The organism is Serinicoccus shuyuelongi (assembly GCF_045032955.1).
GTDB lineage: Bacteria > Actinomycetota > Actinomycetes > Actinomycetales > Dermatophilaceae > Ornithinicoccus.
Genome location: NZ_JBJFZU010000011.1, coordinates 115,344 through 170,150, shown reverse-complemented (window position 1 = coordinate 170,150; position 54,807 = coordinate 115,344). Strand labels below are relative to the sequence as shown.

Genomic DNA, 54,807 nt, shown 5'->3' with positions numbered 1-54,807 from the left:
CGGGTCGGTCGCTGCGGGTCGAGGTGGTGGAGGCGGCGGAGTGCGGGCGCACGTCGGTCGCGGAGTCAGGGGAGGAGCGGAAGGGCACGACAGGACCAAGCCGGAGGAACGGCGCGGCTATTCCCCGGCATCGGCGGCCGGCTGTCAGCGGAGGCGCGCGGTGGCTCTCTCGACGAGGTCGTAGAGGACGGGTACCAGGATCAGCGTGAGCAGCGTCGAGCTGATCAGCCCGCCGATCACCACGATCGCCAGCGGCTGCGAGATGAACGCCCCGCCGCCGGTGATGGCGAAGGCCATCGGGGTGAGCGCCAGGATCGTCGCCAGCGCCGTCATCACGATCGGCCGTAGCCGGTGCCGGGCTCCCTCGACCACGGCGGTGCGCCGGTCCATACCCTGCGTGCGGTACTGGTTCACCAGGTCGATGAGGACGATCGCGTTGGTCACCACGATGCCGATCAGCATCAGCAGTCCGACCATCGAGGCGATGTCCAGGGGCGTGCCGGTGACGAGCAGCAGACCGACCGACCCGGTCGCCGCGAAGGGCACCGAGACCAGCAGGATGAGCGGCTGCAGCAGCGAGTTGAAGGTCGCCACCATCACCAGGTAGACGATGGCGATCGCCGCGAGCAGCGCCAGCCCGAGCGCGGAGAACGCCTCCTCCTGGTCCGAGCTGACCCCGCCGAGGGTGACCTGCACGCCCTCGGGGACCTCGAGCGTGTCCAACGCCTCCCGCAGGTCCGCGGTGACCGCCCCCAGGTCGTCTCCCGTGGAGCGGCCGGTGACGGTGGCGGCCCGCTGCCCGTCCACCCGGCTGATGCTCACCGCCTCCTCGACCGTCTCCAGGTCGGCGACGTCGGCGAGGGTGACGGGCTCCCCGTCGACGTCGGTGCCGACCTCGAGCCCGCGCAGCGCCTCCAGGTCGTCGGCCTCGCCCTGGCGGACCACCACGTCCACCTGGTCGGCGTCGAGCTCCACCTGGCCCACGGTGGCGCCGTCGGTGGCCGCCTGGACCACCTGCCCCAGCTGGGCCTCGGCCAGCCCGGCCTCGGCGGCCGCCGCGCGGTCCACCTGCACCTCCAGCGCGGGGACGGTGTCGGTGAGGTTGTTGCTGACGTCGAGGGCGCCGACCTCGCGCATCGCCGCGGCGACGTCCTCGGCGGCCACCCGCAGGTCCTCGGTGCTCTGCCCCTGCACCTGCACCTCGAGCCCGCCGGCCCCCGGCTGCTGGCTCGCCTGCGCCACCAGGGTGGCGCCCGCGGGCAGGTCGACGCCGGCCACCAGCTGCTCGCCGAAGACCTCGCCCTCCACGCCCTCCTCCAGGGTGAGGGCGAAGGTAGCGGTGTTCGCGCCGCTGCCGGCGAAGACGGCCTCGATGCCGCCCGGACTCCCGGCGGTCACCTGGTAGGTCTGGACGTCGTCACGCTCCGCGAGCCACTCCTCGACCCGGACGGCCTCGGCGTCCGTGTCCTCGAGCGTCGTGCCGGTCGGCATGGTGAGCGTGGCCTGCAGGGTGTTCTCGCCGGTGCTGCCGATGAAGTCGGTCTTCAGCAGGGTGGCGGCATACCCGGTCCCGCCGAGCAGCAGCGCGGCCAGCACCAGGGTGACCCACGGCTTCCGCAGCGCCCAGTGCAGCCCGGGCAGGTAGACCCGCTGCATCCGGTCGGGACGGTCGTCGGGCTCGGTCTCCGGCGCCTCCGGCAGGTGCTTGCCCCCGCCGCCCCGCCCGCCGAGGAACCAGAACCCGAGCACGGGGACGATGGTCAGGGCCACCAGCAGCGACCCGAGCATCGCCAGGCTGACCGTCACCGCGAACGGTCGGAACAGCTCCCCGACCTGACCGCCGACGAAGCCGAGCGGCAGGAAGACCGCCACCGTCGCGACGGTCGCCGAGGTGATCGCCCCGGCCACCTCGCGGGTCGCCTCGACCACGGCGGTCCGTCGCTCGTCGCCGCGCGCGACGTGCCGCTTGATGTTCTCGATGACCACGATCGAGTCGTCGACGACGCGACCGACGGAGATGGTCAGGGCGCCGAGGGTGAGGATGTTCAGCGAGTAGCCGGCCACCTGCAGCCCGAGCAGCGCCAGCAGCAGCGACAACGGGATGGACACCGCGGTGACCAGGGTCAGCCGCACCGACATCAGGAAGACCAGCACCACGACGATCGCGAAGCCCAGTCCCAGCAGCCCCTCGGTGGCCAGGTCCTCGATCGACTTCTCGATGAAGGGTGCCCCGTCGAAGATGGTGACCAGCTCGCCGCCGTCCAGGGCCGGCAGCAGCTCGCCCTGCAGCTCCTCGAGCTGGTGGGAGATCTCCACGGCGTTGCCGTCCGGGGTCTTGGTGATGGCCAGCCCCACACTTGCCTCTCCGTTGGTGCGCGTGTATGCCGTCGCCGGACGCTCCTCCAGCCGCACCTCCGCGACGTCCCCCAGGGTGGGGACCTCCACCTCGCCCGCCTCGTCCACGGCGGCGGCTGCCTGCTCGGCGGTGGCGGCGGCGACCGAGGCCTGCTGCGCCAGCTCCGGGTCGGTGGGCGCGGCTGCTGCTGCTTCGGCTGCCTCGTCGGCCGCCTGCTGCGCCTCCTGCGACTGGGTGCGGGCCTGCCCGGCGGCCTGCTGCGCACCGATCGCCTGCTGGGTGAGCAGCGGCAGCGCCGCGAGCTGTTCGGGCGAGGTCAACCGGGACCCGACCTGGATCGGCAGCTCGGTCTCGCCGTCGAGCACCTGACCACCCGGGAGCACGACCCCGTTGCTCTGCAGCAGCTGGCCCACGGCGGCGGCGCTGGCCCCGGCCTCGGCGGCCTCTTCCTCGTCGAGGTCCACCGTGACCACCCGGTCGGCGACCCCGGAGAGGGTGACGGCCCGGACGCCGTCGATGTCCTCGATCTCGGGCACCACCAGGCGCTCCAGGCGGTCGACCAGGTCCTGGCCGTCGCTGCCTCCGGTGGCGGCGAGCTGGATGATCGGGAAGTCGTCGAGGTTGCCGGCGAAGATCTGCGGGCTGGCGCTCTCCGGCAGGTCGGGCAGCGACAGCACGGCGCGCTGCAGGTCCGTCTGCGCGGCGCCCAGGTCGGTGCCGTAGTCGAGCTCGAGGATGACCGAGGAGAAGCCGTCGGTGCTGGTGGAGGTCACCTCGACCACGTTGTTCAACCCCTGGGCGGCGATCTCCACCGGCTCGGTGAGCTGTTCCTCGATGACCGAGGAGCTGGACCCGGGTGCCGAGGTGGCGACCACCAGGACCGGGAACTGCAGCGAGGGGAAGAGCTCGCGGGAGAGCGCGCTGGTGGACCAGAGCCCGGCCAGGATGCCGAAGACGGTGGCGAGCGCGATCAGCGCCCGGTTGCGGACGCTGAACAGGGTGAGGCGGGCCATAGGATGTCAAGCCTAGGGCCAACAGTTACCCTGGGACGAATCGAAATCTGGAGGGACCGGGTATGGCTGCCACGACGCAGGACGGACACGAGCCTGCCGTCGCCGCCCTCGTCACCCGGGTGGCGGAGGCGGAGGCCGAGCTGCACGCCGTGGCGATGCGCTGGCTGGACCCGCTGCCGATGCCGGCCGAACTGACGCTGCGCCAGCTGCAGGTGCTCTCACTGCTCCGGGCCTCGCCGGGGGTCACCGGTGCCGCCCTGGCCGAGGCGCTGGACGTCTCCACCCCGACCATGAGCGGCATCATCGACCGGATCGCGTCGAAGGGCTGGCTGGACCGGGAGCACGACCCTGCCGACCGGCGTCGGGTGCTGCTCCGGATCAGCGGGTCAGGCACCCAGGTGCTGGCCGACCTCGAGGGGCCGGCCGCGCAGGCGCGCGGGCGGGTGCTGGCCCGGCTGGACGCCGATGAACTGGCTGATCTGGCGCGGCTGGTCGAGCGGATGCGGGACGTCGCCCGGCAGATCGAGGCGGAGCGCGACCGGCCCGGGTCCGCCGCGGGCGGTTAGACCCCGCCGGGCCGTTCCGGCGGCACCGGGAAGCCGGAGCGGGCCTGCGCCTCGACCTCGTCGTGGTGGCTCGAGACGCTGCCCGGACCGCTCGTGTACTTCACCACGTGCACCGCGGCCACGACGAGCACCAGGGCCAGCAGGACCAACGGGACGACGGACTGGGACAGTGCCCACCACGCCACCAGGACGACCGCGACGACGGCATACGCCGGAAGATAGATGCGCTTCATGCCAACCTCCTTGGCTGATCCTCGACACTAATCGCGATGGTGGCCCGGCGCATCCGCACCTGATGCGCCGGGCCGTGACCCGCTCTCAGCGGCTGCTCAGGCGGCGCCGAGCCCGAGCCGGGCCAGCAGATGACTGACGTCCGGGTCGGAGCCGCGGAAGCGGCGGTATGCCTCGAGCGCCTCGATCGACCCGGCCCGGCCGAGCAGCTCGCGGCGGAAGGTCGCCCCGGCGGCGCGGGTCATCCCCCCGGGGGAGCCGTCCTCGGCCTGCTCGCGGAACCACGCGACGGTGTCGGCGTCCATCACCTCGGACCAGAGGTAGGAGTAGTACCCGGCGGAGTAGCCGCCGCCGAAGATGTGGTGGAAGTAGGCCGAGCGGTAACGCGGCGGGACGAGCGGGAAGGCGACCCCGGCCCGCTCCAGCGCGGCGGCCTCGAACTCCTCCACCGCGGACCCGTCCTCGGGCAGCTCCGCCAGCGGGGTCTGGTGCCAGGCCTGGTCCAGGATCATCGCCTTGAGCAGCTCGAGGGTGTGGTACCCGGTCTCGGTGCGGTTCGCGACGAGCGCGTCGATCCACTCGGCCGGGATCGGCTCACCGGTCTCGTGGTGGCGCGCGAAGCGCTGCAGCATGGCCGGCTCCCAGGCCCAGATCTCGTTGACCTGGCTGGGGAACTCGACGAAGTCGCGGGGCACAGACGTCCCGGCCCGCGAGGGGTAGCGCACGTCGGAGAGCAGCCCGTGCAGGTCGTGCCCGAACTCGTGGAAGAGGGTGATGACGTTGGTCCAGGTCATCAGGCTCGGCGAGCCCGGCGCCGCCGGCGGCACGTTGCAGGTGTTGGTGACGACCGGCAGGTCACCCAGCAGGTGCGACTGCTTGACGATGCTCGTCATCCAGGCGCCACCCTTCTTGGTGGGGCGGGTGTAGGCGTCGATGACGACGGCCCCGAGGGCGGTGCCGTCCTCCTCGCGGACCTCGAAGACCCGGGCCTCGTCGGTGTAGCCGACCAGCTCCGGGCGCTCGTGGAAGGTGATGCCGTAGAGCGCGGTCGCCGCGGCGAACACCCCGTCGTGCAGCACCCGGTCGAACTCCAGGTAGGGCTTGAGACGGTCCGTGTCGAAGGACCCCTCGCCACCGGCCGCCTGCTGCCGGGCGGACAGGAACTGCCAGTCCCAGCCCTGCAGCTCGGCGCCGGGGTGCTGCTGCTCCAGCAGCCCCTGCAGGGCGGTGGCCTCACGCTGCGCGATCTCGGTCACGCCGGGGGCCAGGCGGCCGAGCAGGTCGCTGACCGCGTCCGTCGTCCGGGCGCAGCCGACCTCGTGGGTGTAGGCGGCGTGGTGCTCGTAACCGAGCAGGGTGGCGCGCTCCGAGCGCAGACGGGCAATCCTGACCAGGATGTCGCGGGTGTCGGTCTCGGAGTCGCCGTCGTCGTCGCTGCCCAACCCGCGCCCCACGGAGGCGGAGAACACCCGCTCCCGCAGGCCCCGGTCCTCCAGGGAGTCCAGGATCGGCTGGCCGGTGGTGTTGGTGATGGTGACCAGCCAGCCGTCCAGGCCGCGGGCCTGGGCGGACTCGCGCAGCCCTGCCTTGTCGGCGTCACCCAGCCCGGCCAGCTCGGCCTCGTCGGTGACGTGCACCGCCGCCGCCAGGCGCCCCTTGACCAGCAGGCGCTCGAACTCCGTGGACAACGTCGCCAGCTCGGCGTTGAGCTCGCGCAGACGCTCCTGCCGGCCCTCCTCGAGAGCGATGCCGTTGCGTTCGTATCCGCGCAGCCGCTCGGTGAGGACGAAGTCGTCCTGCTCGTCCAGCTCCACCTGGCCGGCGTCGGCGCGCTCCCGCAGCTGCTTCAGCCGTGCGTAGAGGTCCGCGTCCAGCATGATCGTGTCGCTGTGCTGGGCCAGGCGGGGTGCGAAGTCGGCCATGATCGCGTCCCGCTCGTCGTTGGTGTCCGCGGACTTGGCCACCCAGAAGGCGGCCAGCGTCCGGTCCAGCGTCGCGCCCGCGGTCTCCCAGGCGTGCAGCACGTTCTCCACGGTGGCGGGCGCCGACTCGGTGGCCAGGGCCCGCAGCTCCGCGAGCTGCTCGGTCATCCCCGCCTCGATCGCCTCGCGCACGTGGGCGTCGGTGATCGTGGCGTAGTCGGGCAGGGCGAAGGGAAGGGTCGAGGGGGACAGCAGGGGGTTGGTCATCCACCCATCTCAGCACAGCCCACCGGCGCCCCCGGCGGCCCGGCCCCTCGACTACCAGCTGGACTTCGTGATGCCCGGGAGCTCGCCGCGGTGGGCCAGCGCCCGGAAGCGGATCCGGGACAGCCCGACCGTGCGCAGGTGGCCGCGGGGCCGACCGTCCACCGCGTCCCGGTTTCGGAGCCGGACGGGGCTGGCGTCCCTCGGCAGCCGCTGGAGCGCGCGGCGGGCGTCCTGCTGCTCCTGCGGCGACCCGGTGCGGGCAGTCTCCTTCAGGGCGGCGCGACGCCCGGCATACCGTGCGACGACGCGCTCGCGCCGACGCTGCGCGGCGATCTTGCTCTTCTTGGCCATCAGCGGGACTCCTTGAACTCGACGTGCCGGCGGACCGCCTTGTCGTACTTGCGCAGGACCAGACGGTCGGGGCTGGTGCGCTTGTTCTTCTCGGTGACGTAGCTGGTCCCGGTCCCGGCGGTGGAGCGCAGGGTGATCTTCGGGCGGACGTCCTTGCTCCGGCCGGCCATCAGAGCTTCTCCCCGCGGGCCAGCAGCGAGGCGACGACGGCGTCGATGCCCCGTCGGTCGATGGTCCTGATGCCGCGGGGGCTGACGGTGAGGGTGACCCGCCGCCCGAGCGAGGGCACCCAGTAGTGCTTGCGCTGCACGTTGACGTCGAAGCGTCGCTTGGTGCGCCGGTGCGAGTGGGAGATCGCGTGACCGAAGCCCGGGCGGGCTCCGGTCACCTGGCAGACGCGGGACATGAGGTCTCCTGATGTGTGTAAGATGAGAACGATTCTCAATACCGTATCAGTGAGGACGCCGTGCAGAAGAACATCCACCCCACCTACGCCCCCGTGGTCTTCCGGGACACCTCGACCGGGCACATGTTCCTGTCCCGTTCGACCCGTATCCCCGCAGCGACCGTCGAGTTCGAAGGCACCACCTACCCCGTGATCGACGTCGAGATCTCCAGCGACAGCCACCCGTTCTGGACGGGGAAGGCCCGCACCCTCGACACCGAGGGGCGGGTGGAGCGGTTCCGCCGCCGGTATGCCGCCTCCACGGCCCGCCCGTCCGGCACCACCCCCGGTGGTGCCGAGTGAGCACCCGGTCGGTGGGCAGCACGCCCGTCCACCTCGTCACCGGGATCGATCCGGAGGCGATGGCGGCCACCACCATCGGCCTGCAGTGGGACCTGCCCGAGGCCGTCGTCGTGCAGCACCGGATCGATGCCGACCGTCAGCAGCTCGTGCGTGTCGTCAGCGACGTCACCGGCCGTCTGGAGGAGGAGGTCGTCGACCTGGAGCACGCCTGCGTGAGCTGCGCCATCCGTGAGGACATGGTGCCCACCCTGGACCGCCTGGGACAGATCGGTCGCTGGTCCGGGATCGTCGCTCACCTCGCCGCCGGGGCGGAGGCCTCGCAGGTCTGCCGCGTCACTGCCATGTCGTCGGCCCCGCAGCAGCGGGCCTTCCACGTCGCCTCCGTCGTCGCCGCCTTCGAGGGCGAGCGGCTGGGGGACGTGCTGCTCGGCGACGACCTGCTCGAGGAGGCCGGCGTGCCCACGCTGCCCGGGGACGACCGGGGACTGGCCGAGGTGGCCGTCCCGATCCTGGAGTACGCCGACCTGGTCGTGGTCCGGGGCCGCCGGGACCCGGTGGGCCACGACGCGGTCCGGGCGCTGGCCCGGCCGGGTGCCCTGGTGCTGCGGGACGGCAGCGAGATCGACGCCCGCATCCTGCAGCAGGGTCTGCACCACCACGGTGCCACCGAGTCCTGGGTCAGCGAGGTCCGACGTGGGGTGGTGCCCACCCCGCAGACGGACCAGGTCTGGACCCTGGACCTGACTGCGGACCGGCCCCTGCACCCGCAGCGGCTGGAGGAGCGCTTCGAGGACCTCGGGGTCGGCTCGCACCGGGCCCGAGGCTGCCTGTGGGTGGCCACCCGCCCCGCCGACGTCATCGGCTGGGACGGGGCCGGCGGCCAGCACCGGCTGGGTCCGGTCGCCGCCTGGGGCGCCGGTGGCTCCGGCCCGCTCTCACGGGTGGTCGTCACCGGTCGGCACGACGACGACCGCCGGGCAGCCGTCCGGGACGCCTTCCACGACTGCCTGCTCACCGACGCCGAGCTCCGCTCCCGTGGCCCCCGCTGGGAGGAGCACCAGGACGGCCTCGAGCCCTGGCTCGGGCCGATCCGTTCCGTGGCCTGACGGCATACCAGAGCCGTCATGCCTCGCACGAACAGCAGCACCCGCAGCAACCGCAGCACCCGCAGCACACCGAGATGAAGGAGAACTCCGATGGCCGTCCCGAAGCGCAAGCTGTCCCGCTCCAACACCCGTCACCGGCGCTCGCAGTGGAAGGCGGTACCGGTCGACCTGGTCCCGGTCACCGTCGACGGCCGCACCATCGAGGTGCCGCGCCGGCTGGTCCGCGCGGCCCAGCGGGGCCTGGCGGTGACCCGATGAAGGTACGGAAGTCCCTGCGCTCGCTGAAGAGGGCGCCGGGCAGCCAGGTCGTGCGCCGACGGGGCACGCTCTACGTGATCAACAAGGCGAACCCGCGCTTGAAGGCCCGTCAGGGGTGAGCGTGCCCCGACGGGTGGGGTGGAGCCCGCTCAGGGCAGTCACCCCGTCCGATCACGGTCAGCGGCGTTGTCTAGGGTGACGAGCATGAGCGACGAGGCTTCGGCAGGGACCAGCACCGGCAATGCGGGCGAGGGCGACACCTCGCAGCGCACGGAGCCGAGCGACGTGCTGGTGGAGACGCGGCACACGGTGAGCACGACCGAGGGCGAGCTGGCCTACACGGCGCGCACCGGGCGCATCGTCATCCGTGAGGAGGAGCTCAAGGACGACGTCTTCGCCGGCTGGACGGCGCGGGGCGAGCTGGCGGTCACGGCATACACGCTGGACGGCGAGGACGGGGCTCCGGACCGCGACCGGCCGATCACCTTCGTCTTCAACGGCGGCCCCGGCTCCAGCTCGGTGTGGCTGCACCTGGGTGTGCTCGGGCCGCGGATCGCCGACGCCGGCGAGCCCAACGAGCCGACCCCGCCGCCCTACGTGCTCAAGGACAACCCGGAGACGCTGCTGCGTGCCTCCGACCTGGTCTTCATCGACCCGATGTCGACCGGTTGGTCGCGGGCGGTCGCGGGCGGCAAGCCCAAGGACTTCCACGGCTGGAAGAAGGACGTCGAGCAGGTCGCCGAGCTGATCCGGCTGTGGTGCACCCGCGAGGACCGGTGGATGAGCCCCAAGTTCCTGCTCGGGGAGTCCTACGGCACCACCCGGGCGGTGTCCGTGGCCGAGCGGCTCTTCACCCAGTTCGGTATGCAGCTGAACGGGCTCGTGCTCATCTCCAGCGTCCTCGACTTCGGCACCCAGAACTTCCGCTTCGTCCGGTTCGACGAGGCGTGCCTGAGCTCGATGCCGACCTACGCCGCCATCGCGCACTACCACGGCAAGCACGAGGGGCGCTCGCTGCGCGAGGTGCTCGCCGAGGCCGAGGAGTTCGCCGCCGGCCCGTACCGGTGGGCGCTCTCCCGCGGGAACCGGCTCACCGACGAGGAGAAGTACGAGGTGGCCGCGCAGCTCGCCCAGCTCACCGGCCTGTCCGAGGAGTACGTCGCCCGCTGCGACCTGCGGCCGGAGCACTGGCGCTTCTGCACCGAGCTGCTGCGCGAGGAGGGTGCCACGGTCGGCCGGATCGACGGTCGGATCCGCGGGATGCTGCACTCCGGCATCGCCGAGGGGATGGACTCCGACCCGAGCATCGACGCCATCCTGGGCCCGTACGCGGCGGCCATCCACCACTACCTGCGGGCCGAGCTCGGCTCCGAGCTGGACCTGCCCTACGCCGTCTTCTCCGACGCCATCGAGCACTGGTCCTACAAGGAGTTCGAGGGGCGCCCGGTGTCGGTGACCGACAAGCTCGAGCGCATCATGCGGGCCAACCCGCACCTGCGGGTCCGGGTCGAGTACGGCTACTACGACCTGGCCACCCCCTACGCCGCGGCCGAGGACATGGTCGCCCACCTGAACCTTCCCGACCAGGCGGTGGACCGCTTCGAGCACGCGTGGTTCGAGACCGGGCACATGCCCTACATCGGGGAGTCCTCGCGGATCGAGGAGGCGGAGGGGATCACCGACTTCGTGCGTCGGTCCAGCGCCCGCTGAGGGCTCAGCGGAAGCGCCGACCCTCGTCCCGGCGGTAGGCCCACACCGCGATACCGGCGGCGATGACGGCCCAGGCGAGGAGCACCGGGAGCGCGCTCGACGACAGGTCGGCGCCCGTGGTCGCGGCGACCACCAGGTCACGTCCTGCGCGGGTCGGCAGGCCCTGGGAGACCAGGTCCAGCCAGCCGGGGAAGGTCTCCGGCGGGATGAACAGGCCCCCGCCGAAGGCGAGCGGGAACAGCAGCACCTGCGCCACCGGGATGGCCGCCTTGACCGGCAGCGAGTACCCGACGGCCACCCCCATGAACAGCAGCGGTACCCCGGCCAGGGCCAGCGCGCCGAGCCCGAGGACCGCCTGGGCGGGAGTCACCCGGGCCTCGGTGAACAGCGCCGCCGTCAGCAGCAGCGGGATCAGCCCGAGGACGGCGAAGAGGACCCCGTTCAGCAGGCGGGCGGCGATCCGAGGACCGGCCCCGACCGGCAGCGTGCGGACGTAGGGGTCCCACGGGGTGGCCCGGTCGTCGGCGACGCCGACGCCGAACTGGAACAGGCATACCGAGAAGACGGCGAAGAGGCTCAGCTGCGCCGCGGCCGCCGTGGCAGCGACCGGATCCCCCGCGACCGCGTCGAAGGGCACCACGAAGAACAGGAACGACAGCAGCGGGAACATCACCGTGCCGACGATGGCGATCGGGACGCGCAGGGTCTCCAGCGCGATGTAGCGGGTGTGCAGGGCGACGAGTCTCATGCCGGGTCCTTGGCGGTGGTGGTGGCGCGGTCGTCCGCGGTCAGGGCGAGGAACGCCTCCTCCAGCGAGGCGGAGGAGACCTCGAGGTCCTGGAACTCGACGTCGGCGCGCACCAGCTCGCGGACCAGGGCGTCGGAGTCCTCGGTGTAGAGGGACCAGTGGCCCCGTTCCTCCTGGGCACGGACCACGTGGTGCAGCGCGGGCAGGGCGCCCGCCCGCAGGCTGACCCGCCGCTGCTGCACCCGCGACCGCACGGCGTCCAGGGTGTCGTCGACCAGGACCCGCCCGTCGGCGACCACCACGACCCGCTCGGCCAGGGCCTCGATCTCCTCCAGGTAGTGGCTGGTCACCACCACCGTCCCCCCTTCCTGGTGGAAGTCGCGGACCTTGCCCCACAGCAGGTGGCGGGCGTCGATGTCCAGGCCGGTGGTGGGCTCGTCCAGGACCAGCAGGCGCGGTCGTCCGACCAGCGCCAGCGCGACGGAGAGGCGACGGCGCTGCCCGCCGGAGAGGCCGCCGGTCTGCCGGGCGGCCTGCCCGGTCAGCCCGAGCTCGTCGAGCAGCACGGCCGTGGGCACCGGGTCCGGGTGGTGTCCAGCCACGAAGTCCACGACCTCGCGCACGGTGAGGGTCGGCGGCAGCGCCGTCTCCTGGGGCGTGCAGCCGAGCAGCGCCCGGTTCGCCGGGACCCGGGGGTCGCCGCCGAACAGTTCGACGCTGCCGGTGTCGGGGCGACGCAGCCCCAGCAGCAGGTTGATGAGCGTGGACTTGCCGGCACCGTTGGGCCCCAGCAGACCCATCAGCTGGCCGGCGGGGACGTCGAGGCTGACGTCGTCCAGGGCGAGCACGTCCCCGTAGCGGCGCGTCACCCCGCTCCAGCGCGCGAGTGTGTCGTTCATGGTCGGTCTCCCTCGGAAGGCGGGGTGGGGGTGTGCGTCGTGGGGTGCGGATCCAGCAGCGACCGCAGGGCGGACAGGTACTCCTCGTAGGCGTGCCGTCCGCTGTGGGTCAGGGCCAGGTAGGTCACCGGGGAGCGGCCCTTGTGGGTCTTCGTGACCTCGACGTAGCCGGCCTCCTCGAGCTTGCGCAGGTGCGTGGCCAGGTTGCCTGCGGTCATGTCCAGCAGCTGCTGCACCCGCGGGAAGGCCATCCGGTCTCCGGGCGGGAGCGTCGCGAGGGTGGTGGTCAGCCGGAGCCGCGCCTGGGCGTGGATCACCGGGTCCAGCTCGACGGGCCCATCCGTGGGGCCGGTGCTCATACCGGTCCCGGGGAGGGGCGGTGCGGCGGGTGCAGCGCGAACCAGGCCGCGGCGGCCAGGAACCCCCCGCCGCCCGCCAGGCACATCACCAGGTACAGCCCGGGCAGCCCGAGCAGGCAGCCCGCCCCGGTGGTGACGATGAGCCAGGCGCCGATGGCGAACTGGAGCGGGTCGTCGAAGGCCGCGGCGCCCCCGACGTACAGCAGGCCGACGATGAGACCGGACAGGGCAGGCCAGAGCAGCGCCAGGGCCTCGGTGGAGGCGCCCAGCCGCTCGGCGGACAGCACGATGCAGGGCAGCATCGCGAAGCCGAGGAACCAGCCCCACCCGTACATCGCCCCGACGCGGTTGGACGGTCCGGCCAGGCCCCGCCCCGCGCGGACGGAGTGCACGGCGGTGACGATCCCCGCCGCCACCAGCAGCAGGAAGAACAGCAGCCCGACGACGATGCCGGGGATCGCCACCCACGGTCCGCCCTCGCGGAGCGGGGTGGCGAGCCACATCACGGCGAAGCCGACGAACCAGGCGACGCCCCAGGCGCCGAACAGGAAGCGGCCGTCCACGGTCAGCGCCCGACGGGTCCGGGCCTCCTGGTGCGCGACCAGGCGCAGCTGCTCGGTGGGGTCGAGGTCGTCAGTGGGGTCGGTGTCGTCGGTGGGTCGCTGTGTCACATCTACTTTGTATCGCAAAGTGGTTGGTGTTGGCAAGCACTTTGCGTATGCCCGTGGGTGGGGTCAGGGCAGCGGCTCCAGCTGCATGGCCGCCGGCGGGATGCCGGGGGCGGCGACCTCGCCGGGTCGTGCGTCCTGCGTGTCGTCCCCGTCGTGCGTGTCCCGTCCGCCGGGCTCGTCCGCCTTCACGGCCGCGACCCCGGCGACGATGAGCACCCCGCCGAGCAGCTGGATCGCCGCCGGCAGCTCGCCCAGCAGCAACCAGGCGAAGAGCACGGCGAACATCACCTCGGCCAGCCCGACGAAGGAAGCCACCTTGGCACCCAGGGCACGGGCCGCGACCACGCCGCTCACGTAGGCCAGTGCCGCGGCGACCAGGCCGAGCCAGAGCACGGGCACCCACCACGGGGCGGTGGTCCCGGCCAGCACCACGTCCTGCGTGGAGGCTTGCATCGGCACCAGGCCGACGAGCCCGGCGAGGGCGAGCGCGACGGTGCCGAACGTCATACCCAGGGCGGCGAAGGCGAAGGGTGGCAGGCCGCTGGTGTCGTCGGAGCCGACCACGAAGAAGACCGCGAGGCCGACCGCGGCGAGCAGCCCCCACATCACCCCGACGGCGCTGAGCTGCACCTCGCCCAGCACGTCGAGCACCAGCAGCAGACCCAGCAGGGCGAGCGTGATGCCGGCGACGGTCAGCGGCCGGGGGCGCTGACCGTGCCGGGCCCAGAGCCACCCGACGACGAGGATCGGACCGAGGTACTCCAGCATCAGGGCGACGCCGACCGAGAGCCGCTCGACCGCCAGGAAGTAGAAGAGCTGGCAGCCGGCGACCGCGACCAGGCCGAAGAGACCGGTGTGGATCCAGGTGACCGGGCGGCGCAGCAGGTGCCAGTGCCCGCGCATCGCCAGCGCACCCGGGACAGCCAGGATCGCGGCCCCCAGCCCGATCCGCAGGGCCACCGCCGCGCCGGAGGACCAGCCGGTCAGCAGCAGGCTCTTGCCCACCGCGCCGGAGGTGCCGAACATCGCGGCGGAGGCGAGGGCGACGGCGAGGCCGACGATCAGGGCACGCAGGGTCACGGCAGGACCTCCTTCAGGGTGGCATCATGGGTGTCACGAGATGACACCCATGACGATAGACCTCCGATCCGTCAGGAGTCAACATGCTTTTCACCCATGACACCGAGGTGGCGCTGCAGGGCACCGCCGCGGTGGTCAACAGCCGCTCCGGTGCCGGGGACGGGAGCAACCACCTGCCCGCCGAGGCCGCTGCCCGGGCGCGGGCCGAGGGGGTGGACACGCTGGTGCACGTCGCCGACCTGGACGCCTTCGAACGAGAGTGGCGCTGGTCCGGCCGACGGCTGCGGGACCGGGCCGAGGTGGAGCGGGTGCGCGCGCTGCGGCCGCGGCTGGCCCAGCTCTGGGACCTGGACGAGCAGGGCGTCGTCGACCTGGTGAACACCCTGCTCGCGGAGGCCCGGGCGATGCCGCGCCTGGTCAACCACGACGACGAGTGGGGGTGGCACCTGCACGCCACCGACGACGACGCGCCGTTCGCCACCCGGATGGCGGTGGAGGCGGCGATGGCGGTGGTCGACGTGGTCCGCGCCGGCGAGCTCGGCCGGTTGCGGCGGTGCGGTGCCGACGACTGCGACGGGGTCTTCGTCGACCTGTCCCGCAACCGGTCCAAGCGCTTCTGCAGCACCACCTGCGGCAACCGGGTCGCCGCTGCGGCCTATCGTGGGCGTCAGTCCCAGCAGGAGGTCTGACGTGCACGAGCAGCTCGCACCCGCCACCCGGGCGGTCGCCCTCGGTCGGCCACCGCGTGAGCCCGGCGCCCCGGTCAACCACGGCGTCGCCTTCACCTCGACCTACGTCGCCGGGGGTGAGGTGTCCTACGCGCGCACCTCGAACCCCACCTGGGAGGCCCTCGAGGAGGTGCTCGGCTCGCTCGAGGGCGGCTCCGCGCTGACCTTCGCCTCCGGGATGGCAGCGGTGACGGCCGCCGTCTCGCTGGTGCCGGTCGGTGGGGTGGTGGTGGCGCCGCGGCACGTCTACAACGGCACCACCGGTCTGCTCGACGAGATGGAGCGCGCCGGTGCGCTGACGGCGAGGCGGGTCGACGCCGAGGACACCGACGCCATCGTGACCGCGGCCGAGGGTGCCGACGTGCTGCTGCTGGAGTCGCCGACCAACCCGATGATGGAGGTCACCGACGTCGAGGCGGTGGTCCGGGGGCTGCGCGAGCGGTATGCCGACGCCCGCCCCGTCGTCGTCTGCGACAACACCTTCGCCACCCCGCTCGCCCAGCAGCCGTTGGCCTGGGGCGCCGACCTGGTCGTGCACTCGGCGACCAAGTACCTGTCCGGCCACTCCGACACCCTGCTCGGCGCGACCGTCGTCGCGCCGGAGCGGGCGGACCTGCTGGAGCGGCTGCATACCCACCGGAACCTGCACGGGGCGATCCCGGGACCGATGGAGGCGTGGCTCGTGCTCCGCGGGATCCGGACCCTGCACCTGCGCCTGGAGCGGGCCCAGGCGACCGCGCGTGAGCTCGTCGCGCGGCTGGACGGGCACCCGGCCGTGGAGCGGGTCCGCTACCCGGGCTTCGGCGGGATGCTGTCGGTCGAGGTGGCCGGGGGAGAGGCGGGCGCCGAGGCGGTGTGCGCGGCGGTCCGCCTGTGGACGCACTCGACCAGCCTCGGCGGGGTGGAGAGCCAGATCGAGCGGCGGCGCCGGCACCCGCTGGAGGTCGCCACGGTGCCGGTGAACCTGCTCCGGCTCTCGGCCGGTGTGGAGGACGTGGAGGACCTCTGGGCCGACCTGGCCCAGGCCCTCCCCTGACCGGCCCCCTCCCCGACCGGGCGTCGCTTGTGGTTGCCCTGGAGCGGTCGAAGACAGGGGGCTGGGTCTCTCAGGTGGCGGAGACCTGGGTGTAGCCGTAGTGGTCCGTCTGACGCTCGTTGACCCAGATCTCCTTGATGCCGTCAGGATCGGTGATCTGGACGGTCCGGCTGTAGGTCTCGTCGATGAGGACGGCCTCGATGCCGGCGTTCTGCAGCAGCGTCAGCGCCACCTCGACGTCGCCGTCCCACTCGAAGGCCAGCTCCACGCCGGGGGTCTCGTCGCGGTGCGCGGCGACCAGCCCGCCACCCTCGCAGACGTGGTCGACCCACACTGCGTCCCGGCCGACCAGCCGTGGCCGGGTGCCCAGGCCCTCGAGCACCGCACGGATCATCGAGGTGTCCGGGCCGTACCAGATCGGCAGCACGGCGAGACGCGGGTCGGGTGAGCCACCTTCGCGCTCGACCGGGGTGGGGGAGTCCAGCGTGAGCTCGGTGCCGTCCGACGCGGTCACCAGTCCGGCCTCGCCGTGGTCGGGGTGCCAGAGCCGGACGGGGACCCCGACGGCGGCCGCCTCCTCGACCGCGTCGGGGATCGACGTGCTCGTCTCGAAGGCCAGCGTCGTCCCGGGTGGCTGCTCCGGGCTCGCGGCGTGCAGCGCCACGCGCCCGGAGCCGACGGCATACACAAGCCAGCCGGGCCGCTCGAGGATCAGGTGGGCGCCGAGCGTCTGCAGCAGTCGATGCCAGGCAGGGAGGTCCGCGGTGAAGCGGATGGGTCGGGGGGTGAGTGCGTCGATCACGTCCGGTCTCCTTCGGTCGAGATGAGGTATGCCCGCAGCGCCTTCTCGACGAGCGCGGACAGGCTGACCGCCTCGTCGACGCCGCGGTGCTTGATCTCGGTGATGAGGTCCTTGGGCAGGTACACGTTGAACTGCGCCTTCTCGTTCATCCTAGAATGCTAGCAATCTAGCTTGTCATCGACAAGGGGGTCAGATCGGGTGGGCCCTAGGATGAGCGCCATGACCGTCTTCGTCGCGCACTACACCTACTCCGACGACACCGACGCCCGGGACGAGCACCGCCCCGCGCACCGGCAGTTCCTCGGCGGGCTCGCGGACGAGGGGGCGCTGCTGCTCTCCGGCCCCTACGCCTCGATCGAGGAGGCGCCCGACGCCGCCCTGCTGATCCTGCGCGGGGAGAGCGCGGCGGACCTGGCGGACCTGCTCCGGGAGGACCCCTTCCAGCAGCAGGGGCTGGTGGAGCAGGTGGCGATCCGGGAGTGGGCGCCCGTGCTCGGCGCATGGTTCGACGGTCCGCTGTCCGACCAGCTCTGAAGGCGTCGGACGAGCCCGCTGCTCGCCACCCCCCGGTCGGGCGTGAGCCGCGCGGGCTGAGCGAGGAATTGTTCCTCCGCGCACCTGGAATCGGCATCGCGAATGCCAAGGTATGCGGCAGGTCAAGAATGGGGCCTCCCGCCGACCACCCCTATTTCGTGTGGTAGACATACCCCGATTCCTCGGAGTCCGAGTCTGAATGAATGCGCGGCCGAGGTGCACACCAGAATTCCGGGCGACCAGGGCAAACAGGATGACGACAGTGACCGAGTTCGAGCGGCTGACCGCACTGCGCGAGATGCAGCTGCTCGACACCCCGCGCGAGGATCGTTTCGACCGGGTGGTCCGCCTGGCCCAGCAGTTCTTCAAGGTGCCGACCGTGGCCGTCAACCTGGTCGACGACGACCGCCAGTGGACCATGGCCGAGGTCGGGCTGGACCAGCACGAGCTCCCCCGGGACGTCTCCTTCTGCAGCCGGGTCATCGAGCAGGACGAGACGATGATGGTGGCGGATGCTCGCGACGACCCCCGCTTCCGGGACAACCCACTGGTCACCGCCCCGCACGGTATCCGCTTCTACGCCGGCCAGCCCCTGCACGCACCCAACGGCCAACGGGTGGGGTCGCTGTGCCTGGTCGACAGCGAGCCGCGCACGCTCAGCGACGGCGAGCTCGAAGTGCTGCGTGACCTCGGCGAGTGGGTCGAGAAGGAGATGGCCACCGACCAGGACCTGGACCGCGCCGCTGAGGTGCAGCGTCAGCTCAACCCGCGGACCGGGGTGCAGGTCCCCGGCTACCAGGTGAGCGGGCTGTGCGTCCCGGCCAGGGCCGCCGGCGGCGACTTCTATGACTGGTTCATCGTGGACGGACGGCTGCAGGTGACGCTGGCCGACGTGATGGGCAAGGGGGTGGGTGCTGCGCTGATCGCGGCGTCCGTGCGGGCCGTCCTGCGGGGGGCGTCCCGCTTCAACGAGCTCGACGAGGCCGTCACCCGCGCTGCGATCAGCCTCGAGGAGGACCTGGAGGACACCGAGAGCTTCGTCACCGCATTCGCCGCGCGGATCGACGTGCGGAGCGGGGTGATGGACTACGTCGACGTCGGACACGGTCTGGCGGTCGTCTTCGAGAACGGCGGCGGGTTCCGTCGGTTGCTCACCGGCGGACTGCCGATGGGCACGATGCCCGGCGACACCTGGCACTCCGAGCGCACCGTCCTGGAGCCGGGGGAGACCTTGTTCATGGTCAGCGACGGGATGCTCGACTACTTCCCCGACCCGTGGGAGGCGGTCGACACCGCCCAGCTCGCCAACGCGACCACCGAAGACGCCTGGGCGTTCCTGGAGGAGGTGCGCGCCGTGGCCCGCAGCCAGCGCCACCAGGACGACGTCACCGCGCTCGTGGTGCGCAGGCTGCCGGAGCCGGCATGAGGCTGGCCCTCACCAGGGTCATGGTCGTCCTGACCCTGGTCTCCGGGACCGTCTACGTCTCGTGGCGCTGGTTCTTCTCGGTGAACTGGGAGAACTGGTGGATCGCGGTCCCGCTGGTGATGGCCGAGACGTATGCCCTCATCGACGCCTTTCTCTTCGGGATCACGATGTGGCGTGCTCGTCGCCGCGGCGAGCCACCGGAGCCGCCCGACCCCCGGCATACCGGGGTGGACGTCTTCATCACCACCTACAACGAGCCGGTCGACATGGTGCTGGCGACGGCGACCGCCGCGCAAGCCATCGACTACCCGCACCACACGTGGATCCTCGACGACGGGGACCGCGAGGAGATGGAGCGGGCGGCGCAGGCGGCCGGGGTCGGCTACATCACCCGGTCGGTGGACTGGGTGGACCAGCCGCGGCACGCGAAGGCCGGCAACCTCAACAACGCGCTCTTCCGCACCGACGGTGAGTTCATGCTCATCCTGGACGCCGACCAGATCCCCGACCGACGCATCCTGCACCGGACCCTCGGGTACTTCGAAGACCCGGCGGTGGCGCTGGTGCAGACCCCCCAGTGGTTCAGCAACGTCACCGACTCCGACCCGCTCGGCAGCCAGGCGCCCCTGTTCTACGGACCCATCCAGGAGGGCAAGGACGGGTGGAACGCCGCCTTCTTCTGCGGGTCCAACGCGGTGCTCCGACGCGAGGCGCTCATGCAGCTGGGCATCGTCGGCTACGTGCGCGAGACCGAGCGTGCGGTGGACCGCGCGCTCAGCGCCTCCGGCCGCTTGCTGAACCGCTCCATCCGCCGCGCCCGCCGCGAGGAGGACCCGGCCGGTCCGGTGCTGGTCTCGGTGCGGGACGCGGTGCTGCAGGCCCGCGCCGAGCTGGACGGGGGCGCCCCCCTGGCGGACGTGACCTACGGCTTCCAGCGGCAGGTCGACAGCGCGGCCCGGACCCTGGTCCAGGACGACTTCCGGGCCATCGCGGCCGACCTGGCGGCGATCGAGGACCTGCCCGTGGAGATCGACCAGGAGCTCGGCTCCGTGGTCATCGACGAGGCGGCCCTGACCCGGCTGGCGGAGCGGGACTGGTCCCCGCTGGGCGCCGTGGAGTCGGTGCGGGAGCTGATCCGGGTGGTGGATGTGGACCGTTCCGACGAGGCGCAGCCGATGATGCCGCTGGCCACCGTCTCGGTGACCGAGGACATGGCCACCTGTATGCGCCTGCACGCGGCCGGCTGGTCCTCCGTCTACCACCACGAGACCCTCGCGCACGGCCTCGCGCCGGAGGACCTGCGCACCATGCTGCAGCAGCGGCTGCGCTGGGCGCAGGGCACCCTGCAGGTGATGCTGCGGGAGAACCCGCTGGTCCAGAAGGGGCTCAGCGTCGGCCAGCGGTTGATGTACTTCGCCACGATGTGGAGCTACCTGTCCGGGTTCGCCGCCGTCGTCTTCATCGCCGCCCCGGTGCTCTACCTGTGCTTCGGGGTGCTGCCGGTGAACGCCTACGGGCTCACCTTCCTGGCCCTCTTCGCCCCGTACATCATCTTCAACCAGATCATGTTCTTCGTGGTCGGGTACGGCGTGCGGACCTGGCGCGGCCACCAGTACAGCCTCGCGCTCTTCCCGCTGTGGATCAGGGCCTGCGTGACCGCGGCCGCCAACGTCTGGTTCGGCCGCCCGCTCGGCTTCGTGGTGACGCCCAAGACGCGGCCGGTCGGTGGTACGCGGTTCCCGGTGCGCCTGGTGCTGCCCCAGCTGGTCGCCTGCGTGGTGCTGGTGCTGGCCTGCGTCGTGGGGGTCGTCAGGCTGTGGACGGGTGTCACGGACAGCTACATCGGGACCGGGGTCAACGTGGCCTGGGTAGCCTATGACCTGCTCATCCTCAGCGTCATCTTCGAGGCGGCGCTCTTCCGGGCGCCCCAACCCGAGCCGACCGAACCGACCGAGCCGACCGAGGGACAGGTGGTCTGATGCAGTTCTCCACGACGACGGACGGCGGTGTCACCGTCATCAGGTGCGACGGTCGCCTCAACATGATGGCGGCGCCGCGGCTGCGCAGCGTCCTGGAGGAGGCGGTCGAGGCGGGACAGGTGCGGCTGGTGCTGGACCTGGAGCCGACGGTCTTCGTGGACTCCTCCGGCCTGGGTGCCCTGGTGGCGGGCCTGAAGACCGCCCGTCGTGCCGGTGGTGACCTGCGGATCGCTGCCGCGGGTGACCAGGTGCTGACCGTCCTCGGGCTGACCAACCTCGACCGGGTGCTGCGACCGTACGAGTCGGTGGGTCAGGCCTCCCATGAATGGTGACCAGCGCTACCGGCTGGAGAGCCTCGCCGTCCCGGAGAGCCTCGAGGACCTGCACGTGCTGCTGGAGCAGGTCGGGCGCGAGCACCCCGAGGTGGCCCCCGCCGACCTGATGATGTTCGAGACGGCGGTGGTCGAGATCGCCGGGAACGTCATCGAGCACGGTCGGCCCGAGGGCAGGGTCTCCTTCATCTTCGAGCTCGCGGTCCTCCCGGACCGGCTCGAGTGCCTGCTGACCGACACCAGCGCGCAGCCGGTGCCGGACCTCGACGACCGGACGATGCCGCAGAGTGACGAGGACGAGGACGGTCGCGGCATTGCGCTGGCGCAGATGGCGCTGGACCGGATCGATCTCGAGCACGTCGACGGCGTCAACCGGTGGACGTTGGTCCGGAACCGGCACTGAGCCCGTCACCGGCCGGATATCCTGACCGGGACGGAGGTGAGAACGGTGCTAGAGCTGGACGACTTCCCCTTCGGTCTCGCCCTCGCCCTCCTCTGGTGCGTGGCGATGCTGCGCGGCCAGGCGACCTACTGGTTGGCGCGCACCCTCACCGAGCAGGGGCTGCAGCATACCCGCCCCACCCGGGGGTGGCGCGCCTCGGCCCACGCCTGGCTGGCCGGTGACGCGCTGGACCGGGGCCGCGGCGCGGTGCAGCGGTGCGGGATCGCGGCGGTGCCGCTGTGCTACCTCACCGTGGGCGTCCAGACGGTGGTGCTCGCCTCGGCCGGGGTGCTGCGTATGCCGTGGGTCAGGTTCACCCTGGCCCAGGCGGTAGGGGCGGCGGCCTGGGCGGGGATCTACGCGACGGTCGGCTTCGCGGTCTGGACCACCGTGGTGCGGCGTGCGCTGGACGGGGGCTTCGGCCCCTGGGCGGTGGCCGCGGCGGCGGTGCTGCTGACCCTGGCCGTCGCGCTGGGGCACCGCGTGGTGGTGCTGCGTCGGAGGCGTTCGGCGCCCTCGTCGTCCTCGCCGGCTGTGCCGGTCAGCGACCCGACGGCTGCTCCTCGCTGACCGCCAGACGCTCCTGCTCGATGAGCTCCAACATCCGCTCGGCCGGGTAGGCGCCCTGGAGCACCTGGGTGTTGATGAGGAAGGTGGGCGTCGAGGAGACCCCGATCTGCCGGCCCTCGGCGGTGTCGGAGCGGACGGCGTCGATGAGCTCCTCGTTCTCCAGGTCGGCCTCGAACTGCTCGACGTCGGGGACCCCGACCTCCTCCGCGATGTCGACGAGGTCGGCGGCGTCGAACTCGCCGTGACCCTCGGTGGAGAGCGCGAAGACGGCCGCCTGGAAGTCCTCGAGATGCCCCTGCTCGGCGGCGGCCCGCCCGGCGACGGCCGCCAGCTCGGAGGTCTCCTCGAAGATCACCAGGTCCCGGAACTCGATCCGCAGCGTCCCGTCCTCGACGGCCGGCATCAGCTCGGGGCGGATCTCCAGGTGGAAGCGGGCGCAGTAGGGGCAGCGGTAGTCGGCGTACTCGATCATCACCACCGGCGCGTCCACCTCGCCGACCGCCATCGTGTCGGCCGGGTCGCGGCGCTGCAGCGAGAGCAGCAGCTCGGCCACCTCCGGCTCGGGGGTCTGCTCGGTGGCACCGGGGTCAGGAGCAGCGCTGCCGGCGTCGGTGTCGCTGGCGGACGCGTCGCCGGACCCCTCGTCGGGGGTCGGCTGCTGGTCCGGCTGTGGGGTGCCGGGTTCGGACGGTGCGGTGCTGCTGGTCGGGGCGGGAGCAGCGGCGCCACCGTCGTCGGTGCCGCTGTCGCGGCCCAGAGCGAGCCAGGCGATGAAGGCGGCCGCCAGCGCGAAGGCGACCGCGGCCACCGCCCAGGCGATGGCGACGACCGTCCGGTCGTCGCGGGGACGGGGGTCGGTGGGCGCGCTCTGACTCACCACGTCAGCCTCGCACACCGTGGTGCGACCCCGGATGACGGCCGACGTCGACCGTTGAATGGTGGGCTCCCTCATGATGGGACGTATGCGTGCGTTCCTCGCCCTGGTCCCACCGTTGGAGGTCATCGAGCAGCTGGACGACGTCCTGGCCCCGCGCCGGGACGCGCTGGCACCCCGCGGTGAGTGGCGCTGGTCGAGGCCGGAGCACCGGCATGTGACGCTGGCCTTCCTCCCCGAGCTGGACGACTGGCGTGAGGAGGCTCTGGTCGAGGCCGGGCAGCGGTGGGCGGACCGGACGGCGCCGACCCGGTTGAGCCTGCGTGGGGCTGGCGCCTTCCCCGACCCGGGCGCCGCCCGGGTGCTGTGGGCCGGGGTGGACGAGGAGGTTGCCGGGACCCTGGAGCACTGGGCGCGCAGTCTCCGCGCCCTTGCGAGCCGGGCCGGCGGGCGGGTCGACGGGACCCGCTTCCTGCCGCACGTGACGCTGGCCCGCTCGGTGGGCGGCCCGCGGGCGGCAGGTCACCTGCTCCAGGCGCTGGACACCGTCGAGACCTCGGCCTGGACCGCGGAGGAGGTATGCCTGGTGCGCAGCGAGCTCGGGCAGGGTCCGGGCGGGACGCCACGGCATACCGTGCTGCACCGCTGGACGCTCGCCCGGTCGTGACACAACGCTCGCCCGGTGGGGACACAACGCTCGCCCGGTGGGGACGGAGCGCTCGCCGTGGGGACACAGCGCTCGCCCGGTGGGGACAGAGCGTGCGCCCGGTCGGGTCAGGGCAGGTCGTCGTCGATCTCGGGCAGATCCACGGTGGGCGGCAGGGTGGTGACCACCGCGTCGTCCGGAGGCGGCACGTCGATCGTCGTCGGGTCCGACCCGCTCTCGTCGGCGAGCGCCTCGATCGGCTCGACGGTGGTGCCGAGGTCCGGCGAGCAGGTCCGGTCCACCGGCGGCTGCGGCTGCAGGGTGCGTCCGCTGATCAGGCTGACGTCGTCGAACTGGGGCCGACCGGAGACCAGGTTCCGGTAGCTGTACCGCGCGACGCTCGCCACCGAGCAGTCCTGCTCGAAGGACACCACGTCGAAGCTGTAGGCGTGCCCCTGCAGCTCACCGGCCGTCTCCGGGTCCTCCTCGGCCGCCTCCTGCGCCTGCTCGGTCAGCGGGGGAAGCCGGAACTGGTTGACCAGCCCGCCACCGGTGAACGAACCCACCTGAAGGTGCTGCCCGACCAGCGCGGGCACGTGCATGTGGCCGTTGACGGTCAGCGCCTGCGCGGTGACCCGCTCCGCGGCGTAGGGCTGGTGGGTGACGACCAGGTCGGTCAGCGGCAGCCCTTCGGTGCGCTCCCGGAAAACCTGCGCCAGCTCGGCCTGGTCGGCGCCGAAGTCGTCGCTGCGCTGGTTGAAGTAGCGGCTGTCGTTGAAGCCGCTGAGGGTGACCCCGTTGACGGTGGCCAGGTTCAGCTCGCCGGCGGCCGTCTCCAGCAGCACCACGTTGGGCACCTGGGCCATCCGCTGGAGCAGGGCCTCGTCCTCGGCGGAGACCGCGTCGTGGTTGCCGCGGACGAAGATGTAGGGCACGCCCAGGCTCTCGATGCCCTGGTACATCCCGGTCAGCGCGCCCTCCTCGGGGCGACCGAAGTTGACCAGGTCACCGGTGTCGATGACCGCGTCGATCTCCTGGGTCTGGACGATCTCGCGCATCAGCGGGTACTGGTTCATCCCGTGCAGGTCGCCGACCACCAGGAAGCGGGCGGCTGGCGGGCTGTCGTCGCTCTCCGGGCTGAACTCCTGGCGCATCGCCGTGGACAGCGCGAGCAGGTTGGTCACGTAGACGGCGCCCTGGTCGGCCTTGCGGTCCAACCCGGCGAGGATGTCGGTGTTCTGCTCGACCAGCGACAGCAGGCTGGTGGTCCGGAACTCCCCCACCCGGTCGGTGCGATAGGTCAGGTACGCCGCGGTCCCGGGGATCACCATCGCCAGCACCGTGGCCACCGCCGAGGCGATCAGACCGCGCGGCAGATGACGGGGGCGGGCGACCGCATACGCCATCATCACCAGCGCGGTGGTGACCAGCGCGCCCGCCGCGAACTTCCAGGCCAGCTCGCGGACGCCCCCGTCGATCGCGCCGCGCAGCTCCTCCTGGCTGGGCTCGAGGTCGGCGGTGCGCAGCTGCCCCCGGCGCAGCAGGTCGGTGACCTCGTCGCGGACCTGCACCTGGGCGCTGAGGCCCGGCGCCGGCAGCACCTGGCGGACGAAGGAGACCTCCATGTCCCCGACCACCGTGGGGAGCGAGACGGTCGAGTCGAGGCGGGGCTCCACCGAGATGTCGGCGGCGAAGTAGCGGGTCTCCGTGTGCACCGGCCACATCTGGGTGGTCGCCACCCCGCCCAGGAAGGCGAGGACGAGCAGCAGGGCCACGACGCCGACGCGTCGCAGCCCGGTGAGCAGGGTGCTCGCGAGGCGTCCACGGTTCTTCATCACGCAGGAGACTAACGCGCGTGTATGCCGGGTCCGCGCAGGGACCTCAGCCGCGCGCCAGGGTCCGCTCCAGGGCGGTCTCCAGCAGGTCCAGCCCGCGGTCCAGGTCGTCGACCTCGATGGTCAGCGGCGGGGCGATCCGGAAGATCCCGCCCATCCCGGGCAGCTGGACGATGTTCATGTGCAGGCCCAGCTCCAGGCAGGTGTCGGTCACCTGCCGCCCGAGCTCCTCCGCGGGGGCCTTGCTCGCCTTGTCCGTCACCAGCTCCAGGCCCTGCAGCAGCCCCCGGCCGCGGACGTCCCCGACGACCTCGTGCCGGTCGCGCATCTCGGTCAGCCGTGCGGTGAGCCGGTCGCCCAGGGTCCGGGCCCGCTGCACCAGGCCGTCGCGCTCCACCACGTCGAGCACGGTGAGGGCGACCGAGGCGGCCAGCGGGTCGGACACGTGGGTGGTGAAGAACAGGAAGCCGCGCTCGTGGCAGGCCTCCTCGATCTCGGCGGAGGTCATCACGACCGCGACCGGGAGACCGGCGCCGAGGGTCTTGGACAGGGTGAGCAGGTCGGGGACGACGCCGTCGCGCTGGAAGGCATACAGGTCACCGGTCCGTCCGATCCCGGTCTGCGCCTCGTCCAGGATGAGCAGCATCCCGCGCCGGTCGCAGTGCTCCCGCAGCCGGGCCAGGTAGCCCGGCGGGAGCTCGATGATGCCGCCGGAGGACAGGATCGGCTCGACCAGGCAGGCCGCGAGGCTGCCCGAGGACTGCTGGTCCACGAGCTGGAAGCCGTAGTCGAGCTCGGTCTCCCAGTCGTAGCTGCCGTCGGGGCGCCGGAAGGGGGAGCGGTAGGCGTTGGGGGTGGGCAGCACCAGGTTCCCCGGCATCGGGGGACCGTAGCCGCGCCGACCGGCGGAGAAGGTCGCCGAGGCGGCGCCCGAGGTCATCCCGTGCCAGGACCGGTCGAAGGAGACGACCTCGTACCTGCCGGTGGCGAGCTTGGCCATCTTGATCGCGGCCTCGTTGGACTCGGCCCCGGTGCTGAGCAGCAGCATCCGCTCCAGCGGCGCCGGGAGGGAGTCCGCGAGCCGCCGGGCCAGGGAGACGACAGGCGGGCTGAGCATCCCCGAGTAGAGGTGGGCCAGCGTGCTCACCGACTCGGTCACGGTGCGCACGATGTCCGGGTGGGAGTGGCCGAGGACGGCACTCATCTGGCCCGAGGTGAAGTCGAGGATCTCGCGGCCCTCGTGGTCGTAGAGGTGGCTCCCGACCGCCCGCTCGATGATCCGGGGGGAGAAGCCCCCGCCGTAGCGGATGAGATGGGCGCCGACGTCGCTCCAGAAGGTCTCGCTGTCCACGGGGCAGGTCTAGCACATCAGGCGGGCGGCAGCGACGGACCCGACGGGCTGTGGTTGGCTGGCCGGATGGATCTGTCGACGGCGCGCCGCAAGCTCGGGACCGCGGCGCTGGTGGGCTTCCGGGTCGCACCGGGGCCGCTGAAGCGGCTGGTGGTGCGCACGGTCGCACCCAGCTACACGGTGGGTGCGGTCTGCGTGATCGAGCACGAGGGGACGTTCCTGGTGCTGTGGCAGCCGCACCGGCGGGGGTGGAGCCTGCCCGGCGGGCTGCTGGGCCGTGGCGAGGAGCCGGCCGACGCGGTGCGCCGGGAGGTGGCCGAGGAGGTCGGGCTCGACATCGACCCCGGCGAGCCGGTCACGATCCGGGTGGACCCGTTGGAGCAGGGGGTCGACGTCGTCTTCCGGGTCCGGCTCGAGCAGCACCCGGACGACCTCGACCTGTCGCTGTCCACCGAGGCACGCAAGGCGCGCTGGACCCGGCGCTCGGAGCTCGGCCCGGCGGACCGGGACACCCGCGGGATCCTCCGCGCGGTGGAGCGGGCCGGGGACGCTCCCCGCGAGGGACGGCTGCTCGGCGCGTCCTGATCGGCAGGACGAGACGCTCGGATCGGCATACCGGGACGCCCTGGTCGGCAGGACGAGACGCTCGGATCGGCATACCGGGACGCTCGGATCGGCACGACGAGACGCTCGGTCAGGTGGGGGAGGAGACCTGCAGCAGGATCTTGCCGATGTGCTGGCTGGCCTCCATCTCCTCGTGCGCGCGGGCCGCGTCCTCGAGCGGGTGCCGGGACTGGATCAGCGTCCTGACCTGGCCGTCCTCGACCCACGGCCACACGTGCTCGCGCACCTGGCGGACGATCTCGGCCTTGTCGGCGAGCGAGCGGGAACGCAGCGAGGTGGCGCGGACCGAGGCCCGCTTCGCCAGCAGGGCCCCGAGGTCCAGCTCACCGGTGCGGCCCCCGAGCAGGCCGATGACGACCAGCCGGCCGTCCCGCGCCAGGGCCTTGACGTTGCGCGGGAGGTACTTCGCGCCGACCACGTCCAGGATGACGTCCGCGCCGGCACCGTCGGTGGCGGCCTTCAGCTCCTCGACGAAGTCCTGCTCGCGGTAGTTCACGAGGATCTGCGCCCCCAGGTCCTTGCAGGCGGCGAGCTTGTCCGCCGAGCCGGCGGTGACCGCGACCCGGGCGCCGAGGGCGCGGGCGACCTGGATCGCCATCGTGCCGATGCCGCTGGAGCCACCGTGCAGCAGCACCGTCTCACCGGGGCGCAGCCCAGCCTCCATCACCAGGTTGCTCCACACCGTGCAGGCGACCTCGGGCAGGGCCCCCGCGTCGGCCAGGGGTATGCCCGCGGGCACCGGCAGCAGCTGGCCGACCGGGACCGCCACCAGCTCGGCGTACCCGCCACCGGAGAGCAGCGCGCAGATTTCGTCGCCGACCGCCCAGCCGGCGTCCTCGGTGCCGGCGCCAAGCCCGACGATGCGGCCGCTGACCTCCAGACCGGGCAGCGGGGAGGCGCCGGGCGGCGGCGGGTAGGCACCCTTGCGCTGCATGACGTCGGCCCGGTTCACCCCCGCGGTGACGACCTCGACCAGCACCTCGCCCTCGCCCGGCTCGGGCGCGGGGACGTCGGCGGGGACGAGCGCATCGGGCTCGCCGGGGTCGGGGATGGTGATCGCACGCATACCCCCAACGTAACGAACGGCTACCCGATGAGGATGCCGGCGATGGCGGCGCTCATCAGGTTGGCCAGCGTCGCGGCCAGGACCGCCCGCAGACCGAGCGAGGCGATCTCCCGGCGGCGGCTCTTCACCAGGGAGCCCAGGCCGCCGAGCAGGATGCCCAGCGAGCCCAGGTTGGCAAACCCGGTGAGCGCGAAGGTGATGATCGCAGCCGTCTTGGGGCTGAAGTCGTCGATCGTCGGCGCGAAGTTGCTGAACGCCACGAACTCGTTCACGACGACCTTCTGGCCGACGAAGCTGCCGGCACCGGTGGCCTCGCTCCAGGGCACCCCGATCACCGTCATCAGCGGGGCGAAGACGTAGCCGAGGATCTGCTCGAAGGTGAGCTCCGGGTTGCCGAACCAGCCGCCCACGGTGCCGATGAAGAGGTTGACCAGCGCGATCAGCGAGATGAAGGCCAGCAGCATGGCGCCGATGTTCAGCGCCAGCTTCAGCCCGTCCCCGGCGCCGGAGGCCGCGGCGTCGATGACGTTGCGGTACTCCATCTCCTCGAGGTCGTCCTCGTCGCTCGTGCGGTCCCCGTGGTCGTCGTCCGTGTCGTCCCCGTTGTCGTGGGCGCCGGGTTCGCGGTCCTTGTCCGACGTCTCCGGCGGCTCGTCGAGGGCCTCCGGCTCCACCAGCTTGGCCATCATCAGCGCCCCCGGGGCGGCCATGAAGGAGGCGGCGATGAGGTACTCCAGCGGGGCGCCCAGCAGCGAGTAGCCGACCAGCACGGAGCCGGCCACGGTGGACAGGCCACCGACCATCACCGCGAACAGCCCGGAGCGGGTCAGCCCGCCCAGGTAGGGACGGATGACCAGGGGCGCCTCGGTCTGGCCGACAAAGATGTTGGCGGCCGCGTTGACCGACTCCGCCTTCCGGGTGCCCAGCGCCCAGCCGAGCGCGGCCCCGAGCCGCTCCACCACGAACTGCAGGATCTTGAAGTGGTAGAGCACCGCGGTCAGCGAGGCGAAGAAGATGATGACCGGCAGCACCTGGAAGGCGAAGACCACCCCGGCGTCGTCGCCCTGCGGGAGCACCGGCCCGAAGAGGAAGCTGATGCCCTCGTTGGAGGTGTTGATGACAGCCTGCACCCCCTCGGTCACCGCGCCCAGCGCCGCCTGTCCGGCGGACCAGTAGAGGACGACCACCCCGAAGGTGACCTGGATGGCCAGGGCGGCGAGCACCGTGCGCCAGCGCACCGCCTTCCGGTTCGTCGACAGCAGCAGGGCCAGCGCGATCAGCGCGGCCATGCCCCCGATGCCCCACAGCACGTCCATCGTGCACCTTCCCTTCGAGCCGACCCAGCGAGTGCGGCAGACGCTACCGCGTGGTCGGGGTCGGCGGGCTCACCCCCCGCGGTGCCCCAGCCGTGCCGACAGCTCCGCCGCGCACCCGGCGACCTGGGCGACGAGCTCCTCCGGCGGGGAGGTGCCGGCGCCGTCGCCGTCGCGGACCCCGCGCTGGTCGGTGGGGAAGGTCACGGCGAGCCCGGCGACCGGGTGCCCGGAGTGGTCGAGCACCGCCGAGGCGACCGAGGCCAGACCGGGTGTCACCAGGCCGTCCTCGACGGCATACCCCCGGGCGCGGGTCGCGGTCAGCACCCGGCGCAGCTCCACCAGCGACGCCGGGCCGACGCCGTGCCGCTGCACGAACGTCGACGCGGAGGGGTAGAGGGCGCGCACCTGGGCCGGGGACGACGCGGCCAGCACCGCCAACCCGCTGGCGGTCAGGGTGGCCGGGAGCCGGACCCCCACGTCGGTGACGAGGGAAGGACGTCCGGCGACCCGTTCCTCGATGACGTAGAGCACGTCGGACCCGTGCAGCACGGCCAGGTGGGCGTTGTGACCGGCGGCGTCGGCGAGCCGCTGCAGCCGGGGCCGGGCCAGCCGCTGCAGCGGCGCCTGCCGGGTGTAGGCCGAGCCCAGCTCGAAGGCGGCCACCCCGAGGCCGTAGCGGCGCTCCTCCGGCAGGTGCACGGCATACCCCTGCTCCACCAGGACGGTGAGCAGGTGGTACGTCGTCGAACGCGGCAGCTCCAGCTCGCGGGCGATGCTCGCGGCGGCGACCGGGGTCGCGTGGCGGGCCAGCAGGGTCAGGATCGCCAGCGCGTGCCCGGCCGCCGGTGCGTTCGCCATGGCGTCAGGGTATGCCGGGCGCGGCCCGGGTGCCGTCCGCTCAGGACAGGGAGGCCCCGATCCGCGCCAGCTCGTCCACCACCGTGCGGACCGCGAACCGGGCGTGCCGGTCCGGTCGGCAGAGCGCGTAGAAGGTCCGCCGGGCGGGCACCCCGACCAGTGGCCGCAGCACCACCGGGCCGTCGGCGGGCGTGGTGAAGCGCGGCAGCAGCGCCAACCCGACGCCGGCGCCGACGAGCGAGCGGATCAGCGCGTTGTCGCGCAGCCGTTGGTCCCGGACCAGCGGCCGCCCGGTGACCGCCTCGATCGCCAGCAGCACCGTGTCGAAGGGGTAGCCCTCGGGCACACCGATCCATCGGGTGCCGACGAGGTCCTGCGGGCCGAGCTCCTGGCGTCCGGCTAGGGGATGGGTGGCCGGCAGGGCCACATCGAGCGGCTCTCGCGCCAGCGCACGAAAGGTCAGCCGGTCGGCGCCGTGCGGGACGTCCCCGCTCATGCTGTGCGCGAGGACGATGTCGACGTCGAGGGTGCGTGCCGCGTAGTCCGCCTCGGCCAGGTCGAAGTCGTGCAGCCTCAGCTCGATCGCGCTGCCGCGCAGGGCTTCCACCAGTGGGGGGAGCAGTGCTTGGCCACCGCTGGGCAGCGTGCCGATGCTCACCGTCCCGCGGGGTTCCCCGCGGGATGCGTCCAGTCGTGCCTGGACCTCGGCGTGCACCTGGCACACCTCGTCGGCGGCGTCGGCCAGCAACTGACCCTCGGCGGTCAGCCGCAGGCCACGGCCCACCGGTTCGACGAGAGCCATGCCCAGCTCCCGCTCCGCGGTGCGCAGCTGCTGCGAGAGGGCGGAGGGGGTGCGGTGGGTAGCCGCCGCGACCGCGGACAGGGTGCCGCGCACCGCGATCTCGCGCAGCAGCACCAGGTGCCTCATCTCCATGTAGGTACCCTACGTAGTCATGTCATAAAGTGTCGATGGACCTACGGGATAGCGCGCCGCACACTCGAGGTATGCCGCCCCGTCACGCCCTCCTCGCCGCCACCGTCGCGGCCCTGTGGGGACTGAACTTCCTCGCGATCCACGCCTCCCTGGAGCACTTCCCCCCGATCTTCCTGGTGGCCCTGCGGTTCGCACTGATCGCGGTGCCGACGCTGCTGCTGGTGCCGCGGCCCCAGGTGCCGGTGCGGTGGCTGCTGGGCTACGGCCTGGGGTTCGGGACGCTGCAGTTCCTCGGCCTCTACCTCGGGATGGCGGCGGGCTTCCCGGCGGGCCTGGCCTCGTTGGTGCTGCAGGCCTCGGCACCGATGACGGTGGTGCTGGGGGTGCTGCTGCTGCGGGAGTCGCTCTCCCCGCGACGGGCGGTCGGGGTGGGCGTCGCGGTGCTGGGACTGGTCGTCGTCGGGGCGAGCCGGGCCGAGGCGACGTCCTGGGTGCCCTTCCTGCTGGTCGTGCTGGGGGCCTTCGGGTGGGCGCTGGGCAACCTGTCCAGCCGACTCGCCGCCCCGCCGAACCCGCTGCACCTGGTGCTCTGGATGTCGGTGGTGCCGCCGCTGCCGATGCTGGCGCTGTCCTGGTGGGTCGAGGGTCCGCAGCAGATCGGGCAGGCGCTGGCGACGTCGGTCACCGCCGCCGCCGTGCCGGCCTGGCTGGGGTTGGCCTACACGGTCGTGGTCGGGACCGTCGTCGGCTCCGGGATCTGGTCCTGGCTGATGGTGCGGCACCCGGCGGGCACCGTCGCACCCTTCTCCATGCTGGTGCCGGTGGTCGGCGTGACCGCCTCGTGGTGGCTGCTGGGGGAGCGACCCGCGGCCCCCGAGCTGGTCGGGGGCGCGCTGGTCGTCCTCGGCGTGCTGTGGGCGACCGGACGGGGCCGGACCCTCAGCCCCGCGGCTGCCAGATCCGGTCGAGGTAGTCGCGCATCGACCGGTCGGAGGAGAAGAACCCGCAGCGCGCCACGTTGAGGATGGCCGACCGGCTCCACGCGTCCTGGTCGGCGTAGGCGGTGTCCACCCTGTCCTGCGCCTCCAGGTAGGCGGAGAAGCCGGCCAGCGTCATGAACGGGTCGTGGTTCAGCAGGTTGTCCAGCACAGCGGACGGGGCGCCGCGGTCGCCACCGGTGAAGTGGCCGCTGCCCAGCAGGTCGATGGTGGCCCGCAGCACCGGGTCCTGCGCGTAGTAGCTGCTCGGCACGTAGCCGGACTGGCGCAGCTCCTCGACCTGCGGCTCGGTCATCCCGAAGAGGAAGAAGTTGTCCTCCCCGACGAGGTTCAGGATCTCCACGTTGGCGCCGTCCAGGGTGCCGATCGTCAGCGCACCGTTGAGCGCGAACTTCATGTTGCCGGTGCCCGAGGCCTCCTTGCCGGCGAGCGAGATCTGCTCGGACAGGTCGGCCGCCGGGATCATCTTCTCGGCCAGGGTGACGTTGTAGTTGGCCGGGAAGATCACCTGCAGGCGTCCCTGCATCCGGGGGTCGGCGTTCACCGTCCGGGCGACCGCGTTGATCAGGAAGATGATCTCCTTGGCCAGGTGGTAGCCCGGCGCCGCCTTGGCACCGAAGAGCACGGTCCGCGGGGTGACGTCCTCGATGGCGATCCGCCCGGAGAGCACCCCCTCGTAGGTCGAGACCACGTGCAGCAGCTTGAGCGTCTGCCGCTTGTACTCGTGCAGCCGCTTCACCATCACGTCGAGCAGGTGGTCGGTGCTGAGGCTGACTCCGTCCCGCACCTCGAGCAGGCTGGCCAGGCGTCCCTTGTTGGCGGCCTTGACCTCCCGGAACCGGGCACGGAAGTCGGCGTCCTCGGCATACGGCTCCAGCTCGCGCAACCGGTCCAGGTCGGTGACCCAGCCCTCGCCGATGGTGTCGTTGAGCAGGTCCGAGAGGCGTCGGTTGGCCAGGTGCAGGAAGCGCCGCGGGGTGATCCCGTTGGTGACGTTGGTGAACTTGTCCGGCCACATGGCGCTGAAGTCGGGGAGCACGTTGTCGCGCAGCAGCTGGCTGTGCAACTCGGCGACCCCGTTGACCTTCGCCCCGGCGACGGTGGCCAGGTAGGCCATCCGGACCGAGCGCTGCGGCTGCTCGGCGATGATCGACATCCTCCGGACCCGCCACTCGTCCTCGCCGAACGCCTCGCGCACCTCGAGCAGGAACTCGTCGTTGATGCGGTAGATGATCTCCAGGTGCCGCGGCAGCAGCCGCCCCAGCAGCTCCACCGGCCAGACCTCCAGGGCCTCCGGCAGCAGCGTGTGGCAGGTGTAGGCGAAGCACCGGCGGGTGATGTCCCAGGCCTCGTCCCAGTCGAAGCCCTTCTCGTCGACCAGGATCCGCATCAGCTCGGGGACCGCGATCACCGGGTGGGTGTCGTTGAGCTGGAAGATGATGCGCTCGGGCAGCCGGCGCAGGTCGACGTCGCGGGGCAGCGTGTTCTCGATGAAGTCGCGCAGCGAGCAGGCGACGAAGAAGTACTGCTGCTGCAGCCGCAGCTCCTTGCCCTGCTGGGTGGTGTCGTCGGGGTAGAGGACCTTGGAGATGTTCTCGGCGAAGATCTCCGCCCGGGAGGCCTGGGCGTAGTCGCCGGCGTTGAAGGTCTGCAGGTCGAAGGCCTGGTTGGCCTCGGCGCTCCACAGCCGCAGGGTGTTCACGACGCCGTTGCGGAAGCCCGGGACCATGTAGTGGTACGGCACCCCGCGCACCTGCCAGGCGGGGACCCAGGTGGTGCGCTCGCGCCCCTGCTCGTCGACCGACGTCTCGGTATGCCCGCCGAAGCGGACCTGGACGGCGCGCTCGGGGTGCGGGAACTCCCACGGGCTGCCGAGCCGGAGCCAGCTGTCCGGCTCCTCGACCTGCCGGTCGTCCACGAACGTCTGCCGGAAGATGCCGTACTCGTAGCGGATGCCGTAGCCGATGCAGGGCACGTCCATGGTGGCCAGCGAGTCCACGAAGCAGGCCGCCAGCCGGCCCAGGCCGCCGTTGCCCAGCCCCGGCTCGACCTCCTGGCCGCGCAGCGCGGCCATGTCCAGGCCGCACTGCTCCATCGCCTGTTCGGCGATGCCCTGCAGGTCCGTGGCGAGCAGCGCGTTGCCGAGCTGGCGGCCCAGCAGGTACTCGGCCGAGAGGTAGCCGACGATCTTGGTCGGCTCCTGGCGGCGGCGGTGGCCGGTCTCGAGCCAGGACGCCATCAGGTAGGAGCGCACGGTCCGCGCCAGCGCCAGGTACTGGTCGTTGATCGTCGACTGGGTGAGCTTGACGCCCTGGCCGAAGTTGAGCTGGTCGAGGAACTCCCGGACGAAGCCGTCGACGGTGGCGGGCGGGCTGGTCACCGGGCCGACCGCCAGCTCGTGCGTGGGCTCGAAGCTGGGCCCGCGCCGGTTGGCGTCGCTGGAGGGACTCTCGTCGGTGATGACGGGCTGCGGGTGCGTCTGGTTCACGAGTCGTAAGGGTAGGGCCTCGGCGGGCGCCGGGCATACCTCCTGGGGGGTCGGTGTTGGCAGCGGGGCAAGCAGTTCGACCACCCGCGACCGGAAGAAGCCGCCATGACCGCTCCTGACCAGCGCACACCCGCCCGTGAGGTCCGCCTCGTCTCCCGTCCGCACGGCTGGCCGCAGCCGACGGACTTCGAGCTGGCCACCAGCGACCTGCCCGCGCTCGCGGACGGCCAGCTCCGGGTCCGCAACGAGGTGATCTCGGTCGACCCCTACATGCGGGGCCGGATGAACGACACCCGCTCCTACGTGCCGCCGTTCCAGCTCGGGGAGGCGATGGAGGGTGCGGCCGTCGGCGTGGTGCAGGAGTCCCGCGCCCCCGGGTATGCCGTGGGTGACCACGTCCTGCACCAGCTCGGCTGGCGGGAGGAGGCGGTGCTGGACGCCGCCTCGGCCCGCGTCGTGGACACCGACGCCGCCCCCGCCTCGGCCTACCTGGGCGTGCTGGGGATGACCGGCCTGACCGCCTACGCGGGGCTCACCCGGGTGGCCCGGCTGCAGCAGGGGGACGTGGTCTTCGTCTCCGGGGCCGCCGGTGCGGTCGGCAGCGTCGCCGGGCAGGTGGCCCGGGCGCTGGGTGCAGGGCGGGTGATCGGCAGCGCCGGCTCGGCCGAGAAGGTGGCCCACCTCGTCGACGAGCTGGGCTTCGACGCCGCCTTCAACTACAAGGACGGCGACGTCGCCGGGCAGCTCGCCGAGCTCGCGCCGGACGGGATCGACGTTTACTTCGACAACGTCGGCGGTGATCACCTGGAGGCCGCGATCGGCCGGCTGCGCCAGGGCGGTCGGGTCGCGATCTGCGGGGCGATCTCGAGCTACAACGACACCGAGCCCGCACCGGGCCCGCGCAACCTGGCGCGCCTCATCCAGGTGCGGGGCACGGTGACCGGCTTCCTGGTCTCCGACCACCAGGATTTGGCGCAGGAGTACGCCGGGCTGGCCGCGCAGTGGCTGGCCTCGGGGCAGCTGGACTCACGCGAGACGGTGGTCGAGGGCATCGAGCACGCGGTGGACGCCTTCCTCGGCCTGCTGCGCGGGGACAACACCGGCAAGATGCTCGTGCGTCCCTGAGGTCCCAGCGAGGGGACGAGCTCAGCGGTGTGCGCGGGCGGCGCGGCGAGCCTGCGCGGGCACCAGCACCTCGAAGCGCTCCAGCACCACCAGGGTGTCGTCGTCCACCGGTTCCCCGTGCGGAGCGCTGGCGGCCAGGGCCTCGCGGTGGACCCGGCGCCAGTGCTCCAGCGACCCGTCGCCCTCGCCCTCCAGCCGGGCGTGCTCGTCGCTGACGTCCGCGAACCGGACCACGTCGACGTCGGTGATCCGGACCAGGGCACGCGGCGCGCCGGCCCCGTCCAGCAGGATCGCCAGCAGCCCGGGCTCGGGCAGCGCCAGGTCCAGCTCGGTGCGGACCAGCGTGTCCCCCTGCGCCAGCTCCTCCTCAGCCCGGCCGCGGGCCTCCTGCTCGTACTCCCGGTAGGCGCTCGCGGTCGCCGTCTTGCGGCCGGCGAGCACCAGCTCGAGCAGCTCGTCCGCGGTCGCCGGGTCGGCGCCGAACGACCACGCGGGCGGCGGGAGGGTGTCGCTGACCTGCTGCCCGGCATACACCTCGATGCGGTTGAGCTTGCCGCGGATCCGGGCGTCGGCCCAGAACGCGGCGATCGCGCGGTCCTGTCGGTCCTGCTCGGTCGGCGGGGTGTGCTCGCTCACGGCCGCCACCCTACGCGGGGGCTCTGCCAGAGTGGGGCGCGTGGACCGCACGCAGATCTTCGAGACGGAACGGCCACGGCTGCGGCGGGTGGCGGCCCGGGTGCTGGGAGACGAGGCCGAGGCCGAGGACGTGGTGCAGGACACCTGGCTGCGGCTGCACCGGACCGGTGGGTCCGACGAGGGTGGGGACGACATCGCCAACCTGCCGGGGTGGTTGACGACGGTGACCACCCGGCTGTGCCTGGACAGACTGCGGGCCAGGAGCACCGCCGCCGACCCGGTCCCCGAGGTGGAGGCGCGCGACACCGTCCCGGACCCGGCGGAGGGTATGGCGCGGGCCGAGGCCGTGGGCGGCGCGCTGCAGGTGGTGCTGGACCGGCTGGGCCCGGCGGAGCGGGTGGCCCTGGTGCTGCACGACAGCTTCGGGGTCGACTTCAGCACCGTCGCCACCGTCCTGGGCAGCAGCCCGGCGGCCGCGCGCAAGCACGCCTCCCGGGCCAGGGCCAAGATCGGGCGCCCGCAGCCGGAGCAGGACGTGGTGGGTCGACCCGCCGACTGGGAGGTCGTGGACGCCTTCATGGCCGCCGCGAAGGAGGGTGACTTCGCCCAGCTGCTGCAGCTGCTGGCGCCCGGGGTGGCCGTCCGCGCCGACCGTGCCGCCGCGGTGGTGGGGACCCCGGAGCGGATCGACGGCCGGGACGAGGTCGCCGCGTTCTTCGACGGCAGCGCCCACGCCGCGCTGCCGGTGTTCCTCGGCGGGCGGCCCGGTGCGGCGTGGTTCGACCGGGGCCGGGCGATGGTGCTCTTCGACTTCGTGGTGGCCGACGGGCAGGTACAGGACATCACCTTCCGGGCCGAGCCCGCCGTGCTGGAGGAACTGGTGCGCCGCACCGGTGGAACGGCGCGCGCCTGAAACGCGCCTTGCACCCGCCGGCCCTGGGTGTGTCACATCTGCGAGGCCTGGATCGTCACAGGGGTGTCAGGAAAGAACCGATCGGCCACAGACTGATCGGACACAGAAGGAGTCGGGATGAAGACGATGACCTGCCGCCAGCTCGGGGGCCCCTGCGACCTGGGACACCGGGGCGAGACCCATGACGATGTGATCGCCGCGCAGGACAAGCACCTCAAGGAGGCCGAGAAGGCTGGTGACGCCAGCCACCAACCCGCGCGTGACGAGATGAAGGCCCGCTGGCGGCGTCCGCGGAAGTCGCTGGGCTGGTACAACGACATGAAGGCGGCCTTCGCGGCGCTGCCGGAGGACTGAGCGGGCGTCCTCCGCCGGAGTGGTTGGTGCGCGAGGTGACATCGGGTGGTCGGGCTGCCGACTGGCTGACCGCTGACCGGCAGGTTCCCGGTCAGAAGGGTGGGGGTTGGTCGCGCCATGCCTGGTGGGTGTCGTCGGCGGTGGTGTCGTCGCTCGGGGTGCTGTTGCCGGTGCTGGTGGTGCCTCGTCCGGTGAAGGGGTCGGTCCAGTGTTCGGCTGCCAGGATGGTCTCGGGGGTGTGCTGGATGAGGTGTTCGGGGGTGGGGGTGCCGGGGTGGGGTCCGGTGGTGCGGCGGTGGTCGCGGGTGTGGGTGTGGCGCAGCTGGATGGCGCGGTGGGTGTCGGTGATGGGGCCGATGAGGTCGGTGTCGCTGTCGGGGTCGTCGTCGCGTGCTTCGAGGGGTGCACCGCGTTGGCGGGCGGCGAGGGCGGCGTAGACGAGCAGGGAGGCGAGGTGGCGTCGGGCATCCGCGCCCAGGGGGCGCCCGGGGCGTGGCCTCGTGTCTTCTTCGACCCGCGGATCCTCGTGCAGGTCGACACTCTCGGTGTCGCCGTCCACGGTGTGGGTGGTGCCTGTGGTGAGGTACTGGGTGTAGTCGTGGGCGCGGGTGCGGTAGGTGCGGTCGAAGAAGCTGGTCCAGGTCACGTGCCGGGTGGTATCGATCTGGGCGTGCCAGAACTTCTGGGTCTTCAGGGCGTGGAACACGGTGTCCAGACCTTGCAGGTTCGTCTCGGACGTCTTACCGCCGAGCAGGTATTCGTGGACGTGGTCGAGCTGGCCGTCTCTGACGGGCAGGGTCTGGCCGGGGGCGCGGGAGAGCAGGTCCGCGGCCATCACCTGGGTGCGCATCGCCGCATCAGGGGTGTACCGGGCCAGGGTGCGCTCCAGGCAGCGCCCGTCCGCAGGGTCGGTCAGCACCCGGTGCAACGTGGTCCCCGACGCCAGCACCATCTGCCTCATCTGCCCGGTGGTGAAGAACCTCGGGAACCTGCCCACCAACCGCCCCACCCCAGGCACGATCTCCCCGCCCGGGGCTGAGGGGCCCCCAGGGCCGGGTGGGGCATCCGCGCTGGCCACCGGCACAGCTAGGGCGGCGGTGTTGGTGGTGGCGTCCCAGGGGACGACGACCTGCAGGTCGTACGTCGGGGTACCGGAGATGATCTGGGCCAGCGACGCGATGTCCTCCGGCGACACCAGTGCGGCATCGTCCCAGACACCGTCCGGACCCTGCCCCTGGTCGCCGCGCTGAGGGCGTGCCTGGGCGAGGTCAGGCAGGGGCAGGGTGCCGTGCAGGAGCAGGGCGCGGCCGATGTCGGAGCGCAGCTGGGACTCGGTCCGCCCATCCCCGGCGAGGCGTGCCCGACGGGCCAGGACATGCAATCTGTCCACGCAGGCCGCGGTGGAGGCAGCGTCGCCGGTGATGATGACCTGGCCGGTGCCGTCGTCATCGATCACCCCGTACGCGCACCTTCCCCGGTGCACCTCCGCCCGGCGTGCGGCGTCCGCGGCCGGGTCGCGTCCCTGTGCGCGGGTGACCTCCCGCTCCAACGCTTCGACGTAGACCTTCGCCGGCCACGGCTGCGTCGACACCCCACCAGCGCTGCCCCTGTCATTGTCGGTGTCGTCTGGGCTGGTGGTGGTGAGGCGTTCGACGGCGACCTTGTCCGGCGTGGCCCCGGTCGCGAACAAGGCCGTCGCCACGTCCGCAGCGTGCTCGTGCGGCAGACCCCCGGCGCGGCGCCAGAAGTGCTCCACCTGCCCCCACGTCGCGACTCCCGCCACCAGACCCTCCCGCACCGGACCGGACACCGCCTTCGGCGCCAACGCGACCGCCACGAGCTGGCGGGCACGCCACCGGCCCATCCCCGTCAACGCCGCGACCTCGGTCGCCGCCACCGACTTGCACCTCGCCCGCCACCGCTCCCGCCCCGTCGCCGACAGCTCCCCTGGCTCACTCACCCCGGCCCGTGCCAGCAGGTCCTCACCCGTGCGTGCCGCCAGCTGCGCGACCACGTCCACCCGCACCGCGTCCACCAACCCGCTCAACCGGTGCAACGCCTCGATCACTTCCAGACACTCACCCGCACCCATCCCCTGCACCCCCGACTGCAGGGTGCCCACCCGCTCCAGCAGCACCGTCAGATCACCTCCGTGACCTCCGGGCCTGCCCGGCTCTTCCTCGATCGGCTGCGTCGCCATCGCACTTCACCCCCCCTGGGCTCCTCGATACCCTCATCCTAGTACATGTGTTCGAATCCTGCGCGGGCGACACGCCGCCTGTGGACAGACCGTCCCACCCTCGCCGTGCCCACGCCGACGATCTATAGGCTCGACCCCCGTGAAGCCCTTCCTGCTGCTCGGCACCCGGTCCGAGGACGACGCCGCGGACGACGAGTACGCCGGCTTCCTGCGGTACTCCGGCCTGGCGCCCGAGCAGCTGCACCGGGTGCGTGTCGAGGCGGGACCGATGCCGGTGGTGGACCTGGACGACTACAGCGGGGTGATCCTGGGCGGCAGCCCGTTCAACGCCTCGGACGAGGTGAAGAGCGAGGTGCAACAACGGGTCGAGTCCGACCTCGCCGCCCTGGTCGGCAGGGTCGTCGAGCAGGACATGCCGTTCCTCGGGGCCTGCTACGGGGTCGGGCTGCTGGGCATGGTCTGCGGGGGCACCGTCGACCGGCGCTACGGCGAGGCCCCGGGTGCGGTGGACGTCTCGCTCACCGAGGACGGACGGACGGACCCCCTGCTGGCCGGTATGCCGGAGCGCTTCCACGCGATCGTCGGTCACAAGGAGGCGTGCTCGGTGCTGCCGACGTCGCCCGGTGCGGTGCTGCTGGCGACCTCCCCCGGGTGCCCGACCCAGATGTTCCGGATCGGGCGCAACGTCTACGCCACCCAGTTCCACCCAGAGCTGGACGCGGACACCCTGGAGCTGCGGCTGCGGATCTACGCCGGGCACGGCTACTGCGAGCCGGACGATGCAGAGCGCATCGTGGCCGAGGCTCGGGCGGTGGATGTCGACGCCGTGCGCGGCATACTGCGCCGTTTCGTGGAGCTGCACGCCCGCTGAGGGACGCTCGCCTGTCGTACCGCCCGTGGGTGCGACGGTCCGTTCATGTGCGTGTCGCGCGGCGGCCACCGTGCCGTAACTGGGGCGGTTACTCTCCGATGAGCAGAGAAGGGAGAGGAGCCGGATGGCCCCCACCGCACAGCAGCTGGAGCCCGATCGTGCTCGCGTCCGCGCGCGCCGACGCGAGCAGTCGAAGAACTGGTCCCTCTTCCTCCTCTTCGCAGGGCCCAACATCGCGTTGATCCTCGCGTTCATCTACTACCCGTTGTTCTCCAACATGTACTACTCCACCCTGGACTGGCGGTTGGGGTCCTCCCGGGCGACGCCTGTCGGGCTGGAGAACTACGTCACGTTCTTCACCTCCGACTCGGGCCGTGAGGTGTGGCGGGTGACCGGCATCTTCACCGCTGGCGCGGTCATCGGGTCCATGCTGCTGGGCCTGCTCATCGCCCTCGTGCTGAACAAGCACATCCCGGGCAAGACCGCGGCCCGGACGGCGGTGTTCTCCCCCTACGTCCTGTCCGGGGTCGGCGTGGCCATGGTGTGGAACTTCATCTTCGACCCCGCCCGCGGCGGGCTCGCATACCTGCTGGACGTCGTCGACCTCGAGTCCCCCGAGTGGTACCTCGACTCGGACTGGTCCCTGGTCATGGTGATCATCGTCTACGTGTGGAAGAACCTGGGGTACTGCGCCGTCGTCTTCCTGGCCGGTCTGCAGTCCATCCCGAGGGATCTGATCGAGGCGGCGACCATCGACCGGGCCGGGCCCGTGCGGAGGTTCTTCTCGGTCACGCTGCCGCTGCTGACCCCCACGGTCTTCTTCCTGCTGGTGACCAACATCCTCTTCTCGATGACCAATGCCTTCGACATCCTGCGGACCATGACGCCGACCGGTCACGGCACCAACACGATCATCTTCGAGATCTACCTGCAGTCCTTCGGGGCCTACCAGCGCGCGGGCTACTCGGCAGCCATCGCCGTCGTGCTGTTCTTCACGCTGTTCCTGGTCACAGCGGTACAGATGCGCTTCGTCGAGCGGAAGGTCCACTACTCATGAGCCTGATCCGAGCGCGGCGCATCGAGCCGGAGGTCGAGGGGTCGGCGGCCACACCCACGCGACGGCTGACAAAGGCCGAGCGCAGGCAGATGCGACGCGGCACCTGGCGCGACGCCTTCTCCCGCCGGAACCTGGCCGACACCCTCCTCGCCGGGTACCTGCCGATCCTCGTCGCGCTGGTGGTGATCGTGCTGCCGCTGGCCTGGATGATCTCCTCCAGCTTCAAGCCGCCGAACGAGATCGTCACGCTCACTCCGACCCTGCTGCCCATGGACCCGACGACGGACAACTACCGGGCCGTCCTGGACCGGGTTCCCCTGCTGACCATGTTCGGCAACAGCGTGTACGTGACGCTAGTGGGGTCGGCCATCAAGGTGTTCCTGGCCGTGACCACCGCCTATGCCCTGGTCTTCATCCCGGTGCCCGGCAAGAACTTCATCTTCCTCGGCATCCTGGTGGCGTTGATGGTGCCGCCGGAGGTGTCGATGCTGCCGAACTACCTCACCATCACCGGGCTCGGCGGACGGGACACCCTGTGGGGCATCATCCTGCCGGGACTGGGCACCGCCTTCGGGACCTTCCTGCTCAGACAGCACTTCATGGCCCTCCCCAAGGAGATGTTCGAGGCCGCCGAGCTCGACGGGGCCGGGCACCTGCGCAAGCTCTTCCAGATCGCCGCACCGGTCTCGGTGCCGGCGATCGCCACCGTCGGCCTGGTCACCGTGGTCAACGAGTGGAACAGCTTCCTGTGGCCGCTGGTGATCACCGGCAGCGCGGAGAAGATGACCCTGCCGGTGGGCCTGAACCTGCTGCAGTCGGTGGAGAGCCAGGCGGGCAGCTACGGGATCCTGATGGCCGGTGCCGTGATCGTGATCGTGCCCATGCTGGTCATCTTCGCGGCCCTGCAGCGCTACATCGTCGCCGGCCTGACCCAGGGGTCGGTCAAGTGAGTCGCGCAGGCCCCTACCCGCCACCCAGCCCTCACCGATGCACCACCCACCACAAGGAGCAGTCATGAAGTTGTCGAAGAACAGCAGGGCGACGACCGGCATCGTCGCCGTGAGCGTCGCCGCGCTGACGCTGAGCGCGTGCGGTCCCGACACCTCCGGGGACGACGACGCACCGGGCGAGGAGGTCGACTGGGCGGACGTCGAGCCTGCCGAGGAGATCGTCTTCTGGTCCAACCACCCCGGCGCCTCGGTGGAGCAGGAAGAGGCCCTGATCGAGGCGTTCACCGAGGAGACCGGGATCTCGGTCACCCTGGAGAACTCGGGGGCGACCTACGAGGAGACCTCGCAGGCGTTCCAGACCTCGCAGGGCACCGACGCGACGCCGGACGTCGTGGTCCTGTCCGACGCGACCTGGTTCCCGAACTACCTCAACGACTCCCTGCTCTCGGTGGACGCGGTCCTCGAGGCTGCCGAGGTGGACACCTCGGGCTACGTGGAGGCCCTCTACGAGGACTACAACTACGAGGACGCCCACTACGGGGTCCCGTACGCACGCTCCACCCCGTTGTTCTACTACAACGCCGACCACTACGAGGAGGCCGGGATCGACGCGCCGCCCGAGACCTGGGAAGAGGTGGCGGAGGTCTCCGAGCAGCTGATGGAGGCAGAGGTCGCGAGCTCGGCCTTCTCCTTCCCGCCGCAGGACGAGTACCCCGCGTGGTGGATGCAGAACCTGATCTGGGGTTACGGCGGATCGTGGTCCGAGGACTGGGACTTCTCCCCGGTCGCCTCCGAGCAGACCGTCGAGGCCATCCAGTTCGCCCAGGACGCCACGAACGACTGGGCCTCGGTCTCCTCTGGTGACCCGGCCGACGACTTCGGCTCCGGCGTGACCAGCCAGATCGTGCAGTCCACCGGGTCCCTGGGCGGGATCCTGGACATCGCCGAGTTCGAGGTGGGTGTCGCCTTCCTCCCGGGTGGCCCCGAGGCCGAAGGGGAGACCCCCACCGGTGGTGCGGGCCTGATGCTCTCGGCGGACTCCGAGCCGGAGGAGCAGCTGGCGGCGGCCATGTTCATCGGGTTCATGACCAACGCCGAGAACACCGCGACCTTCTCCGCGGCCACCGGGTACATGCCCGTCCAGCAGGACGTCGACATGTCCGAGGTCTACGCCGAGACCCCGCAGTTCGAGGTGGCCGTGGAGCAGCTGGAGCGCGCCCGGTCCCAGGACAACGCCCGGGTGTTCCTGCCCGGTGGTGACCTGGAGCTCTCCCAGGCCCTGCAGAGCATCCTCACCAGCGACGTCGACGTGGCGGAGGAGCTGACCGGCGTCCAGGAGTCCCTGGAGGAGCTCTACGAGCGCGACCTGGCGTCCCAGCTGGAGTAAGGCCCGAACCGGGCGAGCGCGCCCGGCACTGCTGCTCGCCGACGACCGGAGGGGTCGTCGGCGAGCAGCGTCGGGGGTTGTCGGGCCGCGGCCCTAGAGTGCGCACGGTGGAGATCGCCGTCGCGCTCGTGGGTGGTCTCCTGCACGTGCGGCCCGTGACCCCGGGCTCCCGCACCGAGGTGCTGCGGCGGGACGACCTCTCCAGGGTCGCCGAGCTCGAGCAGGACCGTCCCCGCTGGGTATGGGCCGACACCGCGGTGCTGGCCCCGCTCCTGCTGGCCGGGGGTGTGCGCGTCGAGCGCTGCGTGGACCTGCGCCTGTGCCGGACGATCCTGCACCGCCGCGACCCGGGCGGCGTGCCGGCCGACCCGGTCTGGGACGCCCCGGCCGGAGTGCCGGACCCGGCCCGCCCACCCACTCTGCTGGACGACCTCGCCTCGCCCGCCGACCTCACCCTCGACCGGGTGGTGCAGCAGTGGGAGCGGCAGCAGCAGGCCGTCGCGGCACCCACCGGGGGCGGGGGCCTGCGGCTGCTGCTGGCGGCGGAGTCCGTGGGTGCGCTGATCGCGGCGGAGATGCGGCACCACGGGCTGCCCTGGGACCGGGAGGTGCACGACCGGATCCTCACCACGGCGCTCGGGCCACGCCCCCGGCAGGGCGTGCGGCCCGCGGTGCTCGAGGACCTGGCCTGGCGCATACGGGACCGGGCGGGTATGCCCTCGCTCAACCCCGACTCCCCGGTGGACGTGCTGCGCGCGCTCCGGACGCTGGGCCTCGGCGTGACCAGCACTCGCAAGTGGGACCTGGTCGGGGTGGACCACCCGGTCATCGAGCCGCTGCTGGAGTACAAGCGGCTGGCCCGGCTGCTGGCCGCCAACGGGTGGACCTGGCTGGACAGCTGGGTCGAGCCCGGGGTGCAGGGCCGCCGGGGCAGGTTCCGGCCCGACTACGTTCCCGGCGGTGTGGTCACCGGGCGCTGGGCGACAAGCGGCGGTGGTGCGCTCCAGCTGCCCAAGGTGGTGCGGGCGGCGGTGCGTGCCGACCCCGGCTGGCGGCTGGTCATCGCCGACGCGGCCCAGATCGAGCCGCGGGTGCTGGCCGCCATGTCCGGGGACCGGGCGCTCGCGGACGCCGGGCGCGGCGGGGACCTCTACGCCGGGCTCGTCGAGGCCCGCGTCGTCGCCACCCGCGACCAGGCCAAGGTCGGCATGCTGGGTGCCCTCTACGGCGGGACCTCGGGGGACTCCGGGATGCTGATGCCCCGGCTGCGACGCGCCTACCCCCGGGCGATCGCGCTGGTGGAGGAGGCCGCACGCGCCGGGGAACGGGGCGGTGTGGTGAGCACCTGGCTGGGGAGGACCTCGCCGCCACCCTCGGAGCTGTGGGTCGACGGTCAGCAGCAGGCGGGGTCGGCGGACGCCGACGAGGGGCAGGGTCGGGCGGCCCGCCAGCAGGCTCGCGTCCGCGGCCGGTTCACCCGCAACTTCGTCGTCCAGGGCAGCGCCGCCGAATGGGCGCTGTGCTGGATGGGGGAGATCCGGCGCCGGATACGTGAGCTCGGAAGCGCCGCCCACCTGGTGTTCTTCCTGCACGACGAGGTCGTCGTGCACGCTCCCGCGGCCGACGCCGAGGCGGTCGCCGAGATCGTCCGCGAGGCCGCCGCTGCCGCCGGGCGGCTGCTGTTCGGGGAGACGCCCGTCGACTTCCCGCTGACGGTGCGCGTCGCCGAGGACTACGCCGAGAAGGTCCCCTCGTCCCGTTGACACGCGGCGGACCCTCCTCCTACTGTGCGTATATACGTAGAGTGATTCGTAGTTACGAACCTCAAGGGAGAGGTGAATCTGCATGCGACGAGGAACAGGGATGGTCGCCGCGGGTGCGGCCGCACTGCTCGCCGGGTGCGCGACCGGCGGCGCGGATGCGTCGGACGTGGAGAGGCCGGTGCTCCGACTGGCGGACAGCTATCCGCTGACGCACCCGTTCGGCGAGCATGGCGCCCAGGTCTTCGTCGACGGGCTCGAGCAGGCCGGCTTCACCGTGGAGTACTTCCCGGCAGGGCAGATGGGCGGTCCCCAGGATCTGGCGATCCTGGCCCAGACCGGTGTGGTCTCGGTGGCGCCGGCGAGTGCCGCGTACCTGGAGGACCAGCTGCCGTTGTCGAGCGTGTCCGACCTGCCGAACATGACTACCGACGCCTGCGTCGCGGCGCGCTCGATGATGGATCTGCTGAGCGAGGACGGGGTGCTCTACCAGGAGGAGTACGAGCCGCTCGGTGTTCGCCCCCTCTGGATCTCGATCATCCCGAACTACGAGATCCTGACCGCGGACCGGCAGGTCACCTCACCCGAGGATGCTGAGGGCCTCATCCTGAGGTCCTCAGGAGGCGCCTTCGACGTGACGGTAGAGAGAGCCGGCGCTGCAGCGGTCAGCATGCCGGCGGGAGACACCTACGAAGCCATGGCGCGAGGGACCGTCGACGGCACGGCGATGCCCTTCCTGAGCGTGGTCCCCTACCGGTTGGACGAGGTCGCCCGGTACAGCACCGACGGACTCAACATCGGCTCGGTCGGCATTCCCTATGTCATCTCCGCGGAGGCCTGGGACGGACTCACCGCCGATCAGCAGGAGGACGTGACCGCGGCCGGCGTCGCCGCCAACGAGTCCCTGTGCGCTGCGCTCGATCGACTTCACGACGAGGGGCGCGACTACCTGAGTGACAAAGGCGTCATCCTCACCGAGGTGACCGGTGAAGGACGCGAGCAGTGGCGGCAGGAGCTGGATGCCGTGCGGCTGGACTGGGCCGGAAGTCTCGACGGCATCGGACTGCCCGGCTCACGCGTGCTGCGCGAGTACGAGGCAGCGCTCGCCCGGCACGAGGAGGCCCGATGATCACCGAGGACATCGACAACGCTCAGAGGCCTCGGGGACGGGTCGCGGGGCGGATCGTGGACATGTCCCGATGGAGCACATTCGTCCTGCTCGCGATCCTCACGGTGGTGATGGTCGTTGAAGCCTTCTCCCGCTACCTGGTGGGTGCACCGCTGGGCTGGAACATCTCCCTGATCGAGAAGCTCCTCCTGCCGGGCATCGTCTTCCTGGGGTTGCCCTGGGCCTGCGCCAGCGGAGCCCACGTCAGCGCGGGGATGGTCTTCGAACGGCTGCCCACGCGCCTGCAGCGGGTGTGCACCGTGGTCGCGGCCGCCCTCGAGATGGTCTGCTACCTCACGTTGCTCGCGGCTGGCACCGCCATCGCGTGGAAGATGTTCGAGGTGGGCGCCGTGCCTCCGCCGCTGTCGGCGCAGCTGCCCATCCCCACCTGGGTGTGGCGGACGTTCCTACCCCTGGGAGCGGCCGGGGCAGCTGTCGTCCTCATCGACTCCTGGGTCGTCCGTCGTCGGGGGGCAACCGCATGATGGTCGCCGCGCTGGTGACGGTGCTCCTGCTCGTCCTCATCCTCATCCGGGTCCCCATCGTCTTCGCGATCCTCGGGTCCGGCATCGTCGGCATGCTCCTCGTCGGCGGCCCTTCCGCCGTGTTCGGCGTGCTGCAGACGATTCCGCAGTCGGCAGCAGGGAAGAACGCCCTGGCTGCCATCCCGCTGTTCATCCTGATGGCGCAGTTCGTGCTGCACAGTGGCGTCCTGGACCGGCTCTTCGACTCGGTCTCCACCTGCGTGGGACGGATGCCCGGGGGCACGGCGGTGGCCTCGGTCGGAGCGGGCGCCGTCTTCGCCTCCGTCTCCGGCTCGTCGATGGCGGCCGCGGCCACACTGGCGCACACCTCCACCAGACGGATGATCGACGAGGGCTACAGCACGAGCTTCAGCTCCGGGGTCGTGGTGGCGGCCGGCACCCTCGCCGCGATGATCCCGCCGAGCGTCCTGCTCGTCTTCTACGCCATCACCGCCGAGACCAGTGTGGGAGCCATGCTGATCGCCGGCATCGTGCCTGGTCTGCTCGTGGCGGGGGCCCTTCTCCTGACCGTCTTCGTCCTGATCGCACGGCCTGGGAGCACGGCTCCGTCTGGTCAGGCATACCCGTGGCGGGCGAAGGTGCGCAGTCTGTCCGCGGTGGGTCCGATGGTCTTCCTCTTCGTCCTAGTGGTGGGTCTGGTCTTCCTGGGCATCACCACCGCGACGGAGGCGGCCGCCCTCGGTGTGCTGGGGGCTTTCCTGCTGATGGTGATGAAGGGGACGGCCACCTGGGAGAACATCCGGGTGAGCCTGCGGGACTCGCTGTCCACGTCCATCATGATCCTGGCGATCATCGTGGCGGCCCACGTCTACGGTCATTTCATCACCGAGACACGGGTGACTCCGCGGCTCGTGGAGATGGCAGAGGCCCTGCCACTGCCTCCGCTGGCGATCATCGCGCTGCTGGCCCTGGGCTACCTGGCTCTCGGGTTCTTCATGGACCAGCTCGCCATCATCGCCCTGACGGTCCCCGTCACGCTGCCGATCGTGACGCTCCTCGGGTACGACCCGATCTGGTTCGGCATCATCGTGGTGCTGTTAGCGGAGATCGGCCTGATGACCCCGCCCCTGGGCCTCAACGTGTTCGTCGTCGCCAAGGCGGCGCGGCTGCCGGTCGAGACGGTCTTCTGGGGCGCCACTCCTTTCGCCGTGGCCGTCTTCCTGGTGGCCGTGCTGCTGTTCCTGGCCCCCGGGCTGGTGCTGTTCCTGCCCAACATGATGTGACCTAGTCGAAGGTGGTCCCGTGTCGAATGTCCCGTCCGACGGTCCTCTGGCCGGAGTGAGGGTGGTCGAGGTCTCCAGTGTGATCATGGCCCCCATGGCCGGACGCCTGCTCGCCAAGCTCGGTGCTGACGTGATCAAGGTCGAGCCACCCGGCGGGGACGTCCTGCGCCGTGTCGCGGCACCGGGGGGCCGCGCCATGAACGGCGCGGTCCTGACGCTGAACGAGGGCAAGCGCAGTGTCGAGATCGACGCGAAGACCGAGGACGGCCGTGCGGCGCTCCGACGCCTCATGCAGAAGGCCGACATCGTCCTGACGAACCTGCTTCCCCATCGGCGCGCAGCGTACGGATTGGACTGGCCAGCGGTTCAGGGTCTCAACCCCCGGCTCATCCTGTGCACCGCACAGGGGTATGCCAGCGACTCCGACCTCGCCGACCTGCCGGCCTACGACGACACGGTCCAGGCGGCCTCGGGGGTGTGCGACGTGTACGGCAAGTCCGACGGGGAGCCGAGGTATGCGCCCTACGTGATGGCGGACAAGATCTGTGGTCTGTCGATGGTCTACGCCACGCTGGCCGCGCTGCACAGCCGCCATGTCACCGGCGCAGGGCAGTGGGTCGACGTGCCGATGGTCGACGTGATGGCCGACTTCAACTGTGTCGAGCAGCTCAACGACTTCACCTTCGACCCTCCGGGTGGGCCGGCGGGATGGCACCGGACGGTGAACCCCACCCGCAGACCACAGCGCTGTCTCGACGGCTGGATCTGTGTCCTTCCCTACACGGACAGGGACTGGGGATACTTCTGTGCGCTGGCTCAGCGGCCGGAGCTGATCGGTGACCCGCGGACGGCGGACCACGCGGCCAGGGTCGCCAACACCGAGGCGGTGCAGCAGGCGATCGCCGAGTGGGTGGGGCCGCTGACCATGGACGAGGTCGAGCAGCGGTGCCAGGACGCGCGCATCCCGGTGCAGCGCGTGGTCGCGATCGAGGACCTCGTCACGGACACCTACCTCCGCGGACGAGGCTCGATGCGGCGGGCAGACCATCCGAGCATCGGGTCGTACTGGTCGACCAGCCCGGGACTGACGTACAGCGCAACACCCACCGGACCGGTCGGCCCGGCCCCGTTCGCCGGCCAGCACCGGACACTGTTGGACGGATATGGAGAGGACGAACCGTGACCGACCCCATCTCTCGCTGGGACGAGCTGAGCCCGTACACCCCCGTGGCTCACACGGGCACCACCAACCACCGGCTGGTGGACGCCAGCCAGACCGAGGGGCGGTTGTCCTTGGTGCACGGCCGCCTGGAGCCCGGTGGTGCGGCGGAGCGCCACGCCCATCGTCGCAGCGCCCAGGTCACGCACATCCTGTCGGGCCACTGCTCGATCGACCTGGACGGCCGGGCGGACCGCCTCGGCCCCGGTGACACCGTCTACATCGCACCCGAGGTGTGGCACGAGTTCATCGTCGACGGGGACCGACCCGTGGTCCTGGTCAACGTCTACCAGCCTCCGCTCGAGGCCGACGACATCCTCACGCACGACGCCTGAGGACAATGGCAGGATGCCCGTCGCCCAGCACCGCACCGTGAGCCGCGTCATCCGGATCCTCGAGCTCGTCGCCACCCGACCCGAGGGAGTCAGCCTGGTCGAGGTCGCCGGCCACCTCGCTGCTCCCCGGTCCACGGTGCACGGCTTCCTGCGGGGGCTCGTCGCGGAGGGGTACATCGAGGAAGGCGGGACGCCCCCGGCATACCGCATCGGGCACGGGGCACACGCGCTGCTGCTGTCGAGGGAGTCCTCCATCGCGGAGCTGACGCGGCCGTTGCGTGAGGCGCTGCTGGCGGACCTGGACGAGACCGTCACGCTGGGGGTTCCCGTCGCCGACTCGGTCGTCTACCTGGAGAGTCTGACGCCGAGCCACTCGGTGTCCTACCGGGCACCTCTTCGGGTCAGGCGCCCGCTCTGGCCGACCAGCTGCGGGAAGATCTTCCTCGCGGACAGGCAGGATGCCGCAACTGTCATCTCCGGGCAGGCGGGCGATGTGGTGCAGGCCGATGCGCTGCGCGAGCTCGACACCGTCCGGGACAGCGGTTTCGCCTTCAACAGGCGGGAGTCGATGACCGAGGTCTCGGCCGTGGCGATCCGTTTCGAGCACGAGGGGCGACTGCTGGGGGCCATCTCGATAGCCGGTCCGTCCGGTCGGGTCAAGGACAGCCTCGTGGACTACGCGCAGCACGCGCAGGAGCTGATGGCAGCGTCCGAGACGATATCTGATATCTGAGACACCAGGCGTTGCCCAGGGGGTGACGGGCGGACGGCATACCCGCTCCACTAGGGGGATGAGTCGTCTCCCCGAGCCCGACATGCCCACCGACGTCGTGGTCGATGTCGGCCCGCTCTCGCCCAGCGAGGTCGTGGCCGTCGCCCGGCACGGAGCCCGCGTCACCCTGTCCGAGGAGGCGCTGGCGGGCATCGCGGCCACCCGCGCCATCATCGAGGACCTGGCCGGGGACACCCAGCCGCACTACGGGATCTCCACCGGCTTCGGCGCCCTGGCCAACACCAGCATCCCGCCGCACAAGCGGGCCCAGCTGCAGCGCAGCCTGGTCCGCAGCCACGCCGCCGGGTCCGGTCCCGAGGTCGAGCGCGAGGTGGTCCGCGCCACCATGCTGCTGCGGCTCTCGACCTTGGCCACCGGCCGGACCGGTGTCCGGGCGGAGACCGCTCAGGCGTACGCCGCGCTGCTGAACGCCGGCCTCAGCCCGGTGGTCCGCGAGCACGGCTCGCTCGGCTGCTCCGGGGACCTGGCGCCGCTGGCCCACTGTGCGCTCGCGGTGATGGGGGAGGGGATGGTCCGGGTCGGCCCGGCCGCCGGCTCTCCCCGGGACCTCTGGGCCGAGGGTGCGCAGGAGCTGCTGCACGCCGGGGAGGCGCTGGCCCGGGCCGGGATCGCGCCGGTCGAGCTCGCCGAGAAGGAGGGGCTGGCGCTGATCAACGGCACCGACGGGATGCTGGGGATGCTGGTGCTCGCCCTGCACGACCTCGGCACCCTGCTCACCACCGCGGACGTCGCGGCCGCGATGAGCGTCGAGGGCCTGCTCGGCTCCGACGACGTCTTCGCCGCCGACCTGCAGGCGCTGCGCCCGCACCCGGGTCAGGCCCGCTCCGCGGAGAACCTGCGGTTGTTGATGCGACACAGCGAGATCAGGGAGTCGCACCGCACCGAGGCCTGCACCCGGGTGCAGGACGCCTACTCGCTGCGCTGCTCCCCGCAGGTGCACGGCTCCGCGCGGGACACCTGCGGGTATGCCCGCACGGTCGCGGACCGGGAGCTCGCCGCCGCCGTCGACAACCCGGTCGTCACCCCCGACGGGCGGGTCGAGTCCAACGGCAACTTCCACGGCGCCCCGGTCGCGCACGTGCTGGACTTCCTGGCGATCGTGGCCGCGGACGTCGCCGGCATCAGCGAGCGGCGCACCGACCGCTTCCTCGACGTCGCCCGCAACCACGGGCTGCCGCCCTTCCTCGCGGACGACCCGGGCACCGACAGCGGGCACATGATCGCGCAGTACACGCAGGCCGCCGTCGTCAGCGAGCTCAAGCGGCTGGCCGCCCCGGCGAGCGTGGACTCCATCCCCTCCTCGGCCATGCAGGAGGACCATGTGAGCATGGGCTGGGGGGCCGCCCGCAAGCTGCGACGCTCTGTCGACGGCTTGGGCAGGGTCGTCGCCGTCGAGGTGCTCACCGCCGCCCGCGCCCTCGACCTGCGCGCCCCGCTCACCCCCGCGCCCGCCACCGCGGCCGTCGTCGCGCTGCTGCGCTCCGCCGGCGTCGAGGGCCCCGGCCCGGACCGCTACCTCAGCCCCGAGATCGAGACGGCATACCAGCTGGTCGCCGACGGGGCGGTGCGCGCCGCCGCGGAGCGGGTCACCGGCCTGCTGCACTGACGCCAACCCCGTCAGGAACACCGACACCGCGCGACCACGACCCCACCCACCGACCCCCGCACACCCGAGTCGAAGGAGACGACCATGGACGGCGCCCGTCCCGTCCGCGCAGCGCGCGGCACCCAGCTCACCGCGAGGTCCTGGGCCACCGAGGCCCCGATGCGGATGCTGATGAACAACCTCGACCCCGAGGTCGCCGAACGTCCCGACGACCTCGTCGTTTACGGCGGCACCGGTCGCGCCGCCCGTGACTGGAGGTCCTTCGACGCGATGGTGCGCACCCTCACCGACCTGCGCGAGGACGAGACCATGCTGGTCCAGTCCGGACGCCCGGTCGGTGTCATGCGCACCCACGAGTGGGCGCCGCGGGTGCTCATCGCCAACTCCAACCTGGTCGGTGACTGGGCGACCTGGCCCGAGTTTCGCCGGCTCGAGCACCTCGGCCTGACGATGTACGGCCAGATGACCGCCGGGTCGTGGATCTACATCGGCACCCAGGGCATCCTGCAGGGAACCTACGAGACCTTCGCCGCGGTCGCCGCCAAGAAGTTCGCCGGGAGCCTCGCCGGGACCCTCACCCTGACCGGTGGCTGCGGCGGGATGGGCGGCGCCCAGCCGCTCGCGGTCACCCTCAACGGCGGGGTATGCCTCGTCGTGGACGTCGACGAGGCGCGGCTGCGACGGCGGGTCAAGAGCCGCTACCTGGACGAGGTCGCCGACTCCCTGGACGCCGCCGTGGAACGGGTGATGGCGGCCAAGGGCGCGCGGGAGGCCGTGTCCGTGGGTGTGGTCGGCAACGCCGCCGTGGTCTTCGGCGAGCTGCTGCGCAGGGGTGTCGAGATCGACGTGGTGACCGACCAGACCTCGGCACACGACCCGTTGTCCTACCTGCCCGAGGGCATCGACCTGGCCGACTGGCACGAGTACGCGGAGAAGAAGCCGGAGGAGTTCACCGACCGGGCACAGGCCTCGATGGCCCGGCACGTGGAGGCGATGGTCGGCTTCATGGACGCCGGTGCCGAGGTCTTCGACTACGGCAACTCGATCCGCGACGAGGCCCGCCAGGGCGGGTACGACCGGGCGTTCGAGTTCCCCGGGTTCGTCCCGGCATACATCCGGCCGCTGTTCTGCGAGGGCAAGGGCCCGTTCCGGTGGGCGGCGCTGTCCGGCGACCCGAAGGACATCGCCGCGACCGACCAGGCGGTGATGGACCTCTTCCCCGAGAACGACCACCTGCAGAAGTGGATCCGCGGGGCCCAGGACCGGGTCTCCTTCGAGGGGCTGCCGGCGCGGATCTGCTGGCTGGGCTACGGCGAGCGGGACAAGGCCGGGCTGAGGTTCAACGAGATGGTGGCCTCCGGTGAGGTCAGCGCGCCGCTGGTCATCGGCCGGGACCACCTGGACTGCGGATCGGTGGCCAGCCCCTACCGGGAGACCGAGGCGATGGCCGACGGCTCCGACGCGATCGCCGACTGGCCGCTGCTGAACGCCATGGTCAACACCGCCTCCGGGGCGTCCTGGGTGTCCATCCACCACGGCGG

Annotated in this window: 57 protein-coding genes (2 of these 57 running past the window's edge); 33 read left to right on the top strand and 24 right to left on the bottom strand. The window is 71.7% G+C overall.

Translation table 11 applies throughout. The features are described 5' to 3' along the window. Positions 1-88, bottom strand: the beginning of a protein-coding gene (locus tag ACI3EY_RS13655) for a multidrug effflux MFS transporter (protein ID WP_405036761.1). Its footprint begins 1,241 nt before the window's first position; only the first 88 of its 1,329 coding nucleotides appear in the window; the start codon lies at positions 86-88; its stop codon lies off the left edge, out of view. Positions 89-144: 56 nt separating this feature from the next. Continuing rightward, positions 145-3,369 carry an efflux RND transporter permease subunit gene (locus tag ACI3EY_RS13650; protein ID WP_405036760.1) on the bottom strand — a complete coding sequence of 1,075 codons (3,225 nt, stop codon included), beginning with the start codon at positions 3,367-3,369 and terminating at the stop codon, positions 145-147. 62 nt (positions 3,370-3,431) lie between these two features. Between ACI3EY_RS13650 and ACI3EY_RS13645 the strand changes: the two genes are divergently transcribed. After that, complete coding sequence (locus ACI3EY_RS13645; RefSeq protein WP_405036759.1) at positions 3,432-3,935, top strand: MarR family winged helix-turn-helix transcriptional regulator; 504 nt, start codon at positions 3,432-3,434, stop codon at positions 3,933-3,935. Here ACI3EY_RS13645 and ACI3EY_RS13640 read toward each other — a convergent pair. The 5 genes from ACI3EY_RS13640 to rpmB all read right to left on the bottom strand — a co-directional run bounded on the left by ACI3EY_RS13640 (position 3,932) and on the right by rpmB (position 7,112). Beyond that, entirely contained in the window at positions 3,932-4,168 is a 237-nt protein-coding gene (locus ACI3EY_RS13640; RefSeq protein WP_405036758.1) for a hypothetical protein, read from the bottom strand. The genes ACI3EY_RS13645 and ACI3EY_RS13640 overlap by 4 nt on opposite strands. 96 nt (positions 4,169-4,264) lie before the next feature. Next, the gene (locus ACI3EY_RS13635; RefSeq protein WP_405040754.1) at positions 4,265-6,355 is read right to left on the bottom strand and encodes a M3 family metallopeptidase; all 2,091 of its coding nucleotides are present in this window, start codon (positions 6,353-6,355) and stop codon (positions 4,265-4,267) included. A 51-nt stretch (positions 6,356-6,406) separates the two neighbouring features. After that, on the bottom strand, positions 6,407-6,706 hold the full coding sequence (rpsN, locus tag ACI3EY_RS13630) for a 30S ribosomal protein S14 (RefSeq protein ID WP_405036756.1): 300 nt from the start codon (positions 6,704-6,706) through the stop codon (positions 6,407-6,409). Further along, a complete protein-coding gene (gene rpmG / locus ACI3EY_RS13625) occupies positions 6,706-6,876 on the bottom strand; it encodes a 50S ribosomal protein L33 (RefSeq protein WP_405036755.1) in 171 nt (56 codons plus the stop codon). The genes rpsN and rpmG overlap by 1 nt, the downstream gene beginning before the upstream one ends. Next, positions 6,876-7,112 carry a 50S ribosomal protein L28 gene (gene rpmB / locus ACI3EY_RS13620; RefSeq protein WP_405040753.1) on the bottom strand — a complete coding sequence of 79 codons (237 nt, stop codon included), beginning with the start codon at positions 7,110-7,112 and terminating at the stop codon, positions 6,876-6,878. Before rpmB ends, rpmG begins: the two co-directional genes overlap by 1 nt. Positions 7,113-7,172: 60 nt before the next feature. Between rpmB and ACI3EY_RS13615 the strand changes: the two genes are divergently transcribed. The 5 genes from ACI3EY_RS13615 (at position 7,173) to ACI3EY_RS13595 (ending at position 10,528) form a co-directional block, all read left to right on the top strand. Beyond that, positions 7,173-7,454, top strand: coding sequence for a type B 50S ribosomal protein L31 (locus ACI3EY_RS13615; protein WP_405040752.1), 282 nt, complete (start codon positions 7,173-7,175; stop codon positions 7,452-7,454). Next, the gene (locus ACI3EY_RS13610; protein ID WP_405040751.1) at positions 7,451-8,560 is read left to right on the top strand and encodes a GTP-binding protein; all 1,110 of its coding nucleotides are present in this window, start codon (positions 7,451-7,453) and stop codon (positions 8,558-8,560) included. The genes ACI3EY_RS13615 and ACI3EY_RS13610 overlap by 4 nt, the downstream gene beginning before the upstream one ends. 90 nt (positions 8,561-8,650) lie before the next feature. After that, a complete protein-coding gene (gene rpmF, locus ACI3EY_RS13605; protein ID WP_405036751.1) occupies positions 8,651-8,818 on the top strand; it encodes a 50S ribosomal protein L32 in 168 nt (55 codons plus the stop codon). After that, a complete protein-coding gene (gene ykgO, locus ACI3EY_RS13600) occupies positions 8,815-8,937 on the top strand; it encodes a type B 50S ribosomal protein L36 (protein WP_405036750.1) in 123 nt (40 codons plus the stop codon). Before rpmF ends, ykgO begins: the two co-directional genes overlap by 4 nt. Before the next feature lie 85 nt (positions 8,938-9,022). Then, on the top strand, positions 9,023-10,528 hold the full coding sequence (locus ACI3EY_RS13595) for a S10 family peptidase (protein ID WP_405036749.1): 1,506 nt from the start codon (positions 9,023-9,025) through the stop codon (positions 10,526-10,528). A 4-nt stretch (positions 10,529-10,532) separates the two neighbouring features. On the opposite strand, the gene ACI3EY_RS13590 is transcribed toward ACI3EY_RS13595, so the two are convergent. From ACI3EY_RS13590 to ACI3EY_RS13570, 5 genes are all read right to left on the bottom strand, one after another. Continuing rightward, entirely contained in the window at positions 10,533-11,276 is a 744-nt protein-coding gene (locus ACI3EY_RS13590; RefSeq protein WP_405036748.1) for an ABC transporter permease, read from the bottom strand. Beyond that, on the bottom strand, positions 11,273-12,175 hold the full coding sequence (locus ACI3EY_RS13585; protein ID WP_405036747.1) for an ABC transporter ATP-binding protein: 903 nt from the start codon (positions 12,173-12,175) through the stop codon (positions 11,273-11,275). Before ACI3EY_RS13585 ends, ACI3EY_RS13590 begins: the two co-directional genes overlap by 4 nt. Next, positions 12,172-12,534, bottom strand: coding sequence for a transcriptional regulator (locus ACI3EY_RS13580; RefSeq protein ID WP_405040750.1), 363 nt, complete (start codon positions 12,532-12,534; stop codon positions 12,172-12,174). The genes ACI3EY_RS13585 and ACI3EY_RS13580 overlap by 4 nt, the downstream gene beginning before the upstream one ends. After that, positions 12,531-13,205, bottom strand: a complete 675-nt coding sequence (locus ACI3EY_RS13575; protein ID WP_405040749.1) for a hypothetical protein — start codon at positions 13,203-13,205, stop codon at positions 12,531-12,533. Before ACI3EY_RS13575 ends, ACI3EY_RS13580 begins: the two co-directional genes overlap by 4 nt. Before the next feature lie 63 nt (positions 13,206-13,268). Beyond that, the gene (locus ACI3EY_RS13570; protein ID WP_405040748.1) at positions 13,269-14,285 is read right to left on the bottom strand and encodes an EamA family transporter; all 1,017 of its coding nucleotides are present in this window, start codon (positions 14,283-14,285) and stop codon (positions 13,269-13,271) included. Positions 14,286-14,368: 83 nt separating this feature from the next. Between ACI3EY_RS13570 and ACI3EY_RS13565 the strand changes: the two genes are divergently transcribed. Next, complete coding sequence (locus ACI3EY_RS13565) at positions 14,369-14,974, top strand: CGNR zinc finger domain-containing protein (RefSeq protein ID WP_405036743.1); 606 nt, start codon at positions 14,369-14,371, stop codon at positions 14,972-14,974. A 1-nt stretch (position 14,975) separates the two neighbouring features. Then, the gene (locus tag ACI3EY_RS13560) at positions 14,976-16,049 is read left to right on the top strand and encodes a trans-sulfuration enzyme family protein (RefSeq protein WP_405040747.1); all 1,074 of its coding nucleotides are present in this window, start codon (positions 14,976-14,978) and stop codon (positions 16,047-16,049) included. Between the two features lie 70 nt (positions 16,050-16,119). Here the strand turns inward: ACI3EY_RS13560 and ACI3EY_RS13555 are convergent, their stop codons facing one another. Together ACI3EY_RS13555 and ACI3EY_RS13550 are read right to left on the bottom strand one after the other, a co-directional pair. Continuing rightward, the gene (locus tag ACI3EY_RS13555; RefSeq protein ID WP_405040746.1) at positions 16,120-16,851 is read right to left on the bottom strand and encodes a hypothetical protein; all 732 of its coding nucleotides are present in this window, start codon (positions 16,849-16,851) and stop codon (positions 16,120-16,122) included. Next, positions 16,848-17,000 (bottom strand): CopG family transcriptional regulator, encoded by a 153-nt coding sequence (locus ACI3EY_RS13550; protein WP_405036740.1) that lies wholly within the window; start codon positions 16,998-17,000, stop codon positions 16,848-16,850. The genes ACI3EY_RS13555 and ACI3EY_RS13550 overlap by 4 nt, the downstream gene beginning before the upstream one ends. Positions 17,001-17,070: 70 nt before the next feature. On the opposite strand from ACI3EY_RS13550, the gene ACI3EY_RS13545 reads away from it, so the two are divergent. From ACI3EY_RS13545 to ACI3EY_RS13520, 6 genes are all read left to right on the top strand, one after another. Then, on the top strand, positions 17,071-17,385 hold the full coding sequence (locus ACI3EY_RS13545; protein ID WP_405036739.1) for a YciI family protein: 315 nt from the start codon (positions 17,071-17,073) through the stop codon (positions 17,383-17,385). A gap of 253 nt (positions 17,386-17,638) precedes the next feature. Further along, a complete protein-coding gene (locus tag ACI3EY_RS13540; protein WP_405036738.1) occupies positions 17,639-18,811 on the top strand; it encodes a PP2C family protein-serine/threonine phosphatase in 1,173 nt (390 codons plus the stop codon). After that, a complete protein-coding gene (locus ACI3EY_RS13535) occupies positions 18,808-20,790 on the top strand; it encodes a glycosyltransferase (RefSeq protein ID WP_405040745.1) in 1,983 nt (660 codons plus the stop codon). The genes ACI3EY_RS13540 and ACI3EY_RS13535 overlap by 4 nt, the downstream gene beginning before the upstream one ends. Continuing rightward, positions 20,790-21,122: an STAS domain-containing protein gene (locus ACI3EY_RS13530; RefSeq protein WP_405036736.1), complete on the top strand. Its 333-nt coding sequence runs from the start codon at positions 20,790-20,792 to the stop codon at positions 21,120-21,122. Before ACI3EY_RS13535 ends, ACI3EY_RS13530 begins: the two co-directional genes overlap by 1 nt. Next, positions 21,112-21,525 (top strand): ATP-binding protein, encoded by a 414-nt coding sequence (locus ACI3EY_RS13525; protein ID WP_405040744.1) that lies wholly within the window; start codon positions 21,112-21,114, stop codon positions 21,523-21,525. Before ACI3EY_RS13530 ends, ACI3EY_RS13525 begins: the two co-directional genes overlap by 11 nt. Positions 21,526-21,570: 45 nt before the next feature. After that, entirely contained in the window at positions 21,571-22,134 is a 564-nt protein-coding gene (locus ACI3EY_RS13520; RefSeq protein ID WP_405040743.1) for a VTT domain-containing protein, read from the top strand. Here the strand turns inward: ACI3EY_RS13520 and ACI3EY_RS13515 are convergent. Then, on the bottom strand, positions 22,106-23,011 hold the full coding sequence (locus tag ACI3EY_RS13515) for a DsbA family protein (protein ID WP_405040742.1): 906 nt from the start codon (positions 23,009-23,011) through the stop codon (positions 22,106-22,108). The genes ACI3EY_RS13520 and ACI3EY_RS13515 overlap by 29 nt on opposite strands. Positions 23,012-23,096: 85 nt before the next feature. On the opposite strand from ACI3EY_RS13515, the gene thpR reads away from it, so the two are divergent. Beyond that, positions 23,097-23,675, top strand: coding sequence for an RNA 2',3'-cyclic phosphodiesterase (gene thpR, locus ACI3EY_RS13510; RefSeq protein ID WP_405040741.1), 579 nt, complete (start codon positions 23,097-23,099; stop codon positions 23,673-23,675). Positions 23,676-23,782: 107 nt separating this feature from the next. Here the strand turns inward: thpR and ACI3EY_RS13505 are convergent, their stop codons facing one another. Then, a complete protein-coding gene (locus ACI3EY_RS13505) occupies positions 23,783-25,489 on the bottom strand; it encodes a metallophosphoesterase family protein (RefSeq protein WP_405040740.1) in 1,707 nt (568 codons plus the stop codon). Positions 25,490-25,535: 46 nt separating this feature from the next. After that, positions 25,536-26,840: an aspartate aminotransferase family protein gene (locus ACI3EY_RS13500; RefSeq protein WP_405040739.1), complete on the bottom strand. Its 1,305-nt coding sequence runs from the start codon at positions 26,838-26,840 to the stop codon at positions 25,536-25,538. Positions 26,841-26,906: 66 nt separating this feature from the next. On the opposite strand from ACI3EY_RS13500, the gene ACI3EY_RS13495 reads away from it, so the two are divergent. Continuing rightward, the gene (locus tag ACI3EY_RS13495; RefSeq protein ID WP_405040738.1) at positions 26,907-27,425 is read left to right on the top strand and encodes an NUDIX domain-containing protein; all 519 of its coding nucleotides are present in this window, start codon (positions 26,907-26,909) and stop codon (positions 27,423-27,425) included. 109 nt (positions 27,426-27,534) lie between these two features. Here ACI3EY_RS13495 and ACI3EY_RS13490 read toward each other — a convergent pair whose 3' ends face one another. The 4 genes from ACI3EY_RS13490 to ACI3EY_RS13475 all read right to left on the bottom strand — a co-directional run bounded on the left by ACI3EY_RS13490 (position 27,535) and on the right by ACI3EY_RS13475 (position 31,638). Then, positions 27,535-28,530, bottom strand: coding sequence for an NAD(P)H-quinone oxidoreductase (locus ACI3EY_RS13490; RefSeq protein WP_405040737.1), 996 nt, complete (start codon positions 28,528-28,530; stop codon positions 27,535-27,537). 20 nt (positions 28,531-28,550) lie between these two features. Beyond that, positions 28,551-29,846 (bottom strand): NupC/NupG family nucleoside CNT transporter, encoded by a 1,296-nt coding sequence (locus ACI3EY_RS13485; protein WP_405040736.1) that lies wholly within the window; start codon positions 29,844-29,846, stop codon positions 28,551-28,553. A gap of 69 nt (positions 29,847-29,915) precedes the next feature. Further along, positions 29,916-30,704 carry an IclR family transcriptional regulator gene (locus tag ACI3EY_RS13480; RefSeq protein WP_405040735.1) on the bottom strand — a complete coding sequence of 263 codons (789 nt, stop codon included), beginning with the start codon at positions 30,702-30,704 and terminating at the stop codon, positions 29,916-29,918. Positions 30,705-30,744: 40 nt separating this feature from the next. Further along, a complete protein-coding gene (locus ACI3EY_RS13475; RefSeq protein ID WP_405040734.1) occupies positions 30,745-31,638 on the bottom strand; it encodes a LysR family transcriptional regulator in 894 nt (297 codons plus the stop codon). 71 nt (positions 31,639-31,709) lie between these two features. Here ACI3EY_RS13475 and ACI3EY_RS13470 point away from each other — a divergent pair, with 71 nt between their 5' ends. Further along, positions 31,710-32,660: an EamA family transporter gene (locus tag ACI3EY_RS13470; RefSeq protein WP_405036724.1), complete on the top strand. Its 951-nt coding sequence runs from the start codon at positions 31,710-31,712 to the stop codon at positions 32,658-32,660. Here ACI3EY_RS13470 and ACI3EY_RS13465 read toward each other — a convergent pair. Continuing rightward, positions 32,578-35,124, bottom strand: a complete 2,547-nt coding sequence (locus ACI3EY_RS13465) for a glycogen/starch/alpha-glucan phosphorylase (protein WP_405036723.1) — start codon at positions 35,122-35,124, stop codon at positions 32,578-32,580. The two genes, ACI3EY_RS13470 and ACI3EY_RS13465, sit on opposite strands and share 83 nt — an antisense overlap. Before the next feature lie 105 nt (positions 35,125-35,229). Between ACI3EY_RS13465 and ACI3EY_RS13460 the strand changes: the two genes are divergently transcribed. After that, positions 35,230-36,249 carry an NADP-dependent oxidoreductase gene (locus ACI3EY_RS13460; RefSeq protein WP_405040733.1) on the top strand — a complete coding sequence of 340 codons (1,020 nt, stop codon included), beginning with the start codon at positions 35,230-35,232 and terminating at the stop codon, positions 36,247-36,249. 21 nt (positions 36,250-36,270) lie between these two features. Here ACI3EY_RS13460 and ACI3EY_RS13455 read toward each other — a convergent pair whose 3' ends face one another. Then, a complete protein-coding gene (locus tag ACI3EY_RS13455) occupies positions 36,271-36,885 on the bottom strand; it encodes an ASCH domain-containing protein (RefSeq protein ID WP_405036721.1) in 615 nt (204 codons plus the stop codon). 40 nt (positions 36,886-36,925) lie between these two features. Between ACI3EY_RS13455 and ACI3EY_RS13450 the strand changes: the two genes are divergently transcribed. Further along, the gene (locus ACI3EY_RS13450; protein ID WP_405040732.1) at positions 36,926-37,798 is read left to right on the top strand and encodes a sigma-70 family RNA polymerase sigma factor; all 873 of its coding nucleotides are present in this window, start codon (positions 36,926-36,928) and stop codon (positions 37,796-37,798) included. Positions 37,799-37,915: 117 nt separating this feature from the next. Next, the gene (locus ACI3EY_RS13445; protein WP_405040731.1) at positions 37,916-38,152 is read left to right on the top strand and encodes a hypothetical protein; all 237 of its coding nucleotides are present in this window, start codon (positions 37,916-37,918) and stop codon (positions 38,150-38,152) included. Between the two features lie 91 nt (positions 38,153-38,243). Here ACI3EY_RS13445 and ACI3EY_RS13440 read toward each other — a convergent pair whose 3' ends face one another. Further along, the gene (locus ACI3EY_RS13440) at positions 38,244-40,352 is read right to left on the bottom strand and encodes a hypothetical protein (RefSeq protein WP_405040730.1); all 2,109 of its coding nucleotides are present in this window, start codon (positions 40,350-40,352) and stop codon (positions 38,244-38,246) included. A gap of 139 nt (positions 40,353-40,491) precedes the next feature. On the opposite strand from ACI3EY_RS13440, the gene ACI3EY_RS13435 reads away from it, so the two are divergent. From ACI3EY_RS13435 to hutU, 13 genes are all read left to right on the top strand, one after another. Further along, the gene (locus ACI3EY_RS13435; RefSeq protein ID WP_405040729.1) at positions 40,492-41,223 is read left to right on the top strand and encodes a glutamine amidotransferase; all 732 of its coding nucleotides are present in this window, start codon (positions 40,492-40,494) and stop codon (positions 41,221-41,223) included. Between the two features lie 124 nt (positions 41,224-41,347). Next, entirely contained in the window at positions 41,348-42,280 is a 933-nt protein-coding gene (locus ACI3EY_RS13430) for a carbohydrate ABC transporter permease (RefSeq protein WP_405036717.1), read from the top strand. Positions 42,281-42,369: 89 nt separating this feature from the next. Continuing rightward, a complete protein-coding gene (locus ACI3EY_RS13425; protein ID WP_405037026.1) occupies positions 42,370-43,230 on the top strand; it encodes a carbohydrate ABC transporter permease in 861 nt (286 codons plus the stop codon). Between the two features lie 64 nt (positions 43,231-43,294). Continuing rightward, positions 43,295-44,617, top strand: a complete 1,323-nt coding sequence (locus ACI3EY_RS13420) for an ABC transporter substrate-binding protein (protein WP_405036716.1) — start codon at positions 43,295-43,297, stop codon at positions 44,615-44,617. Positions 44,618-44,724: 107 nt separating this feature from the next. Further along, positions 44,725-46,380 carry a bifunctional 3'-5' exonuclease/DNA polymerase gene (locus ACI3EY_RS13415; protein ID WP_405040728.1) on the top strand — a complete coding sequence of 552 codons (1,656 nt, stop codon included), beginning with the start codon at positions 44,725-44,727 and terminating at the stop codon, positions 46,378-46,380. 82 nt (positions 46,381-46,462) lie between these two features. Next, positions 46,463-47,506, top strand: a complete 1,044-nt coding sequence (gene dctP / locus ACI3EY_RS13410; RefSeq protein WP_405040727.1) for a TRAP transporter substrate-binding protein DctP — start codon at positions 46,463-46,465, stop codon at positions 47,504-47,506. After that, complete coding sequence (locus ACI3EY_RS13405) at positions 47,503-48,030, top strand: TRAP transporter small permease (protein ID WP_405040726.1); 528 nt, start codon at positions 47,503-47,505, stop codon at positions 48,028-48,030. Before dctP ends, ACI3EY_RS13405 begins: the two co-directional genes overlap by 4 nt. After that, positions 48,027-49,313, top strand: coding sequence for a TRAP transporter large permease (locus tag ACI3EY_RS13400; RefSeq protein ID WP_405040725.1), 1,287 nt, complete (start codon positions 48,027-48,029; stop codon positions 49,311-49,313). The genes ACI3EY_RS13405 and ACI3EY_RS13400 overlap by 4 nt, the downstream gene beginning before the upstream one ends. A 19-nt stretch (positions 49,314-49,332) precedes the next feature. Then, on the top strand, positions 49,333-50,496 hold the full coding sequence (locus ACI3EY_RS13395; protein WP_405040724.1) for a CaiB/BaiF CoA transferase family protein: 1,164 nt from the start codon (positions 49,333-49,335) through the stop codon (positions 50,494-50,496). Next, positions 50,493-50,867: a cupin domain-containing protein gene (locus ACI3EY_RS13390; protein ID WP_405040723.1), complete on the top strand. Its 375-nt coding sequence runs from the start codon at positions 50,493-50,495 to the stop codon at positions 50,865-50,867. Before ACI3EY_RS13395 ends, ACI3EY_RS13390 begins: the two co-directional genes overlap by 4 nt. A 13-nt stretch (positions 50,868-50,880) precedes the next feature. Next, entirely contained in the window at positions 50,881-51,600 is a 720-nt protein-coding gene (locus ACI3EY_RS13385; protein ID WP_405040722.1) for an IclR family transcriptional regulator, read from the top strand. Between the two features lie 58 nt (positions 51,601-51,658). Continuing rightward, positions 51,659-53,266 carry a histidine ammonia-lyase gene (hutH, locus tag ACI3EY_RS13380; protein WP_405040721.1) on the top strand — a complete coding sequence of 536 codons (1,608 nt, stop codon included), beginning with the start codon at positions 51,659-51,661 and terminating at the stop codon, positions 53,264-53,266. Positions 53,267-53,350: 84 nt separating this feature from the next. After that, positions 53,351-54,807: the 5' portion of a urocanate hydratase gene (hutU, locus tag ACI3EY_RS13375; RefSeq protein WP_405040720.1), read on the top strand. Its footprint extends 202 nt past the window's final position; the window shows 1,457 of its 1,659 coding nt (coding positions 1-1,457); it begins with the start codon at positions 53,351-53,353; its stop codon lies off the right edge, out of view.

Excerpts from the sequence above, each read along its gene's own strand:
- ACI3EY_RS13650 (WP_405036760.1), bottom strand. The coding sequence starts at position 3,369 with ATGGCCCGCCTCACCCTGTTCAGCGTCCGCAACCGGGCGCTGATCGCG.
- ACI3EY_RS13645 (WP_405036759.1), top strand. The coding sequence starts at position 3,432 with ATGGCTGCCACGACGCAGGACGGACACGAGCCTGCCGTCGCCGCCCTC.
- ACI3EY_RS13640 (WP_405036758.1), bottom strand. The coding sequence starts at position 4,168 with ATGAAGCGCATCTATCTTCCGGCGTATGCCGTCGTCGCGGTCGTCCTG.
- ACI3EY_RS13635 (WP_405040754.1), bottom strand. The coding sequence starts at position 6,355 with ATGACCAACCCCCTGCTGTCCCCCTCGACCCTTCCCTTCGCCCTGCCC.
- rpsN (WP_405036756.1), bottom strand. The coding sequence starts at position 6,706 with ATGGCCAAGAAGAGCAAGATCGCCGCGCAGCGTCGGCGCGAGCGCGTC.
- rpmG (WP_405036755.1), bottom strand. The coding sequence starts at position 6,876 with ATGGCCGGCCGGAGCAAGGACGTCCGCCCGAAGATCACCCTGCGCTCC.
- rpmB (WP_405040753.1), bottom strand. The coding sequence starts at position 7,112 with ATGTCCCGCGTCTGCCAGGTGACCGGAGCCCGCCCGGGCTTCGGTCAC.
- rpmF (WP_405036751.1), top strand. The coding sequence starts at position 8,651 with ATGGCCGTCCCGAAGCGCAAGCTGTCCCGCTCCAACACCCGTCACCGG.
- ykgO (WP_405036750.1), top strand. The coding sequence starts at position 8,815 with ATGAAGGTACGGAAGTCCCTGCGCTCGCTGAAGAGGGCGCCGGGCAGC.
- ACI3EY_RS13595 (WP_405036749.1), top strand. The coding sequence starts at position 9,023 with ATGAGCGACGAGGCTTCGGCAGGGACCAGCACCGGCAATGCGGGCGAG.
- ACI3EY_RS13590 (WP_405036748.1), bottom strand. The coding sequence starts at position 11,276 with ATGAGACTCGTCGCCCTGCACACCCGCTACATCGCGCTGGAGACCCTG.
- ACI3EY_RS13585 (WP_405036747.1), bottom strand. The coding sequence starts at position 12,175 with ATGAACGACACACTCGCGCGCTGGAGCGGGGTGACGCGCCGCTACGGG.
- ACI3EY_RS13580 (WP_405040750.1), bottom strand. The coding sequence starts at position 12,534 with ATGAGCACCGGCCCCACGGATGGGCCCGTCGAGCTGGACCCGGTGATC.
- ACI3EY_RS13565 (WP_405036743.1), top strand. The coding sequence starts at position 14,369 with ATGCTTTTCACCCATGACACCGAGGTGGCGCTGCAGGGCACCGCCGCG.
- ACI3EY_RS13550 (WP_405036740.1), bottom strand. The coding sequence starts at position 17,000 with ATGAACGAGAAGGCGCAGTTCAACGTGTACCTGCCCAAGGACCTCATC.
- ACI3EY_RS13545 (WP_405036739.1), top strand. The coding sequence starts at position 17,071 with ATGACCGTCTTCGTCGCGCACTACACCTACTCCGACGACACCGACGCC.
- ACI3EY_RS13540 (WP_405036738.1), top strand. The coding sequence starts at position 17,639 with ATGACGACAGTGACCGAGTTCGAGCGGCTGACCGCACTGCGCGAGATG.
- ACI3EY_RS13535 (WP_405040745.1), top strand. The coding sequence starts at position 18,808 with ATGAGGCTGGCCCTCACCAGGGTCATGGTCGTCCTGACCCTGGTCTCC.
- ACI3EY_RS13530 (WP_405036736.1), top strand. The coding sequence starts at position 20,790 with ATGCAGTTCTCCACGACGACGGACGGCGGTGTCACCGTCATCAGGTGC.
- ACI3EY_RS13525 (WP_405040744.1), top strand. The coding sequence starts at position 21,112 with ATGAATGGTGACCAGCGCTACCGGCTGGAGAGCCTCGCCGTCCCGGAG.
- thpR (WP_405040741.1), top strand. The coding sequence starts at position 23,097 with ATGCGTGCGTTCCTCGCCCTGGTCCCACCGTTGGAGGTCATCGAGCAG.
- ACI3EY_RS13505 (WP_405040740.1), bottom strand. The coding sequence starts at position 25,489 with ATGAAGAACCGTGGACGCCTCGCGAGCACCCTGCTCACCGGGCTGCGA.
- ACI3EY_RS13495 (WP_405040738.1), top strand. The coding sequence starts at position 26,907 with ATGGATCTGTCGACGGCGCGCCGCAAGCTCGGGACCGCGGCGCTGGTG.
- ACI3EY_RS13490 (WP_405040737.1), bottom strand. The coding sequence starts at position 28,530 with ATGCGTGCGATCACCATCCCCGACCCCGGCGAGCCCGATGCGCTCGTC.
- ACI3EY_RS13485 (WP_405040736.1), bottom strand. The coding sequence starts at position 29,846 with ATGGACGTGCTGTGGGGCATCGGGGGCATGGCCGCGCTGATCGCGCTG.
- ACI3EY_RS13480 (WP_405040735.1), bottom strand. The coding sequence starts at position 30,704 with ATGGCGAACGCACCGGCGGCCGGGCACGCGCTGGCGATCCTGACCCTG.
- ACI3EY_RS13475 (WP_405040734.1), bottom strand. The coding sequence starts at position 31,638 with ATGGAGATGAGGCACCTGGTGCTGCTGCGCGAGATCGCGGTGCGCGGC.
- ACI3EY_RS13470 (WP_405036724.1), top strand. The coding sequence starts at position 31,710 with ATGCCGCCCCGTCACGCCCTCCTCGCCGCCACCGTCGCGGCCCTGTGG.
- ACI3EY_RS13460 (WP_405040733.1), top strand. The coding sequence starts at position 35,230 with ATGACCGCTCCTGACCAGCGCACACCCGCCCGTGAGGTCCGCCTCGTC.
- ACI3EY_RS13445 (WP_405040731.1), top strand. The coding sequence starts at position 37,916 with ATGAAGACGATGACCTGCCGCCAGCTCGGGGGCCCCTGCGACCTGGGA.
- ACI3EY_RS13440 (WP_405040730.1), bottom strand. The coding sequence starts at position 40,352 with ATGGCGACGCAGCCGATCGAGGAAGAGCCGGGCAGGCCCGGAGGTCAC.
- ACI3EY_RS13430 (WP_405036717.1), top strand. The coding sequence starts at position 41,348 with ATGGCCCCCACCGCACAGCAGCTGGAGCCCGATCGTGCTCGCGTCCGC.
- ACI3EY_RS13425 (WP_405037026.1), top strand. The coding sequence starts at position 42,370 with ATGCGACGCGGCACCTGGCGCGACGCCTTCTCCCGCCGGAACCTGGCC.
- ACI3EY_RS13420 (WP_405036716.1), top strand. The coding sequence starts at position 43,295 with ATGAAGTTGTCGAAGAACAGCAGGGCGACGACCGGCATCGTCGCCGTG.
- dctP (WP_405040727.1), top strand. The coding sequence starts at position 46,463 with ATGCGACGAGGAACAGGGATGGTCGCCGCGGGTGCGGCCGCACTGCTC.
- ACI3EY_RS13405 (WP_405040726.1), top strand. The coding sequence starts at position 47,503 with ATGATCACCGAGGACATCGACAACGCTCAGAGGCCTCGGGGACGGGTC.
- ACI3EY_RS13400 (WP_405040725.1), top strand. The coding sequence starts at position 48,027 with ATGATGGTCGCCGCGCTGGTGACGGTGCTCCTGCTCGTCCTCATCCTC.
- ACI3EY_RS13385 (WP_405040722.1), top strand. The coding sequence starts at position 50,881 with ATGCCCGTCGCCCAGCACCGCACCGTGAGCCGCGTCATCCGGATCCTC.
- hutH (WP_405040721.1), top strand. The coding sequence starts at position 51,659 with ATGAGTCGTCTCCCCGAGCCCGACATGCCCACCGACGTCGTGGTCGAT.